The organism is Granulicella tundricola MP5ACTX9 (assembly GCF_000178975.2).
GTDB lineage: Bacteria > Acidobacteriota > Terriglobia > Terriglobales > Acidobacteriaceae > Edaphobacter > Edaphobacter tundricola.
Map to the genome: position 1 here is coordinate 1 of NC_015065.1, position 57,671 is coordinate 57,671.

The 57,671-nt window shown below is 61.0% G+C and carries 36 protein-coding genes (1 of these 36 running past the window's edge); 12 read left to right on the forward strand and 24 right to left on the reverse strand.

Features of this window, described 5'->3' with window-relative positions; all coding sequences use genetic code 11:
- Positions 1-318 precede the first annotated feature (318 nt).
- Positions 319-1,605 carry a mandelate racemase/muconate lactonizing enzyme family protein gene (locus tag ACIX9_RS20425; RefSeq protein ID WP_013582098.1) on the forward strand — a complete coding sequence of 429 codons (1,287 nt, stop codon included), beginning with the start codon at positions 319-321 and terminating at the stop codon, positions 1,603-1,605.
- On the opposite strand, the gene ACIX9_RS20430 is transcribed toward ACIX9_RS20425, so the two are convergent.
- Entirely contained in the window at positions 1,575-4,364 is a 2,790-nt protein-coding gene (locus ACIX9_RS20430; protein ID WP_013582099.1) for an outer membrane beta-barrel protein, read from the reverse strand. The genes ACIX9_RS20425 and ACIX9_RS20430 overlap by 31 nt on opposite strands.
- Before the next feature lie 374 nt (positions 4,365-4,738).
- On the opposite strand from ACIX9_RS20430, the gene ACIX9_RS20435 reads away from it, so the two are divergent.
- Positions 4,739-5,167 carry a hypothetical protein gene (locus tag ACIX9_RS20435; RefSeq protein WP_013582100.1) on the forward strand — a complete coding sequence of 143 codons (429 nt, stop codon included), beginning with the start codon at positions 4,739-4,741 and terminating at the stop codon, positions 5,165-5,167.
- A 71-nt stretch (positions 5,168-5,238) separates the two neighbouring features.
- Here the strand turns inward: ACIX9_RS20435 and pulA are convergent, their stop codons facing one another.
- Complete coding sequence (pulA, locus tag ACIX9_RS20440; protein WP_013582101.1) at positions 5,239-8,676, reverse strand: pullulanase-type alpha-1,6-glucosidase; 3,438 nt, start codon at positions 8,674-8,676, stop codon at positions 5,239-5,241.
- A 159-nt stretch (positions 8,677-8,835) separates the two neighbouring features.
- Here pulA and ACIX9_RS20445 point away from each other — a divergent pair, with 159 nt between their 5' ends.
- The 3 genes from ACIX9_RS20445 to ACIX9_RS27500 all read left to right on the forward strand — a co-directional run bounded on the left by ACIX9_RS20445 (position 8,836) and on the right by ACIX9_RS27500 (position 17,127).
- A complete protein-coding gene (locus tag ACIX9_RS20445) occupies positions 8,836-11,784 on the forward strand; it encodes a sensor histidine kinase (protein WP_013582102.1) in 2,949 nt (982 codons plus the stop codon).
- 23 nt (positions 11,785-11,807) lie between these two features.
- The gene (locus ACIX9_RS20450) at positions 11,808-12,467 is read left to right on the forward strand and encodes a response regulator (RefSeq protein WP_232298932.1); all 660 of its coding nucleotides are present in this window, start codon (positions 11,808-11,810) and stop codon (positions 12,465-12,467) included.
- Positions 12,468-12,669: 202 nt separating this feature from the next.
- The gene (locus ACIX9_RS27500; protein WP_041598080.1) at positions 12,670-17,127 is read left to right on the forward strand and encodes an Ig-like domain repeat protein; all 4,458 of its coding nucleotides are present in this window, start codon (positions 12,670-12,672) and stop codon (positions 17,125-17,127) included.
- A 109-nt stretch (positions 17,128-17,236) separates the two neighbouring features.
- Here ACIX9_RS27500 and ACIX9_RS20460 read toward each other — a convergent pair whose 3' ends face one another.
- From ACIX9_RS20460 to ACIX9_RS20470, 3 genes are all read right to left on the reverse strand, one after another.
- Complete coding sequence (locus ACIX9_RS20460) at positions 17,237-18,169, reverse strand: alpha/beta fold hydrolase (RefSeq protein ID WP_013582105.1); 933 nt, start codon at positions 18,167-18,169, stop codon at positions 17,237-17,239.
- 19 nt (positions 18,170-18,188) lie between these two features.
- The gene (locus ACIX9_RS20465) at positions 18,189-19,490 is read right to left on the reverse strand and encodes an MFS transporter (protein WP_049789466.1); all 1,302 of its coding nucleotides are present in this window, start codon (positions 19,488-19,490) and stop codon (positions 18,189-18,191) included.
- Positions 19,491-19,679: 189 nt separating this feature from the next.
- Positions 19,680-20,441: a 3-keto-disaccharide hydrolase gene (locus ACIX9_RS20470; protein ID WP_013582107.1), complete on the reverse strand. Its 762-nt coding sequence runs from the start codon at positions 20,439-20,441 to the stop codon at positions 19,680-19,682.
- A 185-nt stretch (positions 20,442-20,626) separates the two neighbouring features.
- Between ACIX9_RS20470 and ACIX9_RS20475 the strand changes: the two genes are divergently transcribed.
- Genes ACIX9_RS20475 through ACIX9_RS20485 form a run of 3 tightly spaced genes read left to right on the forward strand, consistent with a single transcriptional unit; the run spans position 20,627 to position 24,142 of the window.
- Complete coding sequence (locus tag ACIX9_RS20475) at positions 20,627-21,976, forward strand: Gfo/Idh/MocA family protein (protein WP_013582108.1); 1,350 nt, start codon at positions 20,627-20,629, stop codon at positions 21,974-21,976.
- A 38-nt stretch (positions 21,977-22,014) separates the two neighbouring features.
- A complete protein-coding gene (locus ACIX9_RS20480) occupies positions 22,015-23,331 on the forward strand; it encodes an FG-GAP repeat domain-containing protein (RefSeq protein ID WP_013582109.1) in 1,317 nt (438 codons plus the stop codon).
- A 40-nt stretch (positions 23,332-23,371) separates the two neighbouring features.
- Positions 23,372-24,142, forward strand: a complete 771-nt coding sequence (locus tag ACIX9_RS20485) for an SDR family NAD(P)-dependent oxidoreductase (RefSeq protein ID WP_013582110.1) — start codon at positions 23,372-23,374, stop codon at positions 24,140-24,142.
- A gap of 189 nt (positions 24,143-24,331) precedes the next feature.
- On the opposite strand, the gene ACIX9_RS20490 is transcribed toward ACIX9_RS20485, so the two are convergent.
- From ACIX9_RS20490 to ACIX9_RS20560, 15 genes are all read right to left on the reverse strand, one after another.
- Positions 24,332-26,155, reverse strand: coding sequence for a glycoside hydrolase family 35 protein (locus ACIX9_RS20490; RefSeq protein ID WP_013582111.1), 1,824 nt, complete (start codon positions 26,153-26,155; stop codon positions 24,332-24,334).
- Complete coding sequence (locus ACIX9_RS20495) at positions 26,148-26,600, reverse strand: lactonase family protein (RefSeq protein WP_013582112.1); 453 nt, start codon at positions 26,598-26,600, stop codon at positions 26,148-26,150. Before ACIX9_RS20495 ends, ACIX9_RS20490 begins: the two co-directional genes overlap by 8 nt.
- A 38-nt stretch (positions 26,601-26,638) precedes the next feature.
- Positions 26,639-28,108 carry an FAD-binding protein gene (locus ACIX9_RS20500; RefSeq protein WP_013582113.1) on the reverse strand — a complete coding sequence of 490 codons (1,470 nt, stop codon included), beginning with the start codon at positions 28,106-28,108 and terminating at the stop codon, positions 26,639-26,641.
- 156 nt (positions 28,109-28,264) lie between these two features.
- Positions 28,265-29,386, reverse strand: a complete 1,122-nt coding sequence (locus ACIX9_RS20505; RefSeq protein ID WP_013582114.1) for a lactonase family protein — start codon at positions 29,384-29,386, stop codon at positions 28,265-28,267.
- 48 nt (positions 29,387-29,434) lie between these two features.
- Positions 29,435-30,751, reverse strand: a complete 1,317-nt coding sequence (locus ACIX9_RS20510; protein ID WP_013582115.1) for an amidohydrolase/deacetylase family metallohydrolase — start codon at positions 30,749-30,751, stop codon at positions 29,435-29,437.
- 68 nt (positions 30,752-30,819) lie between these two features.
- On the reverse strand, positions 30,820-32,418 hold the full coding sequence (locus ACIX9_RS20515; RefSeq protein ID WP_013582116.1) for a PLP-dependent transferase: 1,599 nt from the start codon (positions 32,416-32,418) through the stop codon (positions 30,820-30,822).
- 64 nt (positions 32,419-32,482) lie between these two features.
- Positions 32,483-32,965, reverse strand: a complete 483-nt coding sequence (locus tag ACIX9_RS20520; protein WP_013582117.1) for a RidA family protein — start codon at positions 32,963-32,965, stop codon at positions 32,483-32,485.
- A 16-nt stretch (positions 32,966-32,981) separates the two neighbouring features.
- The gene (locus tag ACIX9_RS20525; RefSeq protein WP_013582118.1) at positions 32,982-34,247 is read right to left on the reverse strand and encodes an aminotransferase class V-fold PLP-dependent enzyme; all 1,266 of its coding nucleotides are present in this window, start codon (positions 34,245-34,247) and stop codon (positions 32,982-32,984) included.
- A 24-nt stretch (positions 34,248-34,271) separates the two neighbouring features.
- Complete coding sequence (locus tag ACIX9_RS20530; protein WP_408609738.1) at positions 34,272-34,961, reverse strand: RraA family protein; 690 nt, start codon at positions 34,959-34,961, stop codon at positions 34,272-34,274.
- Positions 34,962-35,207: 246 nt separating this feature from the next.
- Positions 35,208-38,453 (reverse strand): TonB-dependent receptor, encoded by a 3,246-nt coding sequence (locus ACIX9_RS20535; RefSeq protein WP_232298935.1) that lies wholly within the window; start codon positions 38,451-38,453, stop codon positions 35,208-35,210.
- A gap of 277 nt (positions 38,454-38,730) precedes the next feature.
- Entirely contained in the window at positions 38,731-39,354 is a 624-nt protein-coding gene (locus ACIX9_RS20540) for a response regulator (protein WP_013582121.1), read from the reverse strand.
- Positions 39,351-42,452: a sensor histidine kinase gene (locus ACIX9_RS20545; protein WP_013582122.1), complete on the reverse strand. Its 3,102-nt coding sequence runs from the start codon at positions 42,450-42,452 to the stop codon at positions 39,351-39,353. Before ACIX9_RS20545 ends, ACIX9_RS20540 begins: the two co-directional genes overlap by 4 nt.
- A 57-nt stretch (positions 42,453-42,509) precedes the next feature.
- Positions 42,510-43,817, reverse strand: a complete 1,308-nt coding sequence (locus ACIX9_RS20550) for an MFS transporter (protein WP_013582123.1) — start codon at positions 43,815-43,817, stop codon at positions 42,510-42,512.
- A 113-nt stretch (positions 43,818-43,930) separates the two neighbouring features.
- Positions 43,931-45,370 carry a glycoside hydrolase family 125 protein gene (locus ACIX9_RS20555; protein ID WP_013582124.1) on the reverse strand — a complete coding sequence of 480 codons (1,440 nt, stop codon included), beginning with the start codon at positions 45,368-45,370 and terminating at the stop codon, positions 43,931-43,933.
- Positions 45,371-45,445: 75 nt separating this feature from the next.
- The gene (locus ACIX9_RS20560) at positions 45,446-46,804 is read right to left on the reverse strand and encodes an alpha-L-fucosidase (RefSeq protein ID WP_013582125.1); all 1,359 of its coding nucleotides are present in this window, start codon (positions 46,802-46,804) and stop codon (positions 45,446-45,448) included.
- A 105-nt stretch (positions 46,805-46,909) separates the two neighbouring features.
- On the opposite strand from ACIX9_RS20560, the gene ACIX9_RS20565 reads away from it, so the two are divergent.
- Both ACIX9_RS20565 and ACIX9_RS20570 read left to right on the forward strand, forming a co-directional pair.
- The gene (locus tag ACIX9_RS20565) at positions 46,910-47,692 is read left to right on the forward strand and encodes a coiled-coil domain-containing protein (RefSeq protein WP_013582126.1); all 783 of its coding nucleotides are present in this window, start codon (positions 46,910-46,912) and stop codon (positions 47,690-47,692) included.
- Positions 47,682-48,470, forward strand: coding sequence for a tetratricopeptide repeat protein (locus tag ACIX9_RS20570; RefSeq protein ID WP_013582127.1), 789 nt, complete (start codon positions 47,682-47,684; stop codon positions 48,468-48,470). Before ACIX9_RS20565 ends, ACIX9_RS20570 begins: the two co-directional genes overlap by 11 nt.
- Positions 48,471-48,490: 20 nt before the next feature.
- Here the strand turns inward: ACIX9_RS20570 and ACIX9_RS20575 are convergent, their stop codons facing one another.
- The 3 genes from ACIX9_RS20575 to ACIX9_RS24190 form a co-directional block, all read right to left on the reverse strand.
- The gene (locus ACIX9_RS20575) at positions 48,491-50,065 is read right to left on the reverse strand and encodes a glycoside hydrolase family 27 protein (RefSeq protein ID WP_013582128.1); all 1,575 of its coding nucleotides are present in this window, start codon (positions 50,063-50,065) and stop codon (positions 48,491-48,493) included.
- Between the two features lie 31 nt (positions 50,066-50,096).
- Positions 50,097-53,504 (reverse strand): carboxypeptidase-like regulatory domain-containing protein, encoded by a 3,408-nt coding sequence (locus tag ACIX9_RS20580; RefSeq protein ID WP_013582129.1) that lies wholly within the window; start codon positions 53,502-53,504, stop codon positions 50,097-50,099.
- A gap of 247 nt (positions 53,505-53,751) precedes the next feature.
- The gene (locus ACIX9_RS24190; RefSeq protein WP_013582130.1) at positions 53,752-55,155 is read right to left on the reverse strand and encodes a glycerate kinase type-2 family protein; all 1,404 of its coding nucleotides are present in this window, start codon (positions 55,153-55,155) and stop codon (positions 53,752-53,754) included.
- Between the two features lie 167 nt (positions 55,156-55,322).
- On the opposite strand from ACIX9_RS24190, the gene ACIX9_RS20590 reads away from it, so the two are divergent.
- A complete protein-coding gene (locus ACIX9_RS20590; protein WP_013582131.1) occupies positions 55,323-56,105 on the forward strand; it encodes a FadR/GntR family transcriptional regulator in 783 nt (260 codons plus the stop codon).
- 68 nt (positions 56,106-56,173) lie between these two features.
- Positions 56,174-57,433, forward strand: a complete 1,260-nt coding sequence (locus tag ACIX9_RS20595) for an MFS transporter (protein ID WP_041598115.1) — start codon at positions 56,174-56,176, stop codon at positions 57,431-57,433.
- A gap of 164 nt (positions 57,434-57,597) precedes the next feature.
- Here the strand turns inward: ACIX9_RS20595 and ACIX9_RS27505 are convergent, their stop codons facing one another.
- On the reverse strand, positions 57,598-57,671 hold the final stretch of the coding sequence (locus ACIX9_RS27505; RefSeq protein WP_013582133.1) for a glycoside hydrolase domain-containing protein. Its footprint extends 2,884 nt past the window's final position; only the last 74 of its 2,958 coding nucleotides appear in the window; its start codon lies off the right edge, out of view; its stop codon occupies positions 57,598-57,600.

Sequence of the window (57,671 nt, forward strand, 5' to 3'; positions counted from 1 at the left end):
GGTGGATTGTCAGCCGGGACAGGTAACAAACATGTATTGTGAGGCGGTGGCGGGATGGAAAAGACTATGAAGATGGTCTTGCAACGGTAGTCAGCAGCGCATCGGACTGGGAGCTTCAGAGGCAGAGAGGCGTGCAGGTACAGGCGCAATACATGTTTGTCACCTGCTACACATGACAAGTTCGTGCGGAGCCATCTAGGGTGGTGGGGTAGAGAAATCGGTAAGGATTGCGTCCCCAACCGACTGCTCTTTTATGATCTTCATGCTTCGCTTCAACCGAACATCAAACATCGTCTTCATTCATTCAGGGAAAACATCATGCAGACCGACCGCCGCAATCTACTGAAGACCGCACTTACCGCAGGGGCCGCCGCGATGGCTCCCGGCGCTGCGCTTGGCCAGTTCCTCAACGCTCCCCGTCATGGCCTGCCGGGCAACCTGCAGGAGCGCTATGCGAAGCTGGACGCCGTGCTGCAGCAGCCGGTCTTCAAGCGCGAACAGTTCACCTCTCCGGTGATTATTGAGAGCGTTGAGTTGCTGCACTATAAGAACTCCTATCTGTGCCGGGTGCGGTCGAAGGATGGGGCGGAGGGGATTTCGATCTCGAACTCGCAGCAGATGGCGGTGCTGTATCCGCTGTTCGTGGATCGGATTGCGCCATTCTTTATTGGAAAAGACGCTCGCGATATCGAGAGCCTGATTCCGGCGGTGACGGTCTACGAGAGCAACTATAAGACGCAGAGCCTGGCGATCTGGGTGCCGATTGCGACGATCGAGTTTGCAATTCTGGATATGTTTGGCAAGATGGCGAACAAGTCGATTGGCCTGTTGATCAGCGACAAGATCTATAACCCTTCGATCTCCGTGTACCAAGCGAACGGTGAGCGGGACAACACGGCGGAGGAGGTTATCGAACATCTGAAGCGGGATGTGGCGCTGTCTCACGCGAAGGCGATCAAGTTCAAGCTGGGCGGGCGGATGAGCCATACGGAGTCTCCGAAGGGCCGCAGCGAAAAGCTGATTCCGCTGGTGCGCAAGACGTTCGGCGACCAGATGATTATCTCTGCCGATGCGAACGGATCGTATACGGCGAATCAGGCGATCCCGATCGGCAAGCTGATGCAGGAGTACAAGTACGCGTTCTACGAAGAGCCTGTGCCGTTCGACTGGTATGAGGAGACGAAGAAGGTTGGGGATGCGCTGGAGATTCCGATTGCGGGCGGTGAGCAGGAGCCGAGTACGCATAACTTCCGCTGGCTGATTGCGAACGGCGGGCTTTCGATTGTGCAGCAGGATATGTTTTACTTTGGCGGCATGATGCGGTGCATGCAGGTGGCGCGGATGGCGAATGCGTTCGGCAAGCAGTGCATTCCACACATCTCGTCTACTGGGCTGGGGTATCTGTACATGATGCACTTTGTCTCCGCGATCCCGAACTCCGGGCCGTATCACGAGTTCAAGGAGTTCAATAACACGCTGCCTTACAAGTGCGCGACCTCCACGCTGGTGCCGGATGCGAATGGCGTGATCAAGGTTCCTACAGGGCCGGGGGTTGGCGTGGAGATCGATCCTGATTACATTGCCAAGCACGAGGTGCCGTTGTAGGAGGCGGCCAGGGTGTTATCGCGCGTGGCCAACGTGCTGAGCAACTGGCGGGGAATCACGTTGAGCTGCGTGGCCCCGACGGGCAGATGAACCGAGTGGTTGCCGACGTAATCCACCTCAACCAGGAGGCTGGGTGTCAGCGACTGCTGCACGCCGAGGTTCCAGCGCAGGGAGTACGGATCATGCACGGCTGGCGCCGCGAACGCCACCGTCTGGCCCAGGAAGGTGCTTGCGCCGAGTGAGCTGCCGGGTGCGACGGTGAAGCCATTAGGAAATGGGTTGGAGAGCGTGTTTGCCGTGGTCAGGTAGTTGTTGTTCGTCGCGACGTAGGGCGTCGTGCTGGTAAAGCCTTCGTTGTTGACCTGCGCGCTTGAAGAGGTGGTGCCGTTTGCGCCTAGGTTGGAGAGGTTGATGGGCTGCACGAACATGGCAAAGCCGCCACGGATGACCGTCTTCTTATTAAGCGCAGGCGGTGTGAAGCTGAAGCCGATGCGCGGGCTGACGTTGTGCGAAAGCGTCTGGTAGATGGCACCGTTGGTCGCGCCGGTGGGATAGGTCAGGCCGCCGCTGGTGTTGAAGGAGCCGGCTGGAACCTGGCTGATCGGACTCGCCGCATAGGCCGCTGCCGCAGCTCCGGAGACGTTTGTCGCGGCCGTCGGGTTGAAGCCGTTGACGACGCGGCTGAGCTTCTCTTCCTGGGGGTTCTGGTGGTCGTAACGCAGGCCGAGGTTGAAGGTCAGGTTGTCGTTGACGCGCCAGTCATCCTGAACGAAGAAGGCCATGTAGTAGGCATGCATGTTGGCCGTGGTGGCCTGGGTGTAGTTGCCGGCGGTGGGCAGGCCCAGCAGAAAACTGGCGAGCTCATAGGCAACCGGTTTGGGTGCAGAGCCGGAGGAGCTGGACTGCAGGAAGGTGGGGCCGAAGGTGAAGTTGCCGGAGGCGTCACCGAAGGTCGTGAGGTCAAGCCGGTATTGGCGGCCGTCGCCTCCTACCTTGATGGTGTGCCGCCCGGCCACTTTGACTAGATCTCCGAAGAGCTGATAACTCTGCGCAGGATCGTTGCTGGCAGTGTTGAAGCCGAGCGTCTGGAAGGTGCTGAAGTTCAGGAAGGGCAGCATGGGGAAGCGGCTGCCAGCGGTGAGCGAGGCTGGGAAGCCGATGGTGGTGGGGGAGAACGAGGTGCTGGCGGGGTAGGTGTATTCGTAGTTGTCGGTCCAGTTGGCGCGGACGTCGAGGACTGTGGATGGATTGACGGTGAAGACCTCGTCGACGGTTGCGCCGCGGTTGCCGCGCGTGGAGCCCTGGCCGGTGGCGCCGTTATCAAAGTAGTCGAACTTGTGATTGATGCGCAGGTTGCGGCGATAGTCCACGACCATGTGGCTGCGTGCGCTCATGTTCCAGTCGATGCGGATGAACTCGTTGTTGAAGGAGTCTGATGCGGGCGAGTTGCTGATGTAGTTTTGCGTACCGTCCGCGTTGGCGGCCGGGATATTTGCGGCAGGGTAAAGCTTCAGGTAGTTCAGCGCGATGGCGTTCAGGGGCAGGCCAGCGGCGGCGAGGTTGTTGTTGGCGATCGGCGAGCGGGTGACCGTGGTGCCGTTCTGCACGGCGGTGAAGGGGTTGAAGATCTGGTACGCGTTGACGGTGCCGTCAGAGCAGTGGCTGGGGTCTGTGCCGAGATAGCCTTTGGGGCAACCGAGCGGCAGCAGGGCGGAGAAGTCGCCGGTGCGTTCGGCGGCTGTGGGGACGGTTAGCAGGGTGGAGGAGGGTGTGGAATCCGGCAATCCTTCTGCCGCTACGAAAAAGAAGAGCTTGTCCGTCCCGTTGAACACGTGGGGAATGCGGATGGGGCCGCCGAAGGTTCCGCCGAACTGGTTGAAGTGCGGCACCGGCCTGGGCTTGATGTTGGCGGGGTTGCTGACGTGCTTGTTGAAGTAGCTATTGGCACCGAGGGGCGAGACGACGCCGAACTCATAGAGCGAGCCGTGGTAGGCGTTCGATCCGGACTTCGTGATCTGGTTCATGACGCCACCGATGGTGTGGCCAAATCCGGCGTCGGTATCGAACGCACGCACGCTGACCTCCTGCACGGCTTCCTGGATGGGGCTGTACGCGATGGCGCCGCTCCAGACCGTGTCCGGTGAGCCATCGAGCAGGATCTCGCTGGTCTGCTGCGGGGTTCCGCCGATGCTGAAGCTGGACGCGCCGTTGTTATCGAAGGGGTGGACCTGGGACGGGTAAGAGGTGGCCACGACGCCGACTGCAAGCTCCGTCAGGACGAGCGGCGTGCGGCCGTTGATGGGGAAGTCTTCAACCTGATGGGTGGTGATGACCTGGCCTACGGATGAGTTTGCGGTGTCGACGAGCGGCGTGTCCGCGTTGACGCTGATGGTCTCCTGCGTGTTCCCGAGGGGGAGGGTGAGATCGATGATGGGGTGGGCGGCGGACTCCAGTGTCAGTCCGCTGCGGAGGACCTTCTTGAAGCCGGTCATCTCGACCGAGACCTCATAGGTGCCGGGCGGGAGGAAGGGGACTACATACTGGCCGGAGGCGTCGGTGAGGGTCTTGTTGAGGGTGCCGGTGGCGGTCTCGCGGATGAGGACTTGCGCGCCTGAGATGGCGGCTCCGGTGGGGTCGGTCACGGAGCCGGAGATGGTGCCGCGGAACTCCTGTGCGCTGAGACCGGGCGCGGCCAGCGAGAGAGCGAGGAACGAAAGGGGCACGAGGGAAGAGCGGAGAGAGTGGCGCGAGTTGATCATGGGGACGGACCTCTTAGGCCTCGTGCTTTTGAGAGCGCGAGAATGTGCTTAACAACAAGCATCGCCACTATAGGCATCTGCAGAATTGAATCAACGCTATGTGAGTAGCAAACATGTTCCGGTGCCGTTACAGGCTGAGCTGCCCGTTTGAATGGAAGAGAAACGAGGCTGCTGTCGGCGATCCGGCTTTGCACGGACCTTGCGGAAGACGTTGCGAATCAGAGCCTAGGAGGCACCCTAGCGGCTGTGACATACACGTTGCTTACGGGTGGTATCCGGGTGCGGGTAAGAAGTCGTTTAGATTTGGGAGGATATCCCAGGCGGGTGCAGGCAACGATCCCCAGCCAGCGACGTATAAACCGAGGAGTGCTGTTATGAAACGATTGATTCCTGCCCTTGCTCTTGCTCTCGCTTCAAGTTTTGTCGCAGCCCAGACTGGCGGTATCACCGTCTGGTCCAAGGGCATGCCGCCCGATGGTATTAAGGGGAAGGCGGAGTTTGGCGATCATGAGCTTTCGATCTCGCACCGCGAGAAGGATGGGCGCGCGGAGCTGCACAAGACAAAGGCGGACGTGATGGTGATCCAGTCCGGCACGGCGACACTGGTTTCGGGCGGTGAGGTCATCGATCCTGTCCCGACCGCTCCAAATGAGATCCAGGGCTCTGGGATTCGCAATGGGACGAAGCGCACGGTTGGGCCGGGGGATGTGATCGAGATTCCTATTGGGGTGCCGCACCAATTCTTCCTGGCGCCCGGGACGCAGATCACCTACGTGGTCGTGAAGGTGGTCAAACAACCTTAGGCCTGCCGGGTTGCGGAGAGCAAAAAGATGAGGACCATTTCTGGTCCTCATCTTTTTATGGCGGCTTGTTTCTACTGGTTGACGAAGACGACCGTGGTCAGGGAGGGGACGGTGAGCGTTCCTTTCTGGCGGTCGAACCTGGCGGTCTCCTTCAGGGTTGGATCGGCCTCTGCCTGCAGCGGATCAAGTTTGAGGGTAAGGCCTTTCAACTGCGCCGCTGTGAAGCTCTGCTCCTGGTCGCTGGCGTTGAAGACTACGACGATCTGGCCGTAAGGACCATAGTTGCGTGCGTTCGCCTGCAGATTCATCACGATCAGGCCGGGGACCTGGGACGGACCCGCGTTCAGGAACGTGAGGTGCTGCTGGATCTCCGCTGCGTTGGACATGCTGAAGAGCGGCGAGCTCTCGCGAATGCGCAGGAAGGTCTGGAAGGCGCGGGTTGTGCTCTGGATATCGGCTGGTTGCGGTTTGTAGGCACCGTTGGCGAGCAGCGGTTGCTGGAAGCTCCACTGCGAGCTGTTCTGGCTGGCGATGGGCAGGCCGATGCCCCAGTTGTTGCCGGTCCCCGTCCAGTCGATCTTGTTGAACCAGTCTCCAGAGTCATAGGCGTTCTGATCCATGTCCCTTGACCGCAGTAGATCGTCGCCGGCATGGAAGAAGGGCACGCCCTGGCCGAGGGCGACGAGGCTCATTGCGAGGACCTGACGCTTGGCACGGATGGCGGACGAGTCGTTGAGCGAGGCCTTGACCTGGATGGTGTCGAAGAGATCCTGGTTGTCGTGGACGGAGACGTAGTTGACTGCTTCGATCGGCGTGGCGGTGTAGCCTGTCGGCTGGCCCTGGTAGTCGAGCTGCGCACCGGTGATCGTCTTGCCGGTGGCATCGACGAAGGTGTAGTCGCGCAGGTTGCCGGTCAGGCCAACCTTGATCCAGTCGGTGCGATGGAGGAGCGTCGACTGCTGGTCTGCGGCAGAGGTTCCGGCGATGGAGGTTGTGTAGAGGCTTGGGTCAGTGAGCAAGCCGGTGGCGAAGCCCTGGACACGCTCGTCGTCAAACGGGCCGCCGCCGCGAACGCCATCGCGCATGCGGTCGTTGAAGCTGCCGATGCCTGTGCCGAAGAGGTTGGACTGCTGAGCGTTGACGCCGAGTGCGCTGTTGGCGGTCTCGCCAAAGCTGAAGCCTTCGCCGTAGATGTAGATCTTGCTTCCGTCGATCCCGTCGCGCTCAGGCGTGAGCTTTGCAAGGGCCTTCTTGATCTCCTCCAGATTCTTGACGAAGGTGAAGCTCATAATGTCGAAACGGAAGCCGTCGATCTTGTACTTCTTGGCGTTCCACAGGATGGCATCCTGCTGTAGCTTGCCCATCATGAGATGTTCTGTGGCCGTATCGGCGCAGCAGCTTCCGGTCTCCAGATTGCCGTCTGCGTCCAGGCGGTTATAGTAGTCCGGCACGACCTCGTCGAGGATCGAGTTCGTCGCCTCACCGAAGCCGCTGGTGTGATTGAAGACCACATCCTGGATCACGCGCAGGCCGGCGTGGTGCAGGCTCATGACCATCTCGCGATACTCCCGGACGCGCTGATCGGGGTTGACGGCGTAGCTGCCTTCTGGGGCTAGGTAGTGATCCGGGTCGTAACCCCAGTTGTAGGCGTCGGCACTCTGGATTGCGGTGACGGCAGCCTGCTGGCTTTGTGAGTCCGGTGCAAAGGAGGTGAGGTCCGGGGTCGTCGCCCAGGTGCTCTTATCCTCATTCACACTGTTGAAGTGGAAGGTGGGCAGCAGATGCACGGCCTTGAGGCCTGACTGTGCCAAGGTCCGCAGATGCTCCATGCCATCCGAGTTCCGGTCCGTGAATGCGAGGTACATGCCGCGGTGAGCGGTCGGAACCGTTTTATCGCCGATGCTGAAGTCCCGCAAGTGCAGCTCATAGATCGTCAGGTCGTTCAGGCGATCCAAGTAGGGCGAACGATCGAAGTCCCAGCCGTATGGCTTGTTCGAGTCGGCGTCGACATCCGTGAGGCGGCTCTTTGTGCCGTTGAGTGCAATGTCGATCGAGTAAGGATCGGACACGATATTCTCCACGACCTGGCGTGTGCTGGGTGCGTAGACCATCTCATCCAGCAGGTAGTATTTGCCGATCCATGACTCATCCAGCTTCGCCACCCAGACGCCATCATGCTCATGCATGGTGACGACCTGCGCCGGAGCCGTATCGGTGGATGCCTTGAAGAGCTGCAGCTTCATCGTCTGCGCGGTGGGCGCCCAGACCTTTACCTTGACGCGCCCGTCTTCATCGTCGGCGAAGTCAGACCAGCAGTCATCAAAGCCGGAGTGCCGCACGATTACGCCAAGCTGACCGGTGTACGCATAGAGATCGTCCAGCACTCCCGCGTTCTGGACCCCGGTGGCATAGCTTGAGGTTCCGTCGCTCTTCAGCACCGTCACTGCGAGCTGTCCCTGTACCAGGTTAAGGTAGGCCGCCGCTGAGATGTTTGCGGGCAGCGTCAAGACTGTGTACCCGGTTGCAAGCTGGGGGAACCGGGCAATCTGCTGCGCCGTCAGGGAGCCGCTAGCCTTTAACGTCACCTTAGTCCCGCCTGTGACGCCGTTGGCTCCGAGCGCCAGGGCCGCGCTCTTGTCACTGGAGAGGTAGTAGCTGCCGCCGGGTGCCGCGTAGGCGTTCTGGATCAGGATTGTCTTCTTGTCGATCCAGAAGGCCTGCAGCTTGAGGAAGTTTGCGTTCAGCAACTGTGCCGCAGTTGGCTGAGTCAGGTAGACTGTTGGATCGCCGGAGATGATCCAGGCTTCGTTGTAGTCCGCGACATCCAGGTGCAGGTCCGCAGGGGTGTTCTTCGTGCCAGTCGCGATGTTATGGACGATGAAGCCGAGGTCGTTCGGATTGGGGATCAGGGGTACATCGTAATAAGCCCCGTACGCATCAGTGCCGGTTGGGAAGATGGGACCGCTGTTGTAGTTGCTTTCATCCTCTGTCGTATCGTTGAAGGCATAGACGGTCCAGTTGGTGTAGATCCCATCCGGACGATAAAAGTGAATTCGCGCCGTATTCGCGGGGATATTGGGATTCTTATGATTGACGGGGATCGGCGGCTGCGTGGTGGTGAGAGAGGTGGCACCGGAAAGTTGGTAGAAGTTGCTGCCTTGTGATGGGTCGGCATACTCATTCTGCGGCGTGTCCTTGGTATCGCCCATGTGCACGATGATGCCGACGCTCTGCGCCCCTGACGCGCCCGCCACCACGCCCACGTCAAAGAATGCGCCAAAGCTATCCGTGCCCGTGACCTGGACGGGGCCGCTCTCGAAGTTGCTGGTATCTTCCGTCGTCTGGCCGAACCCGTAGACGGTCCATCCCGTGTAAACGGCATCGGCACGGTGATAGTGGATGCGGATATGGTTTGCTGGAATGGGCGTCTGCGCCTGGAGGACCACACCAAGGCCGCAAAGCAGGAAAACAAAGAGACGGAAAACTCCCAGGCAGAATTTACGCTGCATAAAACCCTCCAGAAAACGAATGCAGAAGAGTAAGCCAGCACGGAGCAGAGAGTGTCAAGTGTGACAGTCAAAACACTTTGACCTGATGGTGGACGGACCATTCCGCGGATGACGAAATCCCATCCTGTTCTACACTGAGCGCGGAGACACGACACGTTCTTGCGCGCCCCCTCTCTTGTCTTCTTCATCCTGACCTTCGCCGCCAGGCTCCTGTATGCGCAGGCTGATGACGACCTGCGCCATCTCACGCTCAGTAGCTGGACAACCGGGCAGGGGCTGCCACAGAACTTCATCACCGCCATCGACCAGACGCCGGACGGCTTTCTCTGGGTCGGCACGCGCGGAGGCCTCGCACGCTTTGACGGGCTGAACTTCCGCACCTCCTTTGCCAATGAACCGGCTGGCATCCACAGCGCTGTCAATGACATTGCTCATGATGCCGACGGCCGTTTATGGATCACGACCAACCTGGGCCTGATCTCAGAGACCCACGGCATCTGGCAGCAGGTGTCGCTCCCTGCGAATGAAAACGGACAGCCAGGGCGACTGGCACGGTCGCATGACGGCACGCTTCTGGTCCGGCTTGGCGAGACTGTCTGGCACCTGGATCCCCGCACGCTGCACTTCAGCCCCGTGTACGGTATGCCCGCAAAACTGCGCAGCTTCGCAGAAGACGGCAGCGGCAATCTATGGCTCACTGACGGGGAGGCGGTGACGGAGATCGAGCCCGGTGGCAAGACTTCACGGTTTCCGCTCCATGACGCAGGCCTTATCAAGGTTGAGAGAGATGGGCGTGTCTACGCGGGAGACGGTCATCATCTTTACCGGTTTGAAGGCACAGGCTTCATGCGGATGGAGAAGAGCGGCACGGAAGAGTTCGTCGATATGACGATCGCTCATGACGGCTCGTTGTGGATGGCGGCCGGGGGGCTTGAAGGTATCTCCCGCAAGACCGGCCAAGGCCTGCAGCGCATGAGTATGCGGGAAGGGCTCGCCTCCAACGATGTTCGTCTACTCTTTGAAGATCGCGACGGGGCAATGTGGCTTGGGACTATCTCCGGGCTGCAACTTCTGCGGCGCGGCTCGTTCGTATCGTATGCGAATGAGGGTTTGGCTGCGGTTACCGCGCAGTATGACGCCATCTTTCAGGCTGCCGACCGATCCATCTGGACCGGGACGCTGCAAGATGGGATCTCAGTCTTTCGTGATGGCAGATGGAAGACCTTTGCGATCAAGGAAGGTGTGCGACGAGGCCAGGTGCGTGGCTTTGCGGAAGACGGAGCAATGCCTATCGTTGCCATCGCGGACTATGGGCTCTTCCGCTGGAACGGAAGACGCTACGAGAAGATGCCGAATGTTCCGGCAGGCTATGTCACATCACCCCTACGCACTGCGGACGGTAGCCTCTGGTTCAGCATCGTCCGGCAAGGACTCTTCCGTCTGCGGGATGGCAAGCTTCAGTCGTTCGGAGCAGCCGAAGGGCTGACCGATACAAGGATATGGTGCCTGCTTCCGGACCATGAAGGGGGCGTGTACGCAGGCTCCAACGGCGGTATCTTCCACTTCAGTAACGGCCAGTGGAAGCACGAGTTTTTAGAGCTGCATGAGACTGTCCTGACGCTGGCCTATAACTCGGCGGGAGAGCTTCTGGCCGGCACCAATAGCGGGCTTACGATCCTTGGTCACAGCGGAGCCAAAACGATTGGCCGCGCCCAGGGCCTGCTGAGTGATCCTGTGCTGCAGCTTGTTGAAGACGCGGAGCGTAGTGTGTGGGTGGCCACCTCAGCGGGAATCAGCCGCATAACCGCGCCGCAGATGGATGCGTTTCGCACGGGCCGTTCGCAGAAGGTCATCCCTCAACTCTTTACGGATCACGATGGTCTCCCCAGTCGAGATCTTCTGCCTGTCAGCCATGTCCTCGGGCTGAGAGCGGCAGATGGGCGGCTCTGGTTCGCGATGCAGCGCGGACCGGCCTCCGGGAACGCGTTGCCGGAGGCCGCGCCGGTTGCCATGCATGACGACATCGCCATTGACGGCATCGGGCAACCGGATGAGACCGTCCGCGTGCGGCCTGGACGTCATCGCCTGATCTTCGCATTTACCGCGCCGTCATTCGACGCGTCGGAGATGATTCGTTTTCGCTACAGGCTCATCGGTTGGGATAACGCCTGGATTGATGCCGGGGGCCTGCGTGAAGCAACGTATGCAGGACTACCTCCTGGACACTTCAGCTTTGAGGTGCAGGCTATCGGCCGTGGTGGTGTTGCAGGTCCAATCGCACGCATCCCTTCGGTCGATCTGCTGCCCTTCTTCTGGCAGACACGATGGTTCGTTGTGCTCGCGGCGATCATCGGCATAGCGCTCATCATCGAGTTCACACGCCGCCGCACATTGCTTCGCGCTCGCCGCATGAGTCTTCTCTTTCAGGAGCGTGCGGCGGAACGTGAGCGCATCGCGTATCTCATCCACGACACCGTCATCCAGGATCTCATCGGCGCAACGCTCTATCTCGAGATTGCTGAGATGGAGTTGGCCGCCGGGGAGCTTGATCCGAGCAAGCCTCTCGAAGGTCTGGCTGCGAGACTGCGCGAGAGCATCGCGCGCAGCCGCAGCATGGTCGCGAACCTGCATGCGACCTCCCTGCCGGAGCATAGTCTGCTGGATGTGTTGCGGTTGGCTGAAGCGGAGTTTCGGCTCGCCGCGCAGCCCGCGTTCCGCGTGAGCTATACGGGAGAGCCACGGGCGATCGATCCGCTTCTACGCGATGAGGTCTACCGCGTTTGCAGGGAGGCGATCGCGAACGCCTTTCGCCATGCGAATGCGCAAAACATCAATGTTCATACGGATTTTGAGCCGCACGCTCTCGCCGTGGAGATCGTGGACGACGGCCTCGGCATGGATGAAACGCTGCAGAGAATCGGCCGCCCTGGACACTTCGGGCTCCCGGCGATGCGCTCTCACATGGAGCGCATCGGTGCCGCGTTCAGCATCGAATCCGCTCCCGGAAAAGGTACTCGCGTTCGACTTCGCACACACACTTCTTCGCGAACTCGCGTATGGTCATGGTTGCGAGCGCATGGACACGGCCGGTTATCGCGCCACTCGTAGTCGCGCTCATGAAAGGACCTGCTTTGACTCACTCAACTTCTTCTTTCCCGCCGGCGGAGGCTGCTGCGCCCTCGCTCTCTGTGCTCATCGTGGACGATCATCCGATGGTGCGCGAAGGCCTGGCCGGCATCCTGATGCGCTCCGGCATTGAAGTGGCCGGGCTGGGTGCAACGGGGAGGCAAGCTATTGAGCTATTTCAATCCACCAGGCCTGATGTTGTCCTTCTCGACCTTCGCCTGCCGGACAGCAGCGGCGTGCAGGTGCTGCGTGAGATTCGCGCGTTGGATGCGGATGCGCGTGTCGTCATGCTCACCTCCTCGCAGGCGGATGCAGAGATCTACTCCGCGATGAGCGCTGGCGCCAGCGGCTATCTGCTCAAAGGCATCGACGGCTCGACGCTCGTGCAACAGTTGCGCCATGTAGCCTCGGGTGGCCGCGCCATGTCCCCGGAGGCGCTGGAAAAGTTCACCGACTACCTGACGTCGCGCAAGCTCTCCGAGCGCGAGATCGAGGTCTTGCGCCTCGTCGCGAAAGGCAACAGCAACAAGGAGATAGCCGCCCAACTATTCGTCACGGAGGACACGATCAAGGTCCACGTGCGGAGCATGTTGGCAAAGCTTCACGCCTCGGACCGCACCCAGGCGGTCGTCATCGCGATTCAACGTGGCCTGCTTGAGCTCTAATCGCCACTACTCGAAAGAGTAGTTCGAATTCTAGCCTTTACGGGTCTATCGCTCAGATTCATCCAGCCCTAACATTCAATCAATCCTCACCTTGTTGCTTTGTACTGTTTGCCCTTCCAGGCATGACAGCGAAGCTCTCTGTCGCTGCACGACCTGCGTTACCCGGAGGCTTTCGATGCGCCGTCTTACTTCCTTGAAACTCATGTCCTCTCACGCAGCCGTGCTGCTGACCGCCGCTTTGCTTCCTGCCGCTGCCGTCAGCCAGGTGAAGCCGCTCATCACGAAGAAGATCGACGCAAACAGCCGCGCCAGCCTGACGCATTCGATTCCGGCACCCGTCTCCAAGGCGACTGACCTTGGCCGCGTGTCGTCGAACCTTCCCATGAAGGACATGCTGCTGACGCTTCAGCCCAGCGATACGCAGAAGGCGAGCCTTGAAGCCTTCCTCGGCGACGTGCAGAATCCGTCCTCGCTCAACTTCCACAAGTTCCTCTCGCCCTTCGACTTCGGCATCGCTTACGGTCCTGCGCAAGCAGACATCGACACCGTTTCAGCGTGGCTCACCAGCCAGGGTTTCCAGGTGGAAGGCATCGCCGCTTCGCACACCTGGATTCGCTTCTCAGGAACAGCCGCCACGGTCGAGACCGCGTTCGGTACGCAGATGCACAACTACCAGGCTGACGGCGTAAAGCGCATCTCGAACTCGACCGAGCTCACTATTCCCAGCGCCCTCGCCCCCGTGGTGAGCAGCGTTCTCAGCTTGAACAACTTTGAGAAGCGTTCGTTTCACACGCCGGTGAACAGCGTCACGCGCAACAGCGCAGGCAAGCTGATGCGAGCTGCCACCACGCAGGCGCAGCCGGCGGTGAGCAACGCCGACGGAACGGTGGTCCCGGCGTTCACCTCGCAGAGCCAGCCGGAACAGAATCTTCTCGCGCCCGGCGACTTCGCCAAGATCTACAACACCTCATCGATCGTCGCCAACGGCAATAATGGCACGGGTGTCTCCATCGCCATCGTCGGTCGTTCGGATATCAGCTTGTCTGATGTGGAGACCTTCCGCACGCTCTTCAAGCTGCCGTACAACGATCCCACGTTCATCAACGCCAACGCAGATCCCGGCGTGGTCGTAGGGGATGACGAAGAGGCCATCCTCGACGTTGAGTGGTCCGGCGCCGTCGCTCCGATGGCCCAGATCAAGTACGTCATCGGCGGCTCGACCGCCACCACGGACGGCGTCGACATCTCCGCCGCCTACATCGTCGATAACAAGATCGCCCCCATTATGAGCCTCAGCTTCGGCGAGTGCGAACAGGCGCTCGCCCCGGCTGAGTTGCTGTTCTACAACAATCTTTGGCAGCAGGCTTCCGCAGAGGGCATCTCGGTCCTCGTCTCCGCTGGCGATAACGGCTCCAGCGCCTGCCTGGCTCAGAACACCCATTTCGCCACCAGTCTGGGCTTCGGCGTCAGCGGTCTCGCGTCCACGCCGTACAACACGGCAGTCGGCGGCACGGAGTTCAACGACCCCACCCCGGACACCTTCTGGACTCCCACGATTAACGCCGACCAGTCTTCCGCCAAGGGGTACGTCCCGGAGTATGTCTGGAACGAAACCTGCAATACCGCCGCACCCACCACGACCTCCAACTGCTACTTCCAGCAGGCAGCCTCGGCTCCCGCCTTTGCAGGCAGCGGCGGCGCGAGCACGTGCTCCACCCATGGCACCTCACCCAGCATCCTCACCGGTCTCTACGCTTGCACCTCGGGCTATGCCAAGCCATCCTGGCAGACCGGCCTGGGCGTTCCCGCTGATAGTCAGCGCGACGTTCCCGACGTCTCGCTCGCCGCCGCCGGCGGACATGACGGTTTCCTGCTTTGCTACAACGGTTCCTGCCAGTACACCACCAACTCCGATGGTTCCTTCTCATTGACGCAGGCCAGCGTCATCGGCGGCACCTCGGCCTCAGCGCCCTCCATGGCCGGCATCCTCGCGCTCGTCGAGCAGAAAAACGGCCAGTACCAGGGCCTTGCAAACTACAAGCTCTACGCGCTCGCCAACGCACAGACCTCAACCTGCAACTCCAGCACGCAGACTGATCCTACGCAATCCAGCGCATGCGTCTTCCATGACATTACGGAAGGCTCCAACACCATGACCTGCACCGGCACCACGGCCGGCTGCACGGTTGCCGTCCCCGGCACCACCACCTATAAGCAGTTGAGTGGCTGGGCCGCAACCCCTGGCTACGATCTTGCCACTGGCCTTGGCACCATCAACGCAGCGAACCTCGTCTCTGCCTGGGGCAATATCTCCCAGACCGCAACGACCACGTCCCTGACGCTCTCGTCCACCACCATCACCCACGGCTCGCCTGTCATCGTCGCCTCCACGGTCACACCTGCCAGCGGCACCGGCACTCCGTCGGGTTCGCTGCTGCTGGTCGCCACCGGAACTACCTCAACACCGGGCCCTGTGCTTGCAAGCGCACTGACTGCGGGAGCCCTTAACGCCTCCGTGAGCAGCCTACCTGGCGGCACGTACGCACTCACCGCGCAGTATGGTGGTGACGCTGCCTTCACCGCAAGCACCTCCTCTGCCGTCAACGTCACCATCGCTCCTGAATCGAGCGCCATGACCGTGGCAACCCTCGTCAAGAGCCGCTTCTTCGTCCTCGGCAGACAGCCCATCGTCTCAGGAACCAGCGTGGGCCTTGACGCAAACTGGTTCATCTCCATCGGCATGGCCGGCAAATCCGGCGCAGGCATTCCCACCGGCTCCGTCAACATCACGCAGGGCACCTCGGTCATTGGCTCCTTCCCTCTCGACAAGACCGGCGCCATCTACATCACCTGCGGTCCGTACACGTCCTGCGACTACCCCATCGGTACCTACACCTTCACCGCCACCTACTCCGGCGATAGCAGTTTCAGCGCCATCACCCAGACCTTCCCCTTCGCCATCACCAAGGGCACCGCCAACTACTCCGTCAGCGCGGATCGCCAGATCGTAACCACCGGCACCCCTGTTACTGCCACGGTCTACATCGGTTACGACCCGGCCGTCCTGCCCACTGGCACCGTAAGCCTGTACCGCGATGACACAAAAGCGGTTCTCGGCACCGGCACCATCAACGCCTCCGGCAATGCGGTCATCACCTTCAACGCTCCAGTTGGCAGCTATGGCGCGGACGCCTCCTGGACGGGCGATACCAACTACACGGCTGGCATCGCCAGCAGCTATCCAGACATGACGGTCACAGCCCCCGCCGGCATCGTCACCACATCCGCCCTCAAGGTCTCTGCCGCCACCTCGTCGCTCGGCAAGCAGACCTCCTTCGCAGTCAGCATCACCCCGGCTTCGAAGGATAGCAGCGGCGCAGTACCCACCGGCACGGTCACGCTGTACTCCAAGGAAGAAGGTCAGATCAGCGCAGCGGTCCCCGTCACCGGCAGCGCCGTAACCCTCTTCGTCCAGTGGCCCATCGCAGGAACAGAGACGGTCTACGCCGTCTACTCCGGCGACACCAAATACTCAACCAGCACCTCCGCTCTGTCAGCTGTCGCCGTCAGCCAGGCGACACCGTCTCTCAGCCTCACCACCCTCGCTCCTTACGTTGCCGTAGGCGGCCGGGACAGCATCACTGCAGTCCTCACCAGCGCGGTCTCTTCCACCAGCGCGCAGACGCCCACCGGAACCATCCAGTTCTTTGACGCACTGAACGGTGCGGCATCGACCACGCTCGGAACACCGCAGGCCATCAACGGCGGCAACGGTGGCGTGATTCTCTCCACCCTCGCACCCGTCCTCGCCTCCGGCTCGCACGTCATCACGGCTGTTTACTCGGGCGATACCAACTGGACCACCGCCACCTCAACTACCTCGGTCACCATCGTATCCACCACCGCGAACTTTATCTTCACTGGTCCCAAGGGCTTGACTATCACCGCCGGACAGTCGGGAACGTTGGCGCTCAGCACCTCCAGCATCCTCGGCTTCTCAACCCCCGCTGCCATCACTTGCGGTGGTACCTTGCCGGAGGGATTCTCCTGCGGGACATCCACCATCACCCCCGGTACGGCGGGCACCCTCGCAGTCACCTCCACCGCTCCGGGTACCGTCATTGCCGCCTTCATCAACGGGCACGATGTACTCCCCTGGAAGGTTCCTGGAGCGGTGACGCTCGCCGGCCTGGCTCTCTTCCTCATGCCTCGCCGCCGTCGCTTCACGTCATTGGTCGCCCTGCTGCTGGCGGCTTCGTTTGCAGTGCTGAACCTCTCCGGTTGCGGTGGAGCGGGCACACCCGCAACCTCGCAACTCTCCATTACCTCAACCAACACGAAGGTGGCCTCAGGCTCGCCTGCCGTCTTCAACGCCCTCGTCTCTGGCGGGTCGAACCCCACAGGAACCATCACCTTCTCGGATGCCGGCACGGTCATCGGGACCAGCCCCGTGACCAACGGAGTTGCCTTGTTCAGCACCAGCACATTGTCCGTAGGAACGCACGCCATCACCGCGTCCTACGCCGGTGACAACAACAACGCCGCAAGCAAGTCCAGCGACACGTTGAACCAGACGGTCACCGGAACCTTCAGCCTGACGGTGAACGCCACCGCCGGAGCCGTAATCCACACCACCACCGTACCAGTCACTCTCCAGTAGTCGTAACGTAACGCTTGCCTCCAACGCCTGGGCCACAGCAATGTGGTTCAGGCGTTTCTTTGGCTGCCAAGGGGCAATGGAAAGTCGATGCCTTGGTTTAAGAGCTTTATTATCGCGTGATCTTATCGGAAGCGTTCTCGTTGAAGAACTCGTCGAGTACCTTCACATACTTCTCCGGCTCTTCGTAGGACGGTAGATGGCCGCTCTTTTCAAACGCCTCAAAGCGTGCGCCTGGGATGGCCTTGTGCATGAGCCACGCGTTGATCGGTGCCACGTTCATGTCATAACGTCCCGTGACGACCAACGTGGGGCAGTGAAAGGCAGGAAGCATAGCCGTAAGATCCCCGCCCTGGTTGGCGGCCCATACGGCCTTACTGGTTGCGGGTGTCGAGCCCAGAGTCTTGTCCTTCGCCAGGAACTTGTTCAGGTACTCATCGCGAAGCTCAGGGCTGTAGAAGATCATGCGGAAGTGTGCGATGAGGTTTGCGTTTGAAGCCTCGGGTGTATCACCGAGCTTGGCCTGCTCGGCTGCGCTGCGCTCTTCTACGTCCGGAAAGACGTCCGGGAGAAGATGCACCATCTTCTTCGGATTCGGTGCGGCGGAGTCGCTGAGCACCAGCCGCTCGACGCGGTCGGGATGCGCCGCCGTATAAGCGATGGAGACGAGGCCACCGTAGGAGTCGCCCACCAGATCAATGCGTGGCAGGTTCAGGTGCGCGCGAATTGCCTCAAGATCCGCAACTTGCGCAGCCATCGTCTGCGATGCGCCCTCGCGGACGTGTTGGGACTTTCCAGTTCCGCGCTGGTCGTACATGATGATCTGACGATGCGCGGAAAGGCGAGGCCACACGTCATTCTGCAACATGTACTGGTGTGAAAGGCCAGGTCCGCCATTGACCGCGAAGACAGGAGTCGCGGATGAAGGTGAGCCGTAGACCTCATAAGCCAGATCTACATCCGGTGTATGAAGCACCCCGGTCACAGGTGCCTGGGCGTGCAGGGAAGCAGTAAGTGCGAAGGAGACAAAGAAGAGCTTGAACACGGTCGTTGGCCTTTCGAGTCTAGGTGGTGGCAGGGACTGGTTTGGGTTCCATGAAGAGCTTGCCCGCGATGATCAGCACGACGAGCAGCAGGCCGCAGACCGCGAAGACATGGCGGACGCCGATGCGATTCGCCAGGAGTCCGGAGAGGATGAGACCGGCAATCTGCGCGGAGAACACGAGGCTCATGACCGTGCTGCCCACTCGGCCCATCAACGCGGCGGGAGTCTCCTGCTGGATCAGTGTGTTGGACGGTACGACGATCCCCGCAACCGCGATGCCAATGATCAAAGTCCCGATCACCGTCGCCCAGATATGCAGCAGGAACGCCAAAAAGCACAGGCCGATTGCGATTCCGCCCAGTCCGCCGTAGACCAGCGTGCTGTTCTTGATCTTCTTGCCCACAGTGTTCAGTAAGTTGACGCCAAGGAACATGCCAATACCGATCATCGTCGAGGCCGTGCCGTAGATCTTTGTGGATGCGTGCAGGGAGTCGCGAACGTACACCGCGATCAGCGGGCCGAAGCAGCCCAGAACGAACATCCCCGCGGCCAGCGCGACGATGACGAACAGCACCGCGGCATGGTGGACGATGAACGAGATGCCTTGACGCATATCCGGCAGGATATTGGACAGGCCCGGCTTCGCGGAAGGGGCCGCTGCGGGCGTGTCCAGCGGAGTTTCCAGCGATTGCTTGTCCTCCGGCGTGACGCGTTTCAGCGTCAGTGAGGCGATCAGGCAGCCAGAAGCCAGGAAACTCGCGGCATCGGCCATGTAGCAGATGCGTGGGCCGAAGGTTGTGAAGAGAATCGTTGCGAGGCCGGGGCCTACGATGCGCATGCCGAACAGCACTTGTTGCATTAGGGCGTTGGCGGAGCGTAGGCCGTGCATTGGGACGGCGGAGCGGATTGCGACGCCCTGGGCGGGGGAAAAGAAGCTGGAAAGGATGCTGATGCAGGCGAGGATCGCATAGAAATGAAAGGTCTTAGTGGCGAGCAGGAGTAAGAGGCAGAGGGCGGAGCGGGTGAGGTCGGAGACTACGAGGGTGGGTTTTAGGGGCCAGCGGTCTACGAAGACTCCGGCCAGTATTCCGAGCACGGCGATGGGAAGGAGGTACGCGATTTGCAGGCCTGTTACCTGCTGGGCGGTGTCCTTCAGCTTGAAGGTGAGGACGCCGATTACCGCAAATAATGCAAGGAAATCGCCGAAAGTGGAGACTAATTGGGCGATCCAGAGTCGGCGCATGATGGGTACGCGCAGGACTTCGCCCATGCTCATCGGTTCTGGAAGGCCGGTGACGGCGGGGTTCGGGGATGTGCTCATGGTCTGGTTATGGTAACGGACTCCACGCATTGTGGAGCCGAACCGGTGTTAAAAGCTGTTGTGGTGAGATCCTCTAAATGATTCATAAGGATAGGCTTAGGAGAAATTGACCACGCGAGATCTTTACCACAAATCACCACATGCGAACCACATTCTGCAGCTTTTCACCATGTTCTGCCGCTGGTGGGCTTACTTCAGGGGATAGAGCTGCATGTTGCGGAAGTAGATCTCGGCTCCCTCGGACTGGAAGAGGATCTTGCCGTCGGTCGGGAAGGGGTCGGTTCCTGTGTTGGCCAGCTTGCCGTTGACGTACTGGCGGATGACCTTATCGTCCACGATGACCTCAAGCGTGTTCCATTCGCCGTGCGGCTTCTCAAACTCGCCCGTGGTGTTGCGGAAGCCTACGACGTTCTTCTGCGGGCCCTTGTCCAGATGGCCTATGTTCAAGGCCGAGCCTGGGGGGCCGGTGACTCGTTTGCCGTCGGAGCCGGTGAGGGCCGCGCCATCCGTCAGCCAGAAGTCGCCGGTCTCGCCTTCCTTGATCTGGAACTCGAGCGAACGGGGCCAGACCTTTTGTTCATTCTGGATGTTGTAGAGGATGCCGCTGTCCCGAGCCTGCCCGGCTCGTTCGCCGAAGGTGCCTTCACCCCACTTGAACTCGGCACGCAGGTAGAAGCGATGGAAGGACTCGCGGGTGATGATGTAACCCATCTCCTGGCCGGACACATGGATGATCCCGTTCTCGATCTGGAAGACATGCGCGGGGTCGTTGTTCAAGCCGCGTCCACGAATGAAGGTATCGAACTGTGAGAGGTCCTTGCCGTTGAAGAGGATGACCGCGCTCTTGTGCGGTGGGATGGCTGTGTCAGGCATCGTCTGTGCGCTGGCCCAGAGACAAGAACCCGCGCCAATCGTGACGAGGACGCGCTTCGTAAGCTGGATGAGAGTCACACGCACACCTGAGCGAGAGGGATAGTGAAGCTGCAACAGTGTACATGCGATGAGGATTCTGCCATCGTACTGGACATTACTACGGCAGTTCTCTTACTGTTCTTAGCGCATCTATAAATGATGATTTAGAAACCTGAAGTGACGATTTAGAAACTTGAAGACTGAGATGTCTCTCGCGAGGTTCCATGCATAGTATCGACCGCAGGAAGTTTCTTGAACGAGCTGCCAAGACGACGTTGCTTGCCGGCGCAGCCACCCGGCTCTCTCCGCTTTTTGCCCAGCAGCCCGCACCGCGCTCTCCTAACGACAACATCCAGCTTGCGTTGATTGGAGCGGGCATCCAGGGACAGGGTGACACGAAGTTCGCGCTGCAGGTTCCGGGAGTCAAGCTGGTGGCCGTGGCGGATTGCTACGACGGGCGGCTGACTCATGCCAAGGAGCTTTGGGGATCGGATATCTTCACGACGCGGGACTATCGTGAGATTTTGAAGCGCAAGGACGTCGACGCGGTGCTGATTGCGACGCCGGATCACTGGCATAAGCAGGCGGCGGTGGATAGCCTGCGGGCGGGCAAGGATGTGTACCTCGAGAAGCCGATGATCCATCTGTACTCGGATGGGCCGGAGATCATTGACGCTGCGAAGTCTTCAAACCGTATCCTGCAGGTGGGGAGTCAGCGGGTGAGCTCGATCCTTTACTCGAAGGCCAAGGAGTTGCTGGCTTCGGGTGCGATCGGCAAGTTGAACATGGTGACGGCGCGGTGGGACCGCAACTCTTCGATGGGTGCGTGGAACTATACGGTGCCGCTGGATGCCTCGACTGAGACCTGTGACTGGCCGCGCTTCCAGGGGTCTGCTCCGAAGATGGCATGGAATGCAGAGCGCTTCTTCCAGTGGCGGAAGTGGAAGGACTACGGCTCTGGTGTGGCGGGTGATCTCTTCGTTCACCTGTTCAGCGGGACGCACTTCATTACGGGGTCCCATGGTCCGACGCGTGCGATGGCTACGGGCGGGATTCGGTTCTGGAAGGATGGGCGCGATGCGGATGATGTTCTGCTGGCGCTGTTCGATTATCCCGAAGGCTTCAACCTGAGTCTGCATGTGAACTTTGTGGATGGCGGCGAAGAGAGTGAGGGCTTCCTGTTCACGGGCTCTGAGGGGCTGATGGAGATCGACGGGCGGACCAATACCGTGACGGTGACGCGGACGCCGCTGGCGAAGGAGCCGGGCTATACGGTGTCTACGTTTGCGGACGCGATGCAGAAGGCTTCGATTGCGGAGTACCGGAAGAAGTATCCGGTGCCGCATCCGGGCGGACCGCCGCCGGAGGGCGTGCAGGCGTTTACCGCGCCGCCGGGCTACTCTGACAGCTACGACCACTTCAGCAACTTCTTTGCTTCTGTGCGGAGCAGGCAGCCTGTGGTTGAGGATGCGACGTTTGGCTTCCGTGCTGCTGGTGCTGCGTTGTTGAGCAACCTGAGCGTGCAGAAGGACAGCGTTGTGCATTGGAACCCTGAGACGATGAAGATCGTTTAGCAGCAGGACTGTTTAGCAGTTGGGACTAGGAGCTTCAGATGATGAATGGTTGGCGGAGTGGTGCGGCTTTGGTCGCAGCGATGTTTTTGTTGACTGCGGCCGGACAGGCGCAGGACCCGGAGCATGCGACCGAGAAGAGGATGCAGCAGCCGGGGAATGCGCCGGACGGGAAGCCGCGGCTGGCCTTTCTGACGCATCGTCTGGGCAGCGATCATGCTGAGGCGATCTCGATGATCGATATGAACGGGGATGGGTTCGTCGATCTGCTGAGTGGAGCTTACTGGTATGAGAATCCGGGGGCCGGGGGTGGGGAGTGGAAGCAGCACCAGTTCCGTACGGTTGGAATTCATAACGAGTTTGTGTCCGACTGCGGGGAGTGGGTGGTGGACGTGGATCATGATGGGTTGCCGGATTTGGTGACGACTGGATGGATCGCCAATGGGCTCTGGTGGTTCAAGAATCCGGGGCCGAAGGCTACGGTGGCTGGAGAGCAGTGGAAGGGCGAGAAGATCACGGACAGCTTCGATACGGAGGGTGGGGCGTTCGCGGATATCAATGGGGATGGGAAGCCGGATGTGGCGCTGGCGCACTACAACCGGGCTGGGGTGATGTGGGTCGACTTCGGGAAGGGTAAGCCGAAGGTGCATCATGTTGGGGACCATGTGCAGGATGGGCATGGAGTGGGGATTGCGGATATCGATGGGGATGGGAAGGCTGACATCCTGACGACGCACGGCTGGTTTCAGCAGGTTGATGCGGATGCGGATAAGTGGGTGTGGCACCCGGATTGGACGCTGGGGGATGCGGGGTTCCCGATCCTGGCGTATGACGTGAACCATGACGGGCGGATGGACCTGATCTATGGGCAGGGCCATGGGTATGGGCTGTACTGGCTGGAGCAGGGTGGAACGAAGGAGAAGCCGACCTGGACGCGGCATACGATCGACGAATCCTTCTCACAGTCTCATGCGCTGGCGCTTCTGGATCTGAATGGCGGCGGTCCTCCCGTGCTGGTGACGGGGAAGCGGTACAGGGGGCACTCCGGGGCCGATCCGGGGTCTTACGATCCGAACGTGGTGTATGCGTACCGGCTGCCGGGCTTTGAGCGGACGGCGATCTCAGTGAATGGGACGGCGACGATTGGGACGCAGATCGTGGCGGGTGACTTCGACCATGATGGGGATCTGGACTTTGCGACGGCAGGCAAACTGGGCGTGCATGTGTTCGAGAATCTGAAGGTGAACAAGGTGTCCAAGGAGATGCGGGAGGAGATGCAGCCGATCAACCGGAAGTGGCCGTTCCCCGGCGAGGGAGGCGAGGTGCCGCAGGAGGATGGGCCACCGATTCCGAAGTAAGGGGTCACCATACCAAAGGTCAAAGATCGTACGCTAAGCAATGGACGATATTTCTTTGAACCAGACTGCGAATCGTTCGTCGCCCGTTGCCCTTGTGACGGGCTCAACTTCCGGGATCGGTGCTGCGATTGCCCGCCGTTTATCCAACGAGGGATATTGCGTGGTCCTGCACTCTCGTCGTTCAGTTCAAACGGGGCAGGCGCTAGCCGCTGAGCTTGGAAACGCTATGTACATCCAAGCTGATTTGGCGGACGACGCCGACAGAATCAGGCTTGTGAGGGAGGCCGTGTCTCGTTGGGGCCGCCTGGATGTTCTTGTCAACAACGCCGGAATCAGCAGCGTTATTCCGCATGCCGATCTTATGGCGGCTTTGCCCGCCGTCTGGCAAGAGCTACACGAAATCAACGTGGTGGCCCCGTTTCGCCTTGTGGCAGAGGCAGAAGTAGCTCTTAGAGAGGCGGCCAGGCGCGGTCGACCGGCGTGTGTTGTCAATATCAGCTCACACGCCGGCGTGCGGCCCAAGGGCGCATCCATCCCTTACGCCGCGTCCAAAGCAGCGCTCAACCATGTCACGCGCTTGCTCGCTCTATCGCTCGCTCCAGACATCAGGGTGAATGCCGTTGCCCCCGGCCTGGTGGACACGCCGCTGACAGCCGATTGGACGGCTGCCCAGCAGCTTTGGCGAGATGGTTCGCCTATGCGGCGGCCAGCGAGTCCGGAGGATATCGCCCAGATTGTCATGATGCTGATTGCCTCCGACTACCTCACTGGGGAGATCGTGGTCGCGGACGGCGGCCTGAGCCTGACGTAGCGACGCGATGAGCTATGTTGCGCAAAGGAACGTTTATGCAATGATCCTCGCATCGGTCGAAAGCTCGGCAATCCGAGTTGCAAAGGCCTATTGCAATTGCTTTGCCGTTGGCGACAGGTTTGCGCAACAGAGTCTTAGCGTAGGATTTTTGACGTTTGGTGTGGTGACCTGAGTAAGGGCGACCCAGGGTTATGAGGGCGGCAGGTCGAGGAGTGCGTGGTCGATGCCTTCGATCTCAAGGGAGGGCTTGCCGTCCAGCTCCAGGACTTCGATCTTGTTGGGGCCGGGTTTGAGCCAGGAGGATGGGAGATAGAGGGTGCCGAGAGGGCCGATCTTCCAGAAGCGGCCGAGGTTGTGGCCGTTGACCCAGACGTTGCCCTTGGAGAGGGTGTGGACGTCGAGGTAGGTGTCTACTGGCGTGGTGAGGTTGAAGGTGGCGTGGTAGAGGCAGGGGCCTTCGCAGGGCTTGGTGGAGAAGCCGGTGGTGGGGATGGACTCGAAGGGGAGGGAGTAGATCTGCCAGTTCTCTACGGGGGTTCCGTTGAGGAGGACCTGGTGGGTGATGCCGGCTTGCTCGGTGCGGATGGCTTCTGTGAAGTTCACGCGGCCGGTGTTTTCTACTAGGATGTCGAGTTGGGTGGGCTTGTTTATTTGGAGGTCTATGTGGTCTTGATCGAGGCGGCGGTCGAGGGTGCCGACGAGTTTGCCGTCGAGGTAGATGCGGGCGTAGCTGTGGAGTCGATCGAGCTTGAGTGTGCCGGTAATGGGGCCCTTGAGTGTGGTTCGGTAGAGGATGTAGCCGTAGCTTTGGCCTATGTCTTCCATCGTCCTGGTGGTGCGGGAGAGGGTGGGTTTGGGGAGGGTGGACCAGAGGGGCTGGGCTTGGGTGAGGTGGATGGTGGGGATGGTGGCGAGGGGGGTGGTGGGGGCCAAAGGTGGGGCGGGGTGGCCGGTGGCTTCGGCGATGACCTTGCGCATGGCGAAGTACTCGGGGCGTAGCTGGCCGGCTTCGTCAATGGGTGCGTCGTAGTCGTAGCTGGTGACGTCGGGCTCGTAGTGGTTGTGGTCTATGTTGGCGCCGTTCATCCAGCCGAAGGAGGTGCCGCCGTGGAGCATGTAGAGGCTGATGGAGCCGCCGGAGGTGAGGACGTCGTGGACCTCTTTGAGATGGATGGAGGCGTCTACGACCTCGTGCTTTGCGCCCCAGTGATCGAACCATCCGTCCCAGTACTCGGCGGTGTAGATGTTGGTGTTGGGGCGGAATTTTTTGTAGAGGGCGATGGAGCGGGCGGAGTCGCCGGTGCCGTAGTCGATGCCGGCGGTGAGGTCTGCGAAGGTGCCCCTGGCTAGGACGTCCGCGCCGTCTCCGGTGTAGAGGAGGGAGTCCTTGAAGCCGGCGTCGAGGACCATCTGGTGGACTCGGTCGAGGTAGGCTTGGGCGTTTGGCTGGGCGCTGTCTGGGAAGGAGCCGTACTCGTTTTCAACCTGGACGGCCAGGATGGGGCCGCCCTTGGCGGCCTGGAGGGGGGCTAGTTGCTGGCCGAGGGCTTTCATCCATTTGTCGGCGGCGGCTATGTAACGGGAGTCTAACGAGCGGAGGTTTACTGCGGGGGATTTGAGGAGCCAGGAGGGGTAGCCCCCGAGGTCCCACTCGGCGCAGACGTAGGGGCCGGGGCGGAGGATGACGAAGAGGCCTTCCTGCTGGGCGATGCGGACGAATTCGGCTATGTCACGCTGGCCGGTGAAGTCGAAGTGCCCCTCTTCTTCTTCGTGGAAGTTCCAGAAGGCGTAGACGGTGACGGCGTTGAGGCCCATGGCGCGGGCTTTGCGGAGGCGGTCTCGCCAGGCGGCGCGGGGGATGCGGGGGTAGTGCATCTCGCCGGAGATGAGCTGGAAGGGTTGGCCGTCGAGGAGGAAGTGCTGGGGGTCTGTGGTGAGGCGGTGTGTGGCGGGGGGCTGGGCGAGGAGTGGTGCGGATGCTAGGAGGAGGGCTGCGGTGATGAGGCTACGCATGAGGGTTTACCGGGGCGGTGGCTGACGGTACTAGGGTAATCCTTTTGATGGAGTGGGTGAGGCGGGCTATGGAGCCATCGGGGTTGAGGGGGAGGAGGTTGTGGGCGTGGGGGCCCAGCTGGACCCTGAGATTGAGGTCCGCGATGGTGATGGCGGTGGGGGTGGTGGCGAAGAGGGCGAGGGATTGGCGGTTGAGGAGGGTGAGCGCGCCGGTGCGGGGGTGGATGGAGTAGGACTCGACTGTGCCTGCGGGGAGGGAGGCGGACGGGTCGGCGGCGTGGGCGAGGTAGAGGTGGCGGCGGTCTGCGGAGAGGGTGGAGCAGGCGGGGGTGGGGTTCAGGGCGAGGATGGGTGAGGCGGCGAGGGCGGGGGTGATGGAGACGGCGGAGAGGGCGGCTACGGAGTGGAGGAAGGTTCTGCGGGTTATGGGCTGGGTTGGCTGCATGGTGTTCCTCCGGTCGCTCTGTTTTGGGGCTCTTTTGCTTAGGGGCGGATGGACATGGCGTGGTGGAAGACGTTGTGGGGGTCGTAGGTGTTTTTGACCTTGCGGAGGAACGGGTGAGTGTCTCCGGTGCCGTAGTAAAGATCTGTCCAGAAGGGGTGATCGAGCATGTCTGCGTCGGGGTAGTTCATGTAGCAGCCGTCGTAGTGGTCGCCGGGATAGGGGGTGCCCTTGTGGGCGGGGTCTACCAGGTCTGTGGAGTAGGCGGCGGTGTAGACGTCGCGGATGCCTTTGAGGCGGGCGGCGTCATCCGCCGGGTCGTTCCAGTAGGTCTGGTACTGGAGCTTCATGAGGGAGGTGCGCTGGGGGATGGCGGTGTCGCGGGCGCGGGCGGGGTTGTTGACGGCTCCGCCGTAGCAATCGACGGCGATGATGATGCCGCGGGAGGATTCCTGCTGGAGTGCGTTGTAGAAGGCGAGGGCTTCAGCCTCTGTGAAGGACTTCTTCATGTAGGCGGATTTGTATTTGGCGCGGCCTCCTCCTCCGATGCTGAGAGGGCCTCCGCCGCCATTGACGGTGGCTTCAATCCAGAGGCGGGGGCGGAGGTCGGGCTGCCTGGTGGTGGGCTGGAAGGCGTCAAAGCGGGCCAGGAAGTCTTTGAGGACGGTGAGGTCGGTTACGGTGCCGTCCGGGTTGGTGAACTGGGTGTTGATGGAGATGGCGGCGTTTGAGCCTTTGCCGTGGAAGTACATCATGCCGAAGAGGCCCCAGGTCTCTTTGACCTGGTCGTGCTGCTGCCAGTAGTCGCCGAAGGTGGCGAGGATTTTGGCGTACTTCTCCGGGGTCATGGTGGCGGCGTCGAAGGACATGCCGGTTTCGATGACCTGCGATGGGGCGGGCGGGAGCTGGTTGAAGGTGAAGCCGGTGATGAGGCCGAAGCTGCCGCCACCGCCTCCGCGCAGGGCCCGGAAGAGATCAGTGTTGTGGGTGGCGTCGGCCTGGATGGGGGTGACTTTTCCTGCGGCGTTGACGGTGAGGATATCGACTGCGGAGACCCAGTCCGTGGAGAGGCCGTGGAGGCGGGCGAGGAGGCCGTAGCCGCCGCCCGAGACGTGGCCGCCGGCGGTGACGGTGAAGCAGGTGCCGCCGGGGATGGTGACGTTGGAGCGTTTGTAAAGCTCCTGGTAGATGACGCCGAGCATGGCTCCGGGCTGGATGCGGTATGGGGCTGCACCGCCGGGGCCGGTGGAGACGCGGTTGAGGAGGCTTACGTCAAGGATTGCGCCGTTGGGATTGTTGACGACGAAGTCTTCATAGCAGTGGCCGGAGGAGCGGACGGTGGGGCGGAGGCCTGCGTCCAGAACCTTCTGGAGTGCGATGGCGGCGTCTTCCGGGCTATCGCAGTATGCGATGCGGCCTGCGTAGTCTTCCTCATGCGTGGGGAAGCGGAGGTTGTTGCCGTGACGCATGATGGGGAAGCGAGGGTCCTGGCGAGTGACGGTCGTCGGCATGGCGCTCCTTGATGGTTAGTTAGCTGGCGGTCAAACGAGCAACAGCAAGAGCCGGAACAAGTAACAACAAATGCTAATTCGGGGGTCCCTCCACTCACCCGTTCGCTGCGCTCAGGGTTTGGTCGGGATGACCTCATTTTTACAGACTCATCCGGGTCAGGCGAAGACGATGCATTGTGGGGTGTCGATGGGGTAGGCGTGGCGTGGATCAGAGAGGCGGCCTGTGCCGCGGTCTCGGGGGAGGACGACGATGGCGTTGGAGGCCTGGTTGCAGAGGAGCATCCAGCGGCCTGAGGGGTCCGGGGTGAGGAAGCGGGTATTCTTGCCGCCGTTGGTGGCGAGCTGGCTGAGGGTGAGGGTGCCGGAGGTGTGGTCGATGTCAAAGACGGCGATGGTATCGCTGGCGACGCGGTTGCCGACGTAGAGGTAGCGTCCGTCCGGGGAGATCATGATCTCTCCCGCGAAGGCGGTGTTGGGGGGGAAGTCAGGCTTGAGGGTGGAGACGAAGGGGCCTTGTTTGAGGGTGCCGGTGGCGGGGTTCCAGTCGAGGAGATCGACGGTGGAGTCGAGTTCGTTGACGCTGTAGAGCCAGCGGCCATTGGGGTGCCATGCGAGATGACGCGGGCCGGCGGCGGAGCGGGTGTTGAACGCTGGCGGGTCGTTGGGGGTGAGGGTGGCGGTGCCGGGCTGGATGCGATAGATGTGGATGCGGTCCAGGCCGAGGTCATTGACGAGGAGGAAGCGGCCGTCCGGAGAGGGAAGGGCGGAGTGAGCGTGGGAGTGCTCCTGGCGCTCTTTGTTGGGACCGGTGCCGGTGTACTGGAAGTGGGAGACGGGCTTGGAGAGGGAGCCGTCGCGCTCTGTGCGGAAGGAGGTGACGGAGCCGCCGGTGTAGTTGGCGGCGAAGACGGCGTGATTGCGGGCTGAGACGTAGGTGGTGCCGTCGCCGAGGGAGGGCTGGGTGTTGAGGGGGGTGAGGCCGGTGGCGGTGACGTCAAAGGCGGAGACTTTGGCCTTGCCGCCGTCGCCTTCTGTGCAGGCGTAGAGGTGGCCGCGGTCTACGGCGAGGAAGCTGGGAGTTGCGACCTCAGCGGCGAGGGTGATGGAGCCGAGCTCGCCGGTGGTCGCATTGAAAGGGGCGGAGTAGATGCCTTTGCTGATCTTGCCGGAGGTTCCGATGAAGATGCGGTTGGTGTCCGGCTGGAACGCGAAGCCTCGCTTGACGGCGAATGCTGCTGCCGGAAGCGAGGCCAGGATGGAGCGTCGAGTGAGGATCAAGTCGGTTCCTTGGTGCTGGTGGGTGCAGATGCAGGTACGTGGCCTAGGCTAGTGAAGTTCCGTGACGACGTGCGGTGCGGAGGCGAAGGTGGTCCAGTGGTAGGCTTCCTTGGCGTTGGGGTCTGGCTTCGCGGTCCACGGCTGGGCTTCCATGCCGTTGAGGTCGTAGACGATCTTGCCGTCCTTGAGGGTGATCTCGGCTACGAGCTTGTGGGTGCCGTCGAGGCGGGTGTTGATCATGTCGGTAAAGCCGAATTTGCCTTCTTCAAGGCGGAGGACGGCGATGTCGCCGACGGAGCCTACGGAGAGGTTGCCGAGCTCTTCATGCTTGATCTCATGAGCGGGGTGCGAGGTCATCTCTGCGATGACATCCTTCACGGGGACGCCGGCGGCGATGATCTTGTCGGCGACGTTGAGCTCATCCTTCATGGCGGAGTTCATGCTGGTGATGTGGAGGTCCGTGGAGATGGAGTCCGGGATGAAGCCGTCCTTGATCATGGGGACGGCGAGGGACCATTTGAAGGAGCCGCCGCCCTGGCCTACGTCAAAGAAGATGCCGCGCTTGCGGCCTTCGATGAAGGCTTTGCTGGGTCCGAGGGTGGTGGGGTCCTGCTCATGGCGGAGGCCGGAGTACATGTGGGTGTAGATATCGCCGGGGCGGATTTTTTTGGTGAGGAGCTCGTAGATGGGGCGGGACTCGGGGTGGTCAACGCCGAAGTCCACCATGACGGGGATGTTGGCCTTGGTGCCGGCGATGACGGCCTGCTCAACGGGGATCCACTCCGGGCCTGCAAAGTGGGCGGTCTTGATGCCGACGATGGTCTGGGGGTACTTGAGGGCCATGGCACCGGTGGCTTCACCGTCCATGTCCTTGGTGTTTTGTTCGTATTTGTCGCCGCGCATGCCGGAGCCGACGATGTTAAGCATGGCGAAGACACGGGTCTTGGAGCGATCGATGATGCGCTGCTTGAAGTCTTCAAAGTTGCGCCAGCCGGAGCAGCCTGCGTCTACGACGGTGGTGACGCCTACGCGGAAGGTGAAGCCGTCGGGCGGGACGCTGAGGTCGCCGGCGTAGGAGTTGCGCTCACCGGTGCCGTTGTAGACGTGGACGTGGATGTCAATGAGGCCGGGGGTGACGTAGAGGCCGTGGACGTCGATGACCTTGAGGGCGTCTGAGGACTTGAGGTGCGGGGCTACCTGGGCGATCTTGCCGTCTTTGACGGCTACGTCCATGACGGCGTCGATGTGGTTCTTATCGTCAAGGACGTGACCGCCCTGGAGGATGAGATCGTAGGCGGGGAGCTGGGCGTGTGCAAGCTGGGTGCAGGCGGCGAGAGCGAGTGCGATACGGAGGGACCGATTCATGAAGCTACCTCTTTAGGCGTGTTGGGACCTGCTTGGGTGCAGGGCTTGGTGATGAAGGGGGGAGAGGCTTATGCCTGCTTCGCCTTCCAGGTTGCTGTGCCGTACTCGCCCAGGTTGACAGTGCCGGAGATGGTGGAGCCCTGGACGATGCCTTTGAAGTTGAAGCCGACGGAGTGGCCGCTGACCTTCATGTCGCTGTTGAGGGCGATCTGGTCTCCGTGGATGGAGCCCTTAAGCGGGGTGGTGTAGAGCTCGCCCTTCTGGGTTCCGGTGAGATCGTTGCCGGACTGGGTGAGGGTGAAGTGCTGCTCGCCTTCACCACGGGAGTACTGGATGGAGACGGCCCAGGTGCCGGCGACCTTGGCGGGTGCGCCTGAGGGGACGACGGGGTTTGCGTACGGGCCAGGGTTGGTGAGGAGAGCGTAGACGGCGTCCGCGATGATCTTGTCTTCGCCGGCGGCCATCATGTACGGCATGATGGTGAGGCTGCTGGCCATGTGGTCGGGACGTGAGCCGGAGCCGCCGTCCACCATGATGCGGGGGGTGCCGGCGTCGAGGCGCTCGATCATCTCCGTGCCGGTGATCTTGAGCTGGGTGGCGTCCCAGTTGATGCGGAGGCGCTGGGAGTTGTTGGAGAGATCGTCAGGGTGGAGGTACTCGGTGGTGACGGAGGGGAGACCTTTGACGCGGGACTCAATGTGCTGGAGCCAGGAGACCCACTCGGCCTGTTCTGCGGCGTGGTCACGCTTGTACCACTGGCGGACGGCGGCGAGGAGGCCCATGATCTCTTCCTTGCTGCACTTGTAGGCTCGGCCATAGTTGTGGTGCGGGGCGGCCTGGAAGTATGCGGCCCGGACGAGATCCTTCTGGCCGATGAGCATGCCGGAGGACTGAGGGCCACGCATGCATTTACCGCCGGAGTAGCCGACGAGCGTGGCTCCGTGCTGGATGTGGATGTTGGGGTTGAGAGGCTCTTCCGCAGCTGCGTCTACGAAGACGGGGACGCCCATTTCCTTGGCGATGGCGCAGATGCTGGGGATGCTCATGGGACCCTTCTCCGCGGCGGGGCCGGAGAGGATGTAGATCATGGCGGTGCGTTTGGAGATTTTTGCGCGGAGCTCTTCTGGGGAATCGACCTCTACGACCTCTGCACCGGTCATGCGGACGCCGAAGTCGTATGGGTTGCGGGAGTGCTTGGGGATGATGACCTGGTCCTTGGCCTTGATGTACGGGAGGGCCTGGGACTTCTCGACGTCGGTGCCGGCGATGCAGGCTACGGTGGCGAGTGCGATGGCGGCTTCACAGCCGGTGGTGGCGCAGCCCCACTCGGCTCCGGTGAGCTGGCCGAGTTCCTTGCCGACAGCATCCTGGAGCTCGTCTAGATGGACGAAGTAGAAGGAGGCGTCGTACATGGCCTGCTTGACCTCAGGCAGGGAGCGCGAGCCGCTGATGATGGTGAAGGTGCCGTGTCCGTTGACGATGGGGCGCACGCCGATCTGGGTGAAGAGATTGTCCGTGCTGGTGCCGTGGTGGGTGATGGTGGGGGCTTTGGGCGAGGACTGCGCGAGCGCGGGGGAGATGGAGGTGGCGGCGCCGACGGCCGAGATCATGCCGGACTGCTTGAGGACTTCTCGCCTGGACCAGCGGGTGGTGCGGAGGAGTGACATAGGTCTTTGGTTCCTTTGCGTGCGGTGATGATGCGTTTCGGTCGTCGACGTGGCGAGCTTTGGGCTAGATGTAGGCGATGAGATCCATCTCTACGAGAGAGTCTCCGGGGATGCCGCCGGCGGCTGCGATGGTGGTGCGGACGGGGGGAACCTTGCCCCAGCGGCCGGCGTAGACGGTGTTCATCCTGGGCCAGTCTTTGATGTCGTTGAGGTAGACGTTGACCTTGAGGACCTTCTCCATGGAGGAGCCGGCGCTGATGAGATTCTTTTCGAGCTCGTCGAGGACGTGCTTGGTGTGCTCTTCAACCGTGCCCTTGAAGTGTGCGCCTACGCCAGCGAGGAAGAGGAGGTTGCCGTACGAGATGGCGCTGGAGAAGAGCGGTGGTGCTGCTGCGGGGTTGTCGTTGCTCTTTGCGGGGTAAGACTTTTTCTCCAGCTTGCCTGTGGTCTGGGCTTCAGCGGCGGGGGTGAGGGCGGCTCCGGTGGTGATGGCTGCTGCTGCGGCTGCGGCGTTCTTCAAGAGACCTCTGCGGGATTGGGTGTTCATGATTCGCTCCTATTGCCTATGCTTTGGGGTTGGTGAGGACTGCGTGCAGGTGGGTGGCGACGATTTCTGCTTCGCCGGGCTGCATCATCCAGGTGGCGATGACGATGGTGTTCTCGTTGGAATGGGTGCCGAGTCGGCCGGTGTAGCCGGTGGCGGGATTGAGCTCAATCTGAGGGCGCTGGGCGCTGAGGCGAGCCTTGACCTCTAGCGGAGTGATGCCGACGACCTTTGGATCGTAAGCGAGGATGAGGTGGGGGACGTGGTTGGCGATCTCAGGCATGAAGACCTCAGTCTTCATGGTGGGGATGGACTTGAGTTTGGCGACGATGGTGTCGACGCGCTTCATGTACTCGGCCTGATTGGCTTCGTCTCTTTGTTCTAGGAGCCAATCGACTGCGGCGACCATGCCGACGATTTGTTCCTTGGCTACCTTCATGCCTCGGCCTACAGCGTCTGAGTTGGGGCTGTCATTTTCCGCGGCCAGGTCGATGAGAGATTTTTTGCCTAGGAGGAGGCCGGCGTTCTGGGGGCCTCGGATGCCTTTGCCGCCGGAGAAGCAGACGAGGTCGTAACCCATGCCGGTGTACTTCCAGAGGTTTTCGATGGGGGGCATGTCTGCCGCGGCGTCCATGTGGCAGGGGACGTTGTGCTGGTGGGCGACTTCAAGCCAGGTCTTGCGATCGATCTGTCCGTCGCCGTCGGCGGAGTTGAAGAAGTTGGTCATGACTGTTTTAGGGCCGAAGGCTTTTTTGTAGTCTTCGAGGGTTACGACTTCAACAATTCGGATGCCGCAGAGGAGCATGGCGTGGTCGTACTCGTAGCGGTGCGACTTCTGGACGATGACTTCGTTCTTCATGGAGGGGATGACTTCAGGGATCTGCTCCGGCTTGACGTTGTTGGCTGCGGAGAGACATGCGGCTGTAGCGAGGGTGAGGGCTGCGGATGCGCCGGAGGTGACGAGGGCGGCTTCACAGTGGAGGCGTTTGGCGATGTGCTCGCCTGCGGCCTTGTGGAGGTCTTTGAGGACTACGGGATGGAGGGCGGCCTGGGCTACGGCGCGCTGGACCTGCGGGGGCATGACGGCGGCGGTGAGATAGGTGTACGTGCCGGCGGCGTTGATGATGATGGGGACGCCCAGCTTGGCGTAGTAGTCGTCATCGGATGTGGGTGTTGCGGGTGGTGTGGTGGCTGCGAGGAGGGGCCGGGTGCTGAAGGCTGCGAGCAGGGCCTGGGACCATCCGAGGAAGCGGCGGCGCGTCAGTTGGTCGAGGGTGTTGGCCATCTTTGGAGATCCTCCGCGCTGGGGCTAGATGCGGCCGAACTGTTTGACTGCTTCGACGATGGAGTGGAACTTCTCGATGAAGGGGTACATGGAGTGCTCGCTGTTATCGAGCTTCTGGGCGGCGATGAGGATGTCGGCTGCGTGCTCGCGGGGGACGACGACTACGCCATCTTGATCTGCGACGATGATGTCGTTGGGCTGAACCTTGACGCCATCGCAATCGACGGGGACGTTGACGCCGCTGAACTTGTAGTGGCCGACGGAGGTGGAGGGTACGGAGCCGGTGGAGTAGACGGGGAAGCCGATGCGCTTGAGCTGGGGGAGATCGCGCACGCCGCCGTCTACGATGGCTCCGACGAAGCCCCGGGAGAACATGGCGGTGCCCATGAGGCCGCCCATGCCGGCGATATCTGCGCCGTCTTCAACCGACATAACGTAGACGGAGCCGGGGCCGCCGGAGTCGATGGCTTTGAGCATGCCGGAGAGGGCATCGGGGTCGTGGTTTTCCTGCTTGACGAGCTTGACGGTGAGGGCGGTGCCGGCGAACTTGGTGGGGAAGATGGGCTGCATGCGGTGGGACATGTAGCTCTTTTGATGGAGGGATTGCTCGATGGCGTCGGAGACGGAGGCGGCCTCTACGTGGCGGTAGGCTTCGATCATCTCTGCCGGGGATGCGTTGTAGTCTGCCGCGGTGAGGAGGGTGCGGGCATGCATGATGCGGGTTGTAGCGAGGAGGGAACCTGCAATTACGATCGAGGCGATCATCGCACGGTTTCTGCGTGATCCGGACTGCATATGGGACTTGGACGACTTGGACGAATCTATCAAAGGATGTTCCTTGACGGTACGTGCGTGCTGCATGTGTCTACGATTGATCAGAACAGCTTCTGGCCTAAGTGCGCAATCTGGTGGAAAAAAGCAGAGCGAGGCAGGGGGTACACCTCGCTCTGTGGAGAGCAGTTAGAAGATGATCTTGCCTGCGAGCTGGAGGACGCGGGAGCTGGTGCCTGTCGCGATAGAGGTGATGGTGCCGAAGGTATTGGTACCACCACTGAAGCTGGGCAGGCCGGAGTTGGGGTTGCCTGGATCAACGTGATTGAAGAGGTTGAAGGCTTCACCACGGAACTGAAGCTTCAGGCCTTCCACGATGGCAAAGTTCTTGAACATGGAGAAGTTGACGTTGATCTGGCCGGGCCCATGCAGGTCGTTCCGGTGGGTGTTGCCGAAGGTGTACTGCGTAGGGAGTGAGTAGGCGGTGAGATCGATGCAGCTCTTGGAGCTGTTTACGGCCCCGTTGATACGGGTGTAACGAGTGCAGTTCTTAGCCGAGGGTGCGTGGACGTAGTTGGGACGCTGAGTTCCGATGCTTCCGACGTTGGCCTGGTTTTCAGCGATGGAGACGTTGAAGGGCATACCGCTCTGGATGGTGACGATGGCGTTGGCCTGCCATCCGCCTACGAGGGTGTCCGTGAGATGGCCGAACTGTGTGAGCGGCGGCATGGCGTAGGTGACGGTTCCGACGAAGCGGTTGGGAATATCCCAGTTGGCGTTACCATAGTCCGCCCGGAGGTTGTACTGGATCATCGGGGTACCGCCGCCGTTGGCGTCGTTGGATGTGTCCAGAGTGTGCGACCAGGTGTAGCTGAGGTTAGCGTCCAGACCGTGGAAGGCGCGCTGGCGGTAGATGACCGTCAGACCGTGATAGGTGCCGAGGCCGTCATTCTGAATCTGACGGATATCGCCGAAGAGCTGGTAGGGACGACGAGGGTTGACGGCTCCGGCAGCTGGGGTGGGGGTGTTGACGTACTGGGAGTGGTCAAGATGGATTGAGTGAGAGCCGAGGTACTGCATCTCAAACGCGCCGTTCTTCCAGAGCTCGACGCCGGTGTCCAGGTTCCACTGGTAGAGGCGCGGGGTGGGGAGGTAGAAGTTATCGGTGAACTGGTTGACGTAGGTTCCGGGCGTGCCAGCGACAGGGGATGCGGTTGCGGAAGCGCCGCCGCTGGGGTTCGCGAAGCTGACGTTGCCGAGCGCCGTCAGCGCGGGAGGTACGCGTACGTTGCCGTTATAACTGACCGAAGCTGCGATGGGATAGTTGCCGCTGGCCAGGGTAAATGCGTTCAGGTGGTTTGGGTTGTAGTAGATGCCGCCGCCGCCACGAACGACGATCCTGTCTGTTGCACGGTATGCGACACCGAGGCGAGGGGAGACAAGATCGTGATTGGGGCCGGTGAACTTGAAGCCGGGAGTTGGCGTGAAGGTTGCGGCGTTGGTGGCCGAGCTTGTGGGGATCAGTGCGGTGTAGGTTGTGTTGAGGATGCGGGCGAAGCCGTTGAGGCTGTAAGGAACGGTGGGCAGCTCATAGCGGACGCCATAGAGAAGGGTGAGCTTCTGGGTGGCCTGCCAGTTGTCCTGGACGAAAAAGCCATCGCGCCATTCGGCGACGGAGCCCTTGACGGTCGTCAGGGGGGTGATGGCCTGGCTGGAGTAGCCGGTGAGGAAGTCGGCTACGGCGTTGCCTGTATAGGTATCGTTGAAGGTGAACTGCCCTCGAGGCTGATTCTGAGCGGCACGTCCGAGCCCCATCTTGCGGATATCGGCACCAGCCATCAGGTTGTGCTTGCCGAAGGTGTAGCTGATCTGGTCGTAGCCATGTAGGGTGCGGTCATCCTGAAACCAGTTGGTCCCTTCCGCGCCGAGACCGTTATAGCCATCGCTGATCGCGATGGTGGGGATACCGGCGTTGTTGGTGATGGTGGTATCTGAGTTGAAGCCGGGGATGCCAAGAGCGGTGCCGGCTCCGGCGGGGCCGTTGACGTAGAAGTAGTTGAGCTGGTTGGAGCTGAACTTGTTAAAGCCGAAGCGGAAGTCGTTGATGAGACGTGGCGTGATGATGTGGGTATAGCCGATGACGGCGTTGGTGTCGGTGGTGGGTGAGTAACTGGAAGAGGTGGTGACCAGGGCACCGTTGATGGCGTTGCTCTTCTCATAGGTGTAGCGAGCGAAGAGGCGAACCTTCTCATTGACATCGTAGTCAACGCGGTCCAGGGTAGCGTTTTTGTTGAAGACATTCCCCACGGGGAGATTGATGTTGTTAACGGTCCCGGCCAGATTCGGATGCGGGAAGTACGTCAAAAGCGCAGTTGCGATGGGAGAGATGTTCGTGATTTTGTTGTTGAGATAGGGTGTCGCATTGACCGGGTTATAGATCTGCTTCCCGGTGGTACAGAGACCGGCGGTGAATGCGGAACACAGATCGCTGAAGTCACCGGTGCGCTCTGCATCGGTGATCACTGTTCCTGGCGTGGAGTTCTGAACCTGCGAGCGAAGACCTTCATAGGAGCCCATGAAGAAGAGCTTGTCTCGACCGTCAAAGAGGTGCGGGATGCGGATGGGGCCGCCTACCTCTCCGCCGAACTGATTGAAGCGCTGGATAGGGGTCGGCTGGTTGCTTGGTGTGAGCCAGCCCTTGGCGTTGAAGAAGTTGTTCTGGACGTAGTCGTATGCGGTTCCGTGGAACTTGTTGGTGCCGGACTTGGTATCTACGTTGATGTGGACGCCCATGTATGCGCCGTACTGGGCTGTGTAGTTACCAGTCTGGGTCTGGACGGCTCCGACTGCGTCCGGGTTGGGCGTGACCGACGAGTTGGAGATGAGGGAGTTCATGATGGTGATTCCGTCCAGCGTGAGGGAGTTGGTGACCTCACGGGTGCCGGCTCCGATGAAGTTGGCTCCGGGAGGGTTGCCGTTATAGGAGGTCTTGGGTCCGATGATGATATTGGAGGCGGTGGCTGCGAGCTCCATGACGCGGCGGGTGTTCTGAGGAAGGTTCTCGACCTGCTTGGTGCCGAGGGTCTCGCCGAGGAGGGCATCGTCCGTGGAAAGGACGGCGGTGGCGGCGGAGACGGTGACCTCGCTGGTATCGGAGCCGACGGCGAGGACGACGTCGGTACGGGCGGCTACGTTCAGGACGACGGTGACGCCGGAGCTGAGGACCTTGGAGAAGCCTGCGTGCTCGACGGTGATGTCGTAGGTGCCGGGAAGGACGTAGGGGATGGAGTAGTATCCCTCTCCGTTGGTGACGGCGGGATAGGCGACCTTGGTGTCGCGGTTGACGCCGACGACCTTTGCGCCGGTGACGAGCGCGCCGGCTGCATCTGTGACGGTGCCGACGAGGGAGGTGTTGTTCGCGACTTGAGCCTTCATTGCGAAGGAGCTAAGTGCGATAAGGGGTAAGCAGACAAACGCGTTCTTCACTGGAGAGCTCCTCGTAACCTAAGTGGTGCAATGACCCTGGCCGCTCCAACTTCGGCTGAATCGAACCAACCGTAAGAGGGAGTCTTCTGTGGTGTCTGAACAGCCGCTGCTCTATGTCTTGATTGTTACGAGTGGATTACGAGACGAAGAATGTGTCATGAGGCAGTTGACGGGCGTGGATGCAGGTCAAATGTCCTAGCTGTTCGCCAGAATTTGGGGGTGGTGCTTAGTCGAAGTGGACTAGGCCGCGCTGGAGTGCGTAGATGGTGGCCTGAGTGCGGTCACGCGCGCCCATCTTGTCCAGCAGGGAACTTACATGGATTCTAACGGTCTTTTCTGCGATGCCGAGTTCGTCGGCGATCTCCTGGTTGCTGCGGCCCTGGGTGATGCAGACGAGGACCTCGGATTCACGGGGGGTGAGATCGACTGCGGGGGTGCGTTCGGCGAGGCGATCAAGAGCGACGTGAGGGAGATAGCGCAGGCCGCGATGGACGCTCTGGATGGCGTTGAGAAGCTCTTCACCACTGGCGTCCTTGGTGAGGTAGGCCATGGCTCCGCTGCGGACGGCGCGGTAGATATCCTCGCTGCCCTGATAGTTGGAGAGGATGACGATCTTGGCGGTGGGGAAGTCCTTGCGGAGGGCGATGATGACGTCGAAGCCGCTGACGCGGGGGAGGCGAAGGTCGAGGACGACGACGTCCGGGCGATGCTCGCGGTACATGGCGATGCCGAGTTCTCCGTCGCTGGCCTCACCGATGACGGCGATCTGCGCGTGCCCGGAGAGGACGGAGTGCAGGGCCATGCGGGCGAGGAAATGATCCTCGATGAGGAGGACACGGATCTGCTTCATATTCCTATCCAGCGTATAAGGTGTTGCTCCTGATTGGTGACCTGGAGGGCGTGAAAGCCAACTTTTACGGTGATTTCAGTACCGTTGCCTGCGGAGCTTTGGAGTTTGAAGTTGCCGCCGAGCTTGCGGGCACGTTCTTCCATGACGGGGATGCCGAAGTGGCCGGTGCGTGAGCTTGCTGCGCCGGTGGAGGTGATGGGGCCGTGGTTGAGGAAGCCGCGGCCGTTGTCGCGGATGGAGAGGCTGAGGGAGTCTCGCTCATAGAGGAGACGGACGGCGATGTGGGTGGGGGCGGCGTGATGGATGGCGTTGGAGATGGCCTCCTGGCCGATGCAGACGAGGTGATGGACGCAGCCGGGGGCAAGGGGGACTTCGTCGCCTTCGAGCTCGAAGCTGGTCTCTACGGTTTCACGGATCTGGTTTGCGGAGAGGGTTCGGCTGATGGCTTCGGAGAGGAGGTTGGTGACCTCGTCGGTGTCGCGGAGATCCCAGATGATGCGGCGGGCCTCTGCCTGGCAGTGCGAGACCATGGAACGGGCGAGCTCGCAGGAGGCTGCGGTGGGGGTGGCTTCGGCGCCGCTGTCGCGGAAGAGCTTGGCGGTGGCTTCCAACTGCCAGGAGATGGCTGCGAAGCCAGCCATGAGAGTGTCGTGACACTCGCGGGCGATGCGGTTGCGCTCTTCCAGCACGATGCCGATACGGCCCTTCATGGCCTGGACGCGGCGGCGGAAGAGATGGACTGCAAAGGCCAGGCTGGCCACGGTGAGGGCGAGGTAGAAGTACCAGGTCTGGTAGAAGTACGGGTGGGCTTTGACGGCGATGGTGGCGACGCTCGAGGACCATTCCTCCCCGGCGATGCGGGCCTGGACTTCAAAGCTGTAATGGCCTGGCGGGAGGCGGTAGTAGCGTGCGGTCTGGGCTTTGGTGATGGTCCAGTCGGTGTCGTAGCCTTTGAGGCGATAGCGGAACTGGATGTGGTTGGGGTTGGCGAGGAGCTTGGCGGCGAAGAAGAAGTGGATGTCGGGCTGACCGGGCTCCAGGTCCAGGGTGGCGGTGGGATCGTTGGGGACGACGGCGGCTGCGTCGGTGGGATCGTTGGATAGTGTCCAACCGGTGATGCTTGCGACGGGGCTGCTTGCGCCGAGCTTTTCCGCTACGTCGGTGGTGTGGACGAAGCCTTTGGTGGTGACGAACCAGAGGGTGCCGTCGGGAAGGCGGGCTGCGCCGGGGGTGGATGGACCGCCGCACTCGCTGGAGCGCATGCCGTCGTTTTTGCCGAGGAGGACGAGAGGGAGCTGGATCTGGGTTCCATCGACTGCTGCGTGGAGGTCCGCGACGGCGACGCGGATGATGCCGCGTGCGGTTCCGAGCCACAGGTGGCCGTCGAGGTCTTCGACGACGGTGTTGATGGAGAAGTCCGGCAGGCCGGCTTTGGCGGGGACCGGCATGACGGTCTCGCCGCGGACGGCGAAGAGTCCGCCGCCGCGGGTGGAGGCCCAGACGTAGCCCTGGCTATCGCTGGTGAGCGAGAGGATGTGGGGGATGGGCAGGCCGGAGATGGCTGAGGCTTTGCCGTCCCGGATGCGGTAGAGGCCGGTGCTGGTGCCGACGAGGATTGAGCCGTCGCGATCTTCAAGGAGGCAGGTGATGAGCTGGGATTCGAGGAGCTGGGAGCGTAGCTGAGGATGAGGCTGGCCGGAGCGGAAGTAGAAGAGGCCGGTATAGGTTCCGACCCAGAGCGCACCGTCCCTGGCGGGGAGGATGGCACTGATGGCGTTGGCGGGCGACTCCGTTCCGAGGAGGTAATGCTGGAAGGTTTTGCCGTTGTAGTGATACAACCCGTCAACCCAGGTTCCTACCCATAGGTGACCATCGCGATCCTCTGCCAGGACGCGGATGGGACTGGTCAGGGGCATGCCGGGCGGATTGGTTGGGAGGAGCTTGCCGTTGTGCTGGCGGAAGATGCCTGCGCCCCAGGTGCCTAGCCAGAGATCGCCGTGGCTGTCTGCGAGGACGTTGGCGGAGTAGTTGGCGTGAAAGCCCTCCGGTGCGCCGAAGGGGGCGAGCGGGGCCTTGCGCCAGCGGCTGAGACCGCCGGTGCGCATGCCGATCCAGAGGTTCTGCTCGTCATCGACGTAGAGGGTGCGGATGGTGTCGTCGGGCAGGCCGTCCCGGGTGGTCCATGAGGAGAGGCCGTTGGTGCCGAACTGCCAGAGGCCGGCGTGGCGGGTGCCGATCCAGAGGTGGCCGGGTGCATCGCCCAGAAGTACGGTTGCGGGGCTGGGGATGGTGGCGAGGGTGAGCCAGTCGTAGGGCGCTCCATGCGAAGCCGGGTGAGCGGCTGAGAGCTGGAGGAGGTGCTTCATGGTGCCGACCCAGATGCGCTTTTGGGGATCTCGGTAGACGGCGACTGGAGCGTCCGAGGACGGGAGGGGAAGGGTGATCCGCTGGGTGACGCCCTTGCTCCAATGGAAGAGGCCGGAGGAGGTGACGAAGAAGATTCCGCCGTGGTTGTCTTCGGCGAACGGGGTGGTAATGTCGCCGGAGATCATGCCGGTGTTGGGAACGATCTCCAGGTGCCCGTTGGCAAAGCGCTCGACGCCGTTCTGGGTGGCGATCCAGACGGCCTGGGAGCCGTCTCGGTAGAAGGCACGGACGCGTTCGTTGAAGAGGCCGGCGCGTTCACTGATGTTGATGGTGCCGGCGGGGGTATGGTGGAGGATGCCTCGTCCGTCTGTGCCGATCCAGAGATCGTCGTTGCCGTTGACGAGGATGGCGTTGACGGCCTCATTCTGGAGAACGCCCGTGCCTTCGATGGGGAGATTGTGGAAGTGCAGGCCGTCAAAGCTATCGATGCCGGAGGAGCTGGCGAGGAGGAGGGTGCCGTCCGGGCGCTGGGCGACCATGCGGACGTAGTTGTCGGAGAGTCCGTCTTCTACCTGCCAGTCCTGCTTTTGATACTCGGATAGTTTGAGGTCCGATACTGGCATGGCGTTGAGGCCAGCAACGAGACAGAGCAGAGACGCAAGGACGCCTAGGGCGAAGCTGACGGGGCGAGCCAGCCGGAGGTGGCGGACGGAATGGACGTGCTCGGTCAAGGTCTGATGACCAAGGCGAACACAATTCTCTCGTCAGGGCAAGTCGGCGGGTGAAACTCAGGCGTCGAGCGGGCGCTCCGGGTGTACGGTCATCCAGCAGATGGCACCGAAGACGGCAAGGATTGCGGAGAGGGCGAAGGAGGTAGTCCAGCCGTAACGCTGGCCGATCCAGGGGGTGAGGGAGGCGGTCAGCGCGCCGCCGATCTGGCCGCCCATATTGACGAGGCTGGAGAAGACTCCTGAACTGCGGCCGGCGATATCGACCGAGACGGACCAGAAGGAGCTCTGCGAGAGGTAGAGGGTGCCTGCGCCGCCGGCGAGGATGAGGGCGGCGGCCTGCGGACTGTGGACCTGGGAGCCGAGGATAAGGAAGACTGCGGTGAGCAAGAGAGCGGCGGCGGCCAGGCCGCAACGTCCTACGCGGAGGCCGTAGGATTTGGTGAGGCGATCGCTGAGTGCGCCGCCGGCGAGACAGCAGATGGTCATGGAGATGAACGGCAGCATGGTGTATCGGGCGCTGGATTTGAGATCGAAGCCGCGGACCTGAGCCATGTAAAGGAAGAACCAACTGAAGAAAATCCAGGCGATATAGCCGAAGGAGAAGTAGCCGCCCATGAGGGCGAGGAGGTCGCGGCGGCGGAAGATGGCGCTCCAGGAGATCTGGGTGGAGGGGCGCGGTGCTTCGCCAGCTGCGGCGGTTACGCGGGGGGCAGGCGGGCCGCTGAGGCCGTCGCGGATTTCATTGAGTTCCGCGGGAGAGACGCCGCTGTGCTCTTCCGGGGTGTCTCGGGCGTTGTACCACCAGACTGCGCCTGCTATGAGTCCGATGACGGCGCTGAACCAGAAGGCGGCTCGCCAACCCTCACGGGAGATGATCCAGGCGAGGAGGGGTGGGGTGAGGCCGCTGCCTGCGCCTACGCCTGCGAAGATGAGGCCGTTGATGAAGCCGCGCTCTTCCAGCGGAACCCAGCGTGCGACGAACTGATTGGCGGCGGGATAGATGACGGCTTCTCCAGCACCGAGGGCGAAGCGTACGGCGACGAGCAGGAGGACGGCGTGGGAGATGCCGGAGGGGAGCAGTGTGGTGAGGGCTGTTGCGACTCCCCACCAGAGGACCCCGATGGTGAGGACCTTGCGCGGGCCGTAACGCGCGGCCAGCCAGCCGGCGGGGAGCTGGAAGCCTGCGTAACCGATGAGGAAGGCGCTGAAGATCCAGCCGAGGCGCTGGTTGCCGAGACCGTACTCCGTGCTGATCTGGAGGCCGGCGATGGAGATGTTGGTGCGATCGAGGAAGGCCACGCCGCTGAGAACGAAGAGCCAGAAGGCGAGGAAGAAGCGGACCTTGGTGCGACGTTCTGCGTACATCTTTGCGGCTCCGGGCGGCATTTCTGAGGTAAAGCTGCGCCCCACGATTCAACTACAGTTTCCATGGGACGCGCTAGGTCGAATGACCTGTTCAGGCTGAGGAACCTCCGCGGTTAGCTGTGGAGGAGATCCGGTTTGTTTGTGGCGAGGTGGCCGATGAGCTCTCCGAAGAGGGTGTTGGCCCAGGCAAACCAGGGGCGGGTGAACTTTGCGGCGTCGTCCTTGGAGTAGCTTTCATGCATGAAGCCGGTGCCTGCGGTGGAGGTCTTGAGGGTTTGCAGGCTGCGGCGGATTTCGGCGTCGTTGTTGCTGGTGATTGCATAGCTGATCTGCGACATGGGCCAGATCATGTCCTGGCCGACGTGTGGGCCGCCGATGCCTTCGCCAGCGGTGCCGCTGAAGAACCATGGGTTGGCGGGGCTCCAGACGAAGGCTCGCGTGCGGGCATAGAGCGCAGCGTCCGGGGAGCTGGCGAGATACGGAAGACCGAGGAGGCTGGGCATGTTGGCGTCGTCCATGAGCAACTGGCTGCCGAAGCCATCGACCTCATAAGCCCAGATGGTGCCGGTGGGAGTCTGGGCGATGGCGTGCTGCTGGAGGGCTTGTTCTACCTCTTTGGCGAGAGCTTCGGCGCGGTTGGCGAGGGCGTCGTCTTGAAGGACTTCATGTGACATGGTGGCGAGTTGGCGGAGGCTGGTGACGGCGAAGAGATTGGACGGGATGAGGAAGGGGAAGATGCAGGCGTCATCCGATGGGCGGAAGCCGGAGGCGATGAGACCGACGGGATTGATGGGGTTGCCGAAGCCGCTTGCGGGCAGGGTTTCAGTTGAGATGGGTGAGGTGCGCTGGAAGCTGTATGGGCCGGGGCCGTGCTTGCGCTGTTGGACGGTCATGGTGTCTACGACGAGGGACATGGCCTGCTTCCAGCGAGCGTCGAAGGGGCGGGTGTCTCCGGTCTGCTTCCAGTAGCCGTGGGCGAGACGGATGGGGTAACAGAGGGAGTCAAGCTCGTACTTTCGTTCGCCTACGCCTTGCTTGAGCTGGGTCTTGTCTTTGAGGCTCCACTCCAGCGGAGGTGCGTTGAGGTCTGCCATGAAGGCGTTGGCGTAGGGATCGATGAGGAGGCAACGGGCCTGGCGGCGGATGACGCCTTCGAGTAGTTCGCGGAGGCTGGGATCTTTGGCGGCCAGGGGGAGATAGGGCCAGACCTGGGCGGAGGAGTCGCGGAGCCACATTGCGTCGATGTCACCGGTGATGACGGTGGTATCGGGATGGCCTTCAAAGGTGCCGGGGCGCACGGTTGTATCGAGGGTGTTGGGGAAGCAGTTGGTGAAGAGGATGGCGAGATTGGGATCGGCGATGCGGCGGCTTGTCTGGGTGAGGAACTGCTCAACGAGTGGGCTTTGGAATCTGCGGTCGGATGGCTTGGGTCTTGCCTCAGGCAAGGTGGCCGGAGCGGCGGCGAAGGCGGGGCGCAGGGAGGCGGCGCTGATGGCGGCGGCGGTCATGCCTATGGTCCGCAGGGCTTCTCGTCTGGTGTGGGTTTTCTGCATGGGTGTCCGATCGTGGGTCAGGTTTCTCGCCCGATTCAATATACCTTCGTTTGGGATGCGGTGGTTCGAGCGGGGTTACTGCGGCGGATCGTTTTCAAGGAAGGCCTGGAACTCACGGATACGTGCGTCGCCGGCGCTTGAGATGATGTTCAGACGGATGCGCTGGGCGGTTACGGCAGGGAAGTGGTCGATCTTTTTGTGGCCGATGGCGCTGCCTTGAGCGACGGAGGTCCAGGCACCGTTTTTCCAGATTTCGATGCGGTAACGGAGGACTTGCTGGCCTTCATCGAGACGCTCCATGATGAGGGTGTGGTCGAAGGTGATCGGCTTGGGCATGTTCACCTCCAGCGTGCCGGTGTGGGTGCCTGCGGGTGCGGTCCAGAAGGTGTCGGGATCGGTATCGAGGGCGCGGGCTATGTTGGCGTCGGTGGGAAGATGGGGGGTCAAGAGACTTTTCCCGTAACGAGTCTGCAGGGCTGTGCCTAGTTCTTGCAGGCGTTTGACGTCCGCGTCCGGGAGCAGGCCGCGGTCGTCCGGGGCTACGCCTAACATCCACTGGCCGCCGTGGCCGACTGCGTTTTCATAGCTGTCAAGGAGCTCTGCTGTGGACTTGAGAGAGGCTTCATCGTTGGGGTGCCAGAACCAATGCACCTTGCGGAGGGGCGTATCGACTTCCACTGGACGCCAGCGGAGGACGCCGTGGCGATCAATGACGTTCCAGTTTTCGTACTCGATCTTGCCGGTTTCGTCACCGGCCCAACGTGCGTCGCCGTATTCGAAGAGGCCTATGTCCGCGAAGACGATGGTGTTGGGCTGATAGGTGCGGAGGGTCTCGATGATTTTGGCGAAGTTGTAGGTTCTGCCGGTGCTGCCCGCGCCGTCCAGCCAGAACTCGACCAGGTCACCGTAACGGGAGGCTAGTTCTTCCAGCTCTGCGTTGTAGTACTTGTCGTAGGCTGCGGGGTCAGCGTATTTGGGTTCGTGCCGATCCCAGGGTGAGAGGTAGACGCCGAACTTCAAGCCGTTGGCGCGGGCTGCGTTGGCGACCTCGCGGACCATGTCGCCTTTGCCGTCTTTCCAGGGACTCTGCTTGATGCTGTAGTCGGTTTGTCCGGTGGGCCATAGGCAGAAGCCGTCGTGATGCTTGGCGACCATGACGACGTATTTTGCGCCTGAGGCCTTGATGGCTTTCATCCATTGGTCTGGGTTGAACTGTGTGGGGTTGAAGACCTTTGGGCTTGCTGTGCCGTCGCCCCACTCGCGGTTGAGGAAGGTGTTGGTGCTGAAATGAAGGATGACTCCGAACTCGAGGTCCTGCCACTCGGTCTGCTGCGGGGATGGCTTCATGTCAGTGACGTTCTGCGCGTGTGCCGATGCAAGGGTGCTGACGATGCAGGCTGCAAGCAGGGTGTTGATGAGTCTCATTCGTTTCATGGCCGATGTCCTTGGGCTGTTGCGGTCTACCGCACAGTTTACCGGAGGTGAGACTTTGCCAAGCGGCTGCTGGCACCCTGTTCGACTAAACTAGAAGCTAGCCGTATGCCAGCCGAAATCATTCTTCAGCAAAGTCCGGAGGTTGCCGCACTCATCGAGAGGCGGGAGCGACTTGCCGCCGTTCGTACTGCGCTGGCGGAGCGTGAGTCGGGGTTGGCGCAGACTCGGGCGCGGCTCAAGAGCTTTGAGGGGCGGTATCTGCGGCAGGTCGGCATCCTTTATGCGGAGCTAGACGAGTTGGAGGCGCGGATTGCTGAACGTGAGGTCGATCTCTATGATTCTGAAGCTGCCCGGCGTCGCGCCGTGGAGGCTCGTCAGCGTGCACAGGAGACTCACGATGCTGCGTTCAGCGATGCTCATGAGGCAGAGGAGTTCGATCCGCCACCTAATTTGAAGGCGCTGTTTCGTGAGGTTGCGAAGCGCATCCATCCGGACTTTGCAAGGGACGATGCCGAGCAGGAGCATTTCACGCTGCTGATGATGCGGGCGAATCAGGCGTATAGCCGTGGGGATACCGAGGCTCTGCAACGGCTTCTTGATGACTACCGTGAGGTGAATACTTCTACTGCCGAGGAAGGGGCTGCCGCGGAGCTGCTTCGTATCGTGCGGCAGATTCAACATGCCGAACGCGACCTTGCGAAACTTGATGCCGAAGAGCAGGAGCTACTGGCCAGTGAGCTTGGTCAACTGCATCTGGATGCGGAGGCTGCTGCTGGGGAACATCGTGACCTGCTTGCTGAGTTGGCGAGCAGCCTAAGAGAGCAGGTTGCCGAGGCTCAGCACCGGTTTGAGCTGATCGATCGCCAGATTGGCGCGCATGGACGATAAGGCTCAAGCGGGGCTGCAACATATCCCTAGTGGCTCCGCGTTGACGCTGCATTCGGCGAAGTCGGGTATCTTTGCCCGTGGGCGTAGGGACTCTGCCAATGCGGCTTCCAACCCGCACTACAGACGTGCTGTGAGCGACTATAACGCTGGGCAGTTCACCGAGGCTGCTGCTGGTTTCCTGCTTGCGGCTGAGCAGGGTCATGCAGAGTCACAGTACATCCTGAGCACGATGTATGACGCGGGGAAGGGTCTGCCGCAAGATTCAACGCAGGCTGAACATTGGGAGCGTAGGGCGGCTGAACAGGGGCATGCTTATGCTCAGGCCAACCTCAGCTTCCGTTACTACAACGCCGGGGATTTTGCCGAGGCGTTTCTGTGGTGTCAGCGTGCCGCGGACGGGAAGCTGGCCTGGGCGCAATACAATCTTGGCCTGATGTACCGCAAAGGTGAGGGAGTGGCGCGAAGCGATGCGGAGGCTGCTCATTGGTATCGGCTGGCTGCTCTGCAGGAGTTTTCTGAGGCACAGCAGCGGTTGGGTGACCTTTATTCTCTTGGCGAAGGGGTGTCACGCAGCTACAGTCAGGCGGCTGCGTGGTATCGGAAGGCTGCGGATCATGGCAACGCTGAGGCGCAGTTTCAGCTTGGTCATCTTTACCAGACGGGGCTGGGGGTGGAGCATGACTATACGGAGTATCGGCACTGGACCCGGCAGGCCGCGCTTTCAGGGCATGAAGAGGCGCTGAGGGAGATGAAGAGCCGCGAGTACCGCGACCCTTGATCCTGGGTTCCGATGATGTACTACTTTGCTGCTCCAATTCTGAGGAGAGCTACTCCGTGCGGGGGGATGGAGGCGGTGTAGGCGGGGCCGTTTGCGGGAACGGCCTCATGCTTCCAGAGGTCTCTTACGCTGACGTGCTTTGTGGCGTAGCCGGCGGGCAGGGAGCTCCAGGGGAGGTTGGCTGGAGTGGCTGCGTCGCCACGGTTGTAGATGCCGACGATGATGGAGCCGTCTTCCATCGGACGCCAGATCGTTTCGACTTTACCCTTGGTGGAGAGGGCCTGGACGGGCTTGGCGGCTTTGTCCTGATCGATGGCGATGACCTCCTTGTTGAGCAGGATGGATGAGGTCTCGGGCGACATGGAGCGGAGGTCGTTGCCGGCGATGAGGGGAGCGGCGAGCATGGACCAGAGGCTCATGTGGGTGCGGTACTCGTCTGGGGTCATGCCGCCGTTGCCGATCTCGAGCATGTCTGGATCGTTCCAGTGGCCAGCGCGGGTGTAGCTGGAGATGGCGATCTGGCTGAAGCCGATCTTGTCCATGGACTCCCATGTGTCGCGGATATCTCCGGTGGTGCGCCAGAGGTTTCCGCCGACCTTTGAGCCCCACTTCCAGACATCGGCGTCACCGTACTGGCAGAGGCTGTAGACGATGGGATGGCTGGATTGGGAGAGGGCTTCACCCATCTTCTGGTAGAGGCCGCGCTCGTTTTCCAGGGTGGACTCATAGATGGCGCGTGCGCCGCAGAGATCGTACTTGAGGTAGTCGATGCCCCAGGCTGCGAAGGTTTTGGCATCCTGGGCTTCATGGCCGAAGCTGCCTTCATAGCCGGCGCAGGTTTTGCCTCCGGGTGAGGAGTAGATGCCGATCTTGAGGCCCTTGGAGTGGACGTAGTCTGCGAGGCCCTTCATGTCAGGGAATTTGTTGTTGGTCTGGATGGTGCCGTCGGCGGCGCGGTCCGCTTCCCAGGTGTCGTCTATGTTGATGTACTGGTAGCCGGCCTTGTTCATGCCGGTGGCGACCATGGCGTCGGCCATGCTTTTAACGTCGTCCGCGGTGATCTTGCCGGCGAACTTGTTCCAACTGTTCCAGCCCATAGGCGGGGTGCGGACGAGGCCGTTGTCCGGGATATCTTTGGGCGCGGGGAGGGGGAGCGGTGCGGGTGGGACTGCGGCCTCGCGTGTGGTGCGGATGGCTTCACCAGTGACGGAGCCACCGTTGTATCTGTGGAACTCCAGCGTGAGCTTGCCATCGGCAAAGGTGCCGTCGTAGACGATGGGCGTTACCGTTGAGCCGATTGAGGCAGGTGAGCCGGGCTTGAGTGGGGGCGGGACTGTGGCGAAGCGAATCTTGCCGGCTTTGAGGGTGCCCTCGATTGCCTGGCCGCCGACGTTTCTGCCGAAGAGTTTTCCGGAGACGGTTTCGCCCGAGGCATTGAGTTCGAGATAGGTGTGGCGGAAGCTGCCGTCTGTGTTTGGGAGGCGTAGATCCCAATAGCCATTGAGGCCGGTCTGGGCTTGCGCGATGAGGGCTGTGGAGAGCAGGAGGCCGGAGAGCAGGCAGGTTTTGTTGGTGAGGGTCTTGGTGAGCATCATGGGATGTGTTTCCTCGTGGCGTTTACAGCGGTTAGAAGTTGAGCTTGAGGGCGAGCTGGCCGATTCTGGGATCGGTGGAACTGGTGACGGTTCCGAAGCCGGCGGTGGCGATGGATGCAACCGGGTTGTTGAGGTTGGTTTTATTGATGACGTTGAAGAACTCGGCGTGGAACTGGAGGCGGAAGCGGTCGCTACCGAGGGGGATGTTCTTGAGGAGGCCTACGTCCCAGTTGATGGCACCGGGGCCAAAGAGGCTGTTCTTGCCAAGGTTGCCGGCGCTGCCGAGAGCGGGGATGGCGAAGGCAGCCTGATTGAGGTAGCCGACGCAGGCGGATGCGATGGTGCAACCGGTCTTCGAGTATTGAGGGACTCCCGGGACGACGGTTGCTCGATCCGAGTTGAGGCCAGTCTGGGAGCGATCCGAGCCGGCGATGACGGTGAACGGGGTTCCGGATTGTAGTCGGAGGATACCGGTGGTCTGCCAGCCGCCGATGGCTTCTTTCAACAGGGCGTTGTGGAGTGATGCGCCGGGGAGGTCATAGACGTAAGAGAGGACACCGATGTGGCGACGGTCGAAGTCTGATGAGCCGTAGTCAAAGGCGTGGCGGTTGATGGTTCCGTATGGGAGGGCGGAGTTGTTGGACGCGCTGGCGTTGGTGTTGGACTGGAGGTATGGGATGTCGTCAAGGGATTTGGAGAAGGTGTAGTTGGCGAGGACGGTGAGGTGTTCAAAGCGGCGCTGGATGGAGAGTTGGACGCCGTTGTAGTTGCTGACGGCATCGTCATTGACCTCAGCGATGCTGCCGAAGCCTTTGTAGCCTCGCCGTGCATCCGTGCCGAGCGTGCTGCCCGGCGTGTAGATGGCGGGGTTGAGCTCGACGCTCTCATAGACGTGGCGTGCGAGGGAGCCGACGTAGCTGATGCGGCCGAGGAAGCCACCTTTGAGCTGCTGCTCTACGGTGAGGTTGAAGTCGTAGGTGGTGGGAACGAAGAGCTTGGAGTTATTGGCGGGGTTATAGGTGACGACGAGCACGGGAGCGGTGAAGGCCGTGTTGGCCGAAGGGACGGGAGATGCGGGGAATGGGTTCGTTATGCCGAGATATGGGTTGCTAAACGGTCCGGCTGGTGTGGTGAGGCTGACGGTTGGGCTGAAGGGAGTGACGTCTACAAAGCGATTATTGCCGATGCCAACCTGCTGCGAATCATGGAAGGAGCCGATGGCACCGCGGATGGCTGTCTTGCCGTTGCCGAAGACATCGTATGCGAAGCCGAAGCGTGGTGCGAAGACGTTCCAGGAAGGATTGACGCCGTTGTAAGGCATGCCTGCGTCGCCAGGGAAGATGAGGCCGGCGGGTGCGTTGGGGAAGACGGTGGAGCGGATGCCGGCGGCGTAATTATCCGGGCGGAACTGCTCTACGCGGCCCTTGGTCTCAACCCAGGGGAGATACGGCTCCCAGCGGAGACCCATGTTGAGAGTGAGGCGGCGGGTGGCGTGGAAGTCATCCTGGGCGTAGACGGCGATGGGATGATCGCGATTGTCCTTGGTCTCACCGGCGGCCTGAACGAAGGTGCGGACGTTGCCGAGAAGGAAGCCTGCGAGTGCGTTATTGGTGCTGTCCGCGGTGAAGCCGAAGTTGCCGGCGGCCTGGAAGGCATCGCGGAGGAGAACGGTTCCGCGGACCGCGGCTACTCCGAAGACGATAGAGTGGCGTCCGTGAATGACGGTGAAGTCATCCGCGAGGTTGTAGTTATCGCGATAGATCTTGAGCGGGAGGTTGGTGCCGGTGGTGCCGAAGTAGCCGGTGACGGTGACCTGTCCGAGGAACTTGGTGCCGGCGGGCTGGTAGATGTTGACGCCGAGATCATTGTAGTTGACGGAGCCTGCGGGTGGGCCGGTGTTGGTGGTGACGCGGGTATAGGAGAGGCGGAGATCATTGAGGATGTTGGGTGTGAAGATGTGGGTGTCCGAGACGATGGCGTTGTGGGCGTAGCTCTGGGTGGGGCTGACCTCACTGAGGTAGTTGGTCTGATCAAGGAACGAGCCGTTGTTAAACTTGTTGAGGTAGTAGCGGGCGGAGATGCGATCCTTGCTGCCGATGGAATGATCAATGCGTCCCATGTACTCATGGAAGCTCTGCTTGGAGGGGAGGCCGTAGAGGACGCGGCCGCTCTGGTCCGCGCCGGCGAGCGGCAGGTACTTGGTGAGGGCTACCGCTGACTTATCAAAGGAGGCGACGGGGATCTGGTTGTTGACGTACGGCGCCTTGGTGATGGGGTTGACGAGTTGATAGGCTTTGCCCAGCGGGTTGGCGGGGTTGGTGGCGCTGAGGTATGCGGAGAAGTCTCCATTGAGCTCCGCAGCCGTGGGGACGAAGGCCTGGTTGCCGTTGACGATGTTGCGGACTTCAGTCTGCTGATAGCCGAAGAAGAAGAAGGTCTTGTCACGACCATCATAGAGATGAGGGATCATGATGGGACCGCCGATGGTCCCGCCGAACTGGTTGCGCTTGAGCTGATCGCGGGTGGTGGCGAAGTAGTTGCGGGCGTTGAAGACGGCGTTGCGGACGAACTCGAATGCATCACCGTGGAAGCCGTTATTGCCGGACTTCGTGATGGCGTTGATGACGGCGCCTGCGCTGCCACCGTAACGAGTGCTGTAGTTCGCGGTCTGAACGCTGAACTCCTGGAGGGCGTCCGGGAAGGGGAAGGGCATGTTGACGTTGGTGTAGGTGTCGTTGTTGCTGACGCCGTCCAGGTTATAGCTGCTCTGGTTGGAACGGGAGCCGTTGAAGGAGAGGGTGATGGCGGACGGGAAGGTCTTGGTGATGCCTTGGTCGATACCGGAGTTTGAGCCTACGGTTGCTCCGGGGACAAGGAGTGCGAGCGATACGGCGTTTCTGCCGTTGAGGGGGAGATCGACGATACGCTTCTGCTCGACGACTTGATTGAGCACGGAGGTGGAGGTGTTGACTTGAACGGCGTTCGATTCGACGGAGACGGTTTGGGCTTCACCGCCGATGGTGAGTGGGGCGCTGATGGTGAGGCTCTGATCCGCGAGCAACGTGACGTTGTTCTGCTTATAGGAGCTGAACCCCGGCGCCTCAATGGTGACGGTGTAGACCGAAGGATCGAGCGAGGGGATGACGTAGTAGCCCTGGTCATTGGCCTTGACCTCACGGGTCAGCTTCGTGCCTTCGTTGACGACCTTGATGTTGGCGTTTGGGATGACTGCGCCGGTGCTGTCCGTGATGGTTCCGACGATCGTTCCGAAGCCCTGAGCGGAAGCTCTGCCTGAGATGAATAGCGTCGCGATGATGGCGAGCGCGAAGAGAAGCCTGTAGCCCTTGGACTTTGCGGGCTGTGGAAGGGAGTTGAGAAGTGATGTCGAGAGCTGGCTGGGGTGCGAGGTCTGACGTGATGAAAAAGCGGCAGGTTTCATGGTGGATCCTTTCGTCGCGACAGGAGGAGGGGCCAACGTTGACGGCTGCCTGAGGACCTGAGGAGTGAACGGGAGGATATTAGTCACATGGTCTGACCATCGTCAAGTGACCCGGAGAATCTTTTTTGGGGACTGGACCACTCCCATTGATAGCGCCTAGCCTGCTGCAGGCGCGAATAGACGCAATCCTTGCTCCCTCAATTGCGTGGGGTTCTGGCCTGTCTTACGTGTTGCTTGAATCTGGGTCTTAGTCGGTGGAATCGGCGAGGAGGATACGGAGGTCGCGAAGATTATTTCCGGTTGGGCCGGTGAAGACGGTCGCTCCAAGACGATTGAGCAGGCGGAAAGAGTCAAAGCTCTGGAGGGCTTGCAGGGCCTCATCTGGAACCCCGTCGAGGGTCGACGCATCGACGACAGCTCCGGCTGCGACACTGTTTCCGTCTATCCCATCTGAGCCGGCGGAGAGGATTGTGATGCGCTCGTCTGATTTGAGGCGTGAGGCGCAATAGAGGGTGAAGTGTAGATTGCGCCCACCCATTCCAGGGGCTTCCGAGCCTTGACTGCTCCCTAATCCTGCCGGAGAAGTCGGTATCTGGACCGTGACCTCCCCGGCGGAGAGGAGGCAGACGCGACCGTGCTGCAACTGCAAGGTCCGGATGCGATTGAGGAGATAGTACGCGGCGTCGCGATAGTCCCAGTCATCGCAGGTGTTGTCGATGAATGTTGTGAAACCAAGGTATTCTGCGTGTCGGCGAGCTGCACCTTCCAGATCCTCTGACGAGAGTAGGAGGAAGATATTTTCCTGAAAGTCACCGGGTTTTGGAGTTTCCGGTAGCTGAGAGGATGCAAAGAAGCTCTGCACGGAGGGGGCGAATTGGCTGGGTAAGCTGAACTTCTGCAGGATTTTCCGGCAATCTTCGATGGTCGTTGAGTCTGCAAGAGTCGGGCCAGAGGAAAGAGCGTCCAGTTGGCCGGCTGGGACATCCGAGAGAAGCAGTGAAAGATGACGCATCTTGCCTGCGGCCAAGGCAAGACGACCTCCCTTAACTGCGGAGAAGTGCTTCCGGATGCAGTTGATTTCAGAGATGGAAGCGCCGCTGCCGACTAGTGCCTGGTGGAAGCTTATGGTGTCGTCAAGCGAGATGTCAGGGTCCAGGGGCAGTTCCATCATTGCGGATGCACCTCCGCTGATCAGGAAGAAGCAGAAGGTCTGTCCGTGATCCTTGCTTGCCGCGGAAGCTAGGAGGTCGAGTGCAGTCTGGGCTCCTGTGAATGATTCACGGTTTGGCGAAGGGTGTCCGCCGGTGAAGTAAGAAAAGCCTGGCTTTGGCTGCAGCGCGGCAGAGGGCGCGATGACGACGCCACCCAGAGTGCATCCTGCGGGTATTGGACAAATTGGCAGGAACGCATCCAGCATTGCAAGGGCTGCTTTGCCGATTGCGACGATCAGGATTTTTGTGATGTGGGTCAGGTCGAATGCGAGCGTGCCCTTGAGATGGAGGGCGCAGATGCCGTGCGTCATCTCTCCGCGGAGTTTCAAGGAAAATGCCTGCTGCACCGAGCAGTCTTCAAGCGCTGTCGAAAAGATTTGTCGCGCGTTTGTGCTGAGAGTGTTCTTCACGAGGCGTTGGCGTAGGAGTTGCGGGTACATAAGTTTTTAGTCATCTTCAAAGAGAACTCAGTGGTTTTGAATGGTTAAAACATCGCTCTACCGATGTTCTGGTAGTGCCTCCCGCATACATTTGACCAAGAGTGTCATATGGTCATACCATTGTCAACGCGACAGGCAAAGCGTTGCATCCGGAGGGTGGGCCGAAGATGAAGAGGCGCGAGGCAACTGCGGCTTTGACGCCGATGCAGGCAAAGATACGTCCCGTGACCAAGGTGTCGATCAGTGAGGACATTGCGCAGCAGATCATGGACCTGATCTCAAATGGGGATCTGAAGCCGGGACAACGGCTGCCGGCTGAGAGGGATCTCTGCAAAAATTTCAATGCTGGACGTTCTTCCCTGCGTGAAGCGTTGCGCTGTCTTTCGATCATGGGCGTATTAGATGCCCGGGTTGGCGAGGGTACGACGGTGGCGGTGGACGGCGTCAAGTTCATGGGCAAGATCGTCGAGTGGCGACTCATCACCGAGCGGCATGACATTGAAGATCTGCTTGAAGTGCGCATGGCCCTCGAGGGCATTGCGGTTGCGAAGGTGGCCAGCCTGGGACGCGAGGAAGATCTTCAGCGCTTGCAGAAGTCGATCAAAGAGATGCGAGGGGCGATCAAGGATGCGAAACGCTTCGCTGCTCTCGATTTGGCATTCCATGTGGCGATTGCCGGTATGTCTGAGAATTTTCTGCTTTCCGACCTGATCTCTATGATCAGAAGTCAGTTGGTTCGGGGTCTTTCCGCCGTGCTGCTTCTTCCAAACGCGGTGAAGCTATCGCTTGAAGAGCATGTGGCGATTTACGAGGCGATTAAAGCCAAGGATGCCGAAGGCGCGCGCGCGGCTATGCAGGGACACTTGCAGGCGGCGTTGGAACGCTATAACAAGTCGGTTGCCAGGCAGGAGCGGACGAAGAGTCCGCGATCCAACACAGCTCGCACCTAAGGATTCCAATGGTAGTGTCACGCGTGTGCGGCACGGAGCAGAACCCACTTGCCGGGTCGGAGGCTGGGATGAAAGCGCTGTATCGGCGAGTTACGTTGCGTGTAATTCCGCTGCTGATCGTGCTTTATTTCACGGCGTTTCTCGATCGGGTGAACGTCAGTTTCGCTTCGATCACGATGAATCGTGATCTTGGTATTGGAGAGAGTGCTTTCGGCCTGGCGGCGGGTGTGTTTTTTATCGGCTATCTGGTTTTTTCTCTGCCGAGCAATCTGATGCTGGAACGTTTCGGGGCGCGGCGTTGGATCGGGATCATTATGGTTGCCCTGGGTCTCTTATCTTGCGCGACGGCTTTCATTCACACTGCATCGACTTACATCGTGCTGCGTTTCATGATCGGCGCGGCGGAGGCGGGGTTCTTTCCGGGAGTGATCCTCTATCTGACCCTGTGGCTTCCAGCTTCAGTGCGGGCGAGTCTTATGGCGCTTTTTACCTTGTCCATTCCTTTGTCCAACGTGATTGGAGCGCCACTTTCAGCCGCGATTCTTTCGCTCAATGGAAGGGGCGGGCTGCAGGGTTGGCAATGGCTGTTTTTGATGGAGGGATGTCCTGCTATCGTTCTTGGCTGCGCCGTGCCCTTCCTTTTAGCAGCCAGGCCGCAGGAGGTTTCATGGCTTACGACGGATGAGTCACGGGCGTTGGGAGATGCGATTGCGCGTGAGGAGACGCTTGCTCCATCCGGCGATGGAGTGACGTTCAGCTTCGGTCAATGGTTTGCGTTGTTCCGTTCCGGACTCATCTACTTCTTTCTGATGGTTGGGCTCTATGAACTCAGCTTCTGGATTCCTCGCATCCTTCATGATCGGGGCGTTCCTGCGGCGGAGCTGGGGTGGAAGACGGCGATTCCCTTTGCGGTTGGTGGTCTTGGGATGGTTCTCTGGAGCCGGTTTTCAGATCGAAGCGGCAGGGGCCAGATGCAGTTGGCGTTCGCTTTTATCGTTGGGGCATCCGGTCTTGTTCTTGCGGGAGTTGGAACTGGGTGGCTCCCTGCCGTTGCGGGTCTGTCCATCACCTCTATTGGTGTGTTGGCTGGGATGCCGATCTTCTGGGCTTGGGTGACAGCCGGCATGGGTGCGGAACGCGCGTTCGCGATTGCAGGGATCAACTCTATCGGGAATATCGGGGGCTTTCTTGGGCCTTACCTGACGGGCATGATTTTGGAGCATACCCATAGCTTTCGGCCGGGTATGTGGCTGACGGCCGCCTGCCTTCTATGCGGCGCCGGACTTACTTCTGTGACCTCGAAGCGCCCGGGACATCTGGCGGTTTGATTTGGGGCGACCTGCCTAAACTCCATCATTGTTGTGCCGGGTGCGGACGCGTCGTTGCGCCCGGGGTAATGCGGAGGCTTGTGGGGCGGAGTTGAGCGATGCCTGAGCCGTGAGGTGCGCGTTTTACGAGCTTCCACTCGCTTCCTGCAACCGATACGCTAGGGCTACTTGCTGGTGATGGTCAGTGCGATGGGCAGGGAGGTGACGCCGGTCGCGCTGGTGATGGTGACGTTGATGG

What these genes read in the sequence shown, in the direction of transcription:
- ACIX9_RS24190 (WP_013582130.1), bottom strand. Translation starts at nt 55,155, where the DNA reads ATGTACCCGCAACTCCTACGCCAACGCCTCGTGAAGAACACTCTCAGC.
- ACIX9_RS20435 (WP_013582100.1), top strand. Translation starts at nt 4,739, where the DNA reads ATGAAACGATTGATTCCTGCCCTTGCTCTTGCTCTCGCTTCAAGTTTT.
- ACIX9_RS20590 (WP_013582131.1), top strand. Translation starts at nt 55,323, where the DNA reads ATGAAGAGGCGCGAGGCAACTGCGGCTTTGACGCCGATGCAGGCAAAG.
- ACIX9_RS20580 (WP_013582129.1), bottom strand. Translation starts at nt 53,504, where the DNA reads ATGAAACCTGCCGCTTTTTCATCACGTCAGACCTCGCACCCCAGCCAG.
- ACIX9_RS20490 (WP_013582111.1), bottom strand. Translation starts at nt 26,155, where the DNA reads ATGCGTAGCCTCATCACCGCAGCCCTCCTCCTAGCATCCGCACCACTC.
- ACIX9_RS20515 (WP_013582116.1), bottom strand. Translation starts at nt 32,418, where the DNA reads ATGTCACTCCTCCGCACCACCCGCTGGTCCAGGCGAGAAGTCCTCAAG.
- ACIX9_RS20485 (WP_013582110.1), top strand. Translation starts at nt 23,372, where the DNA reads ATGGACGATATTTCTTTGAACCAGACTGCGAATCGTTCGTCGCCCGTT.
- ACIX9_RS20560 (WP_013582125.1), bottom strand. Translation starts at nt 46,804, where the DNA reads ATGAAACGAATGAGACTCATCAACACCCTGCTTGCAGCCTGCATCGTC.
- ACIX9_RS27500 (WP_041598080.1), top strand. Translation starts at nt 12,670, where the DNA reads ATGTCCTCTCACGCAGCCGTGCTGCTGACCGCCGCTTTGCTTCCTGCC.
- ACIX9_RS20520 (WP_013582117.1), bottom strand. Translation starts at nt 32,965, where the DNA reads ATGAACACCCAATCCCGCAGAGGTCTCTTGAAGAACGCCGCAGCCGCA.
- ACIX9_RS20430 (WP_013582099.1), bottom strand. Translation starts at nt 4,364, where the DNA reads ATGATCAACTCGCGCCACTCTCTCCGCTCTTCCCTCGTGCCCCTTTCG.
- ACIX9_RS20465 (WP_049789466.1), bottom strand. Translation starts at nt 19,490, where the DNA reads ATGAGCACATCCCCGAACCCCGCCGTCACCGGCCTTCCAGAACCGATG.
- ACIX9_RS20535 (WP_232298935.1), bottom strand. Translation starts at nt 38,453, where the DNA reads ATGAAGGCTCAAGTCGCGAACAACACCTCCCTCGTCGGCACCGTCACA.
- ACIX9_RS20495 (WP_013582112.1), bottom strand. Translation starts at nt 26,600, where the DNA reads ATGCAGCCAACCCAGCCCATAACCCGCAGAACCTTCCTCCACTCCGTA.
- ACIX9_RS20500 (WP_013582113.1), bottom strand. Translation starts at nt 28,108, where the DNA reads ATGCCGACGACCGTCACTCGCCAGGACCCTCGCTTCCCCATCATGCGT.
- ACIX9_RS20540 (WP_013582121.1), bottom strand. Translation starts at nt 39,354, where the DNA reads ATGAAGCAGATCCGTGTCCTCCTCATCGAGGATCATTTCCTCGCCCGC.
- ACIX9_RS20595 (WP_041598115.1), top strand. Translation starts at nt 56,174, where the DNA reads ATGAAAGCGCTGTATCGGCGAGTTACGTTGCGTGTAATTCCGCTGCTG.
- ACIX9_RS20475 (WP_013582108.1), top strand. Translation starts at nt 20,627, where the DNA reads ATGCATAGTATCGACCGCAGGAAGTTTCTTGAACGAGCTGCCAAGACG.
- ACIX9_RS20570 (WP_013582127.1), top strand. Translation starts at nt 47,682, where the DNA reads ATGGACGATAAGGCTCAAGCGGGGCTGCAACATATCCCTAGTGGCTCC.
- ACIX9_RS20550 (WP_013582123.1), bottom strand. Translation starts at nt 43,817, where the DNA reads ATGTACGCAGAACGTCGCACCAAGGTCCGCTTCTTCCTCGCCTTCTGG.
- ACIX9_RS20565 (WP_013582126.1), top strand. Translation starts at nt 46,910, where the DNA reads ATGCCAGCCGAAATCATTCTTCAGCAAAGTCCGGAGGTTGCCGCACTC.
- ACIX9_RS20425 (WP_013582098.1), top strand. Translation starts at nt 319, where the DNA reads ATGCAGACCGACCGCCGCAATCTACTGAAGACCGCACTTACCGCAGGG.
- ACIX9_RS20555 (WP_013582124.1), bottom strand. Translation starts at nt 45,370, where the DNA reads ATGCAGAAAACCCACACCAGACGAGAAGCCCTGCGGACCATAGGCATG.
- ACIX9_RS20480 (WP_013582109.1), top strand. Translation starts at nt 22,015, where the DNA reads ATGATGAATGGTTGGCGGAGTGGTGCGGCTTTGGTCGCAGCGATGTTT.
- ACIX9_RS20530 (WP_408609738.1), bottom strand. Translation starts at nt 34,961, where the DNA reads ATGCATGCCCGCACCCTCCTCACCGCGGCAGACTACAACGCATCCCCG.
- ACIX9_RS20575 (WP_013582128.1), bottom strand. Translation starts at nt 50,065, where the DNA reads ATGATGCTCACCAAGACCCTCACCAACAAAACCTGCCTGCTCTCCGGC.
- ACIX9_RS20510 (WP_013582115.1), bottom strand. Translation starts at nt 30,751, where the DNA reads ATGAATCGGTCCCTCCGTATCGCACTCGCTCTCGCCGCCTGCACCCAG.
- ACIX9_RS20525 (WP_013582118.1), bottom strand. Translation starts at nt 34,247, where the DNA reads ATGGCCAACACCCTCGACCAACTGACGCGCCGCCGCTTCCTCGGATGG.
- pulA (WP_013582101.1), bottom strand. Translation starts at nt 8,676, where the DNA reads ATGCAGCGTAAATTCTGCCTGGGAGTTTTCCGTCTCTTTGTTTTCCTG.